Annotated in this window: 49 protein-coding genes (2 of these 49 running past the window's edge); 12 read left to right on the top strand and 37 right to left on the bottom strand. The window is 61.6% G+C overall.

The features are described 5' to 3' along the window. A protein-coding gene (locus AACY36_RS09885; RefSeq protein WP_339497017.1) for a non-ribosomal peptide synthetase crosses the window boundary here: on the bottom strand, positions 1 to 11,476 show its 5' portion. It extends 1,406 nt beyond the left edge of the window; 11,476 of the gene's 12,882 nt are visible here — the first part of the coding sequence; the start codon lies at positions 11,474 to 11,476; its stop codon lies off the left edge, out of view. Positions 11,477 to 11,531: 55 nt separating this feature from the next. Beyond that, positions 11,532 to 12,284 carry a thioesterase II family protein gene (locus AACY36_RS09880; RefSeq protein ID WP_339455456.1) on the bottom strand — a complete coding sequence of 251 codons (753 nt, stop codon included), beginning with the start codon at positions 12,282 to 12,284 and terminating at the stop codon, positions 11,532 to 11,534. A 302-nt stretch (positions 12,285 to 12,586) separates the two neighbouring features. On the opposite strand from AACY36_RS09880, the gene AACY36_RS09875 reads away from it, so the two are divergent. Then, entirely contained in the window at positions 12,587 to 13,138 is a 552-nt protein-coding gene (locus tag AACY36_RS09875) for an RNA polymerase factor sigma-70 (RefSeq protein ID WP_339416562.1), read from the top strand. A gap of 68 nt (positions 13,139 to 13,206) precedes the next feature. Here the strand turns inward: AACY36_RS09875 and AACY36_RS09870 are convergent, their stop codons facing one another. After that, on the bottom strand, positions 13,207 to 13,995 hold the full coding sequence (locus AACY36_RS09870; RefSeq protein ID WP_339427414.1) for a substrate-binding periplasmic protein: 789 nt from the start codon (positions 13,993 to 13,995) through the stop codon (positions 13,207 to 13,209). A gap of 93 nt (positions 13,996 to 14,088) precedes the next feature. Continuing rightward, positions 14,089 to 14,712 carry a TetR/AcrR family transcriptional regulator gene (locus tag AACY36_RS09865; RefSeq protein WP_339416566.1) on the bottom strand — a complete coding sequence of 208 codons (624 nt, stop codon included), beginning with the start codon at positions 14,710 to 14,712 and terminating at the stop codon, positions 14,089 to 14,091. Between the two features lie 153 nt (positions 14,713 to 14,865). On the opposite strand from AACY36_RS09865, the gene AACY36_RS09860 reads away from it, so the two are divergent. The 8 genes from AACY36_RS09860 to ppnP all read left to right on the top strand — a co-directional run bounded on the left by AACY36_RS09860 (position 14,866) and on the right by ppnP (position 24,386). Further along, positions 14,866 to 16,644, top strand: a complete 1,779-nt coding sequence (locus tag AACY36_RS09860; RefSeq protein ID WP_339497016.1) for an acyclic terpene utilization AtuA family protein — start codon at positions 14,866 to 14,868, stop codon at positions 16,642 to 16,644. A gap of 13 nt (positions 16,645 to 16,657) precedes the next feature. Further along, entirely contained in the window at positions 16,658 to 17,530 is an 873-nt protein-coding gene (locus tag AACY36_RS09855; RefSeq protein ID WP_339416569.1) for an SDR family oxidoreductase, read from the top strand. A gap of 3 nt (positions 17,531 to 17,533) precedes the next feature. Further along, positions 17,534 to 19,150, top strand: a complete 1,617-nt coding sequence (gene atuC, locus AACY36_RS09850) for a geranyl-CoA carboxylase subunit beta (RefSeq protein ID WP_339416571.1) — start codon at positions 17,534 to 17,536, stop codon at positions 19,148 to 19,150. A 44-nt stretch (positions 19,151 to 19,194) separates the two neighbouring features. Next, the gene (atuD, locus tag AACY36_RS09845; protein ID WP_339497015.1) at positions 19,195 to 20,352 is read left to right on the top strand and encodes a citronellyl-CoA dehydrogenase; all 1,158 of its coding nucleotides are present in this window, start codon (positions 19,195 to 19,197) and stop codon (positions 20,350 to 20,352) included. After that, positions 20,349 to 21,110, top strand: coding sequence for an enoyl-CoA hydratase/isomerase family protein (locus AACY36_RS09840; protein ID WP_339427412.1), 762 nt, complete (start codon positions 20,349 to 20,351; stop codon positions 21,108 to 21,110). Before atuD ends, AACY36_RS09840 begins: the two co-directional genes overlap by 4 nt. Before the next feature lie 428 nt (positions 21,111 to 21,538). Beyond that, positions 21,539 to 23,422 (top strand): acetyl/propionyl/methylcrotonyl-CoA carboxylase subunit alpha, encoded by a 1,884-nt coding sequence (locus AACY36_RS09835; protein WP_339427411.1) that lies wholly within the window; start codon positions 21,539 to 21,541, stop codon positions 23,420 to 23,422. Positions 23,423 to 23,495: 73 nt separating this feature from the next. Beyond that, positions 23,496 to 24,038: an exonuclease domain-containing protein gene (locus tag AACY36_RS09830; protein ID WP_339416578.1), complete on the top strand. Its 543-nt coding sequence runs from the start codon at positions 23,496 to 23,498 to the stop codon at positions 24,036 to 24,038. Positions 24,039 to 24,101: 63 nt separating this feature from the next. After that, a complete protein-coding gene (gene ppnP, locus AACY36_RS09825) occupies positions 24,102 to 24,386 on the top strand; it encodes a pyrimidine/purine nucleoside phosphorylase (RefSeq protein WP_339427410.1) in 285 nt (94 codons plus the stop codon). Positions 24,387 to 24,452: 66 nt separating this feature from the next. Here the strand turns inward: ppnP and AACY36_RS09820 are convergent, their stop codons facing one another. Beyond that, positions 24,453 to 25,259: an MOSC domain-containing protein gene (locus AACY36_RS09820; protein WP_339427409.1), complete on the bottom strand. Its 807-nt coding sequence runs from the start codon at positions 25,257 to 25,259 to the stop codon at positions 24,453 to 24,455. 45 nt (positions 25,260 to 25,304) lie between these two features. Then, on the bottom strand, positions 25,305 to 26,243 hold the full coding sequence (locus tag AACY36_RS09815; RefSeq protein ID WP_339416582.1) for a chemotaxis protein CheV: 939 nt from the start codon (positions 26,241 to 26,243) through the stop codon (positions 25,305 to 25,307). Between the two features lie 539 nt (positions 26,244 to 26,782). On the opposite strand from AACY36_RS09815, the gene AACY36_RS09810 reads away from it, so the two are divergent. The 3 genes from AACY36_RS09810 (at position 26,783) to AACY36_RS09800 (ending at position 29,136) form a co-directional block, all read left to right on the top strand. Then, positions 26,783 to 27,232: a hypothetical protein gene (locus AACY36_RS09810; protein ID WP_339427408.1), complete on the top strand. Its 450-nt coding sequence runs from the start codon at positions 26,783 to 26,785 to the stop codon at positions 27,230 to 27,232. Between the two features lie 354 nt (positions 27,233 to 27,586). Then, on the top strand, positions 27,587 to 28,480 hold the full coding sequence (locus tag AACY36_RS09805; protein WP_339436334.1) for a sensor histidine kinase: 894 nt from the start codon (positions 27,587 to 27,589) through the stop codon (positions 28,478 to 28,480). Next, entirely contained in the window at positions 28,477 to 29,136 is a 660-nt protein-coding gene (locus tag AACY36_RS09800) for a response regulator transcription factor (RefSeq protein ID WP_339416585.1), read from the top strand. The genes AACY36_RS09805 and AACY36_RS09800 overlap by 4 nt, the downstream gene beginning before the upstream one ends. On the opposite strand, the gene yegS is transcribed toward AACY36_RS09800, so the two are convergent. From yegS to fliH, 31 genes are all read right to left on the bottom strand, one after another. Further along, entirely contained in the window at positions 29,095 to 30,015 is a 921-nt protein-coding gene (gene yegS, locus AACY36_RS09795; protein WP_339497013.1) for a lipid kinase YegS, read from the bottom strand. The two genes, AACY36_RS09800 and yegS, sit on opposite strands and share 42 nt — an antisense overlap. A 140-nt stretch (positions 30,016 to 30,155) precedes the next feature. Further along, positions 30,156 to 30,548 carry a DUF2802 domain-containing protein gene (locus tag AACY36_RS09790; RefSeq protein ID WP_339416587.1) on the bottom strand — a complete coding sequence of 131 codons (393 nt, stop codon included), beginning with the start codon at positions 30,546 to 30,548 and terminating at the stop codon, positions 30,156 to 30,158. Then, a complete protein-coding gene (locus AACY36_RS09785) occupies positions 30,549 to 31,031 on the bottom strand; it encodes a chemotaxis protein CheW (RefSeq protein WP_339416588.1) in 483 nt (160 codons plus the stop codon). An 80-nt stretch (positions 31,032 to 31,111) separates the two neighbouring features. Beyond that, on the bottom strand, positions 31,112 to 31,903 hold the full coding sequence (locus AACY36_RS09780; protein WP_339436302.1) for a CheW domain-containing protein: 792 nt from the start codon (positions 31,901 to 31,903) through the stop codon (positions 31,112 to 31,114). Then, on the bottom strand, positions 31,903 to 32,691 hold the full coding sequence (locus AACY36_RS09775) for a ParA family protein (RefSeq protein WP_015885168.1): 789 nt from the start codon (positions 32,689 to 32,691) through the stop codon (positions 31,903 to 31,905). Before AACY36_RS09775 ends, AACY36_RS09780 begins: the two co-directional genes overlap by 1 nt. A 51-nt stretch (positions 32,692 to 32,742) precedes the next feature. Further along, positions 32,743 to 33,630: a flagellar motor protein MotD gene (gene motD / locus AACY36_RS09770; RefSeq protein WP_339416591.1), complete on the bottom strand. Its 888-nt coding sequence runs from the start codon at positions 33,628 to 33,630 to the stop codon at positions 32,743 to 32,745. Positions 33,631 to 33,645: 15 nt separating this feature from the next. After that, complete coding sequence (locus AACY36_RS09765; RefSeq protein ID WP_339497011.1) at positions 33,646 to 34,386, bottom strand: flagellar motor protein; 741 nt, start codon at positions 34,384 to 34,386, stop codon at positions 33,646 to 33,648. Continuing rightward, positions 34,386 to 35,516 carry a protein-glutamate methylesterase/protein-glutamine glutaminase gene (locus tag AACY36_RS09760; RefSeq protein ID WP_339416593.1) on the bottom strand — a complete coding sequence of 377 codons (1,131 nt, stop codon included), beginning with the start codon at positions 35,514 to 35,516 and terminating at the stop codon, positions 34,386 to 34,388. The genes AACY36_RS09765 and AACY36_RS09760 overlap by 1 nt, the downstream gene beginning before the upstream one ends. A gap of 47 nt (positions 35,517 to 35,563) precedes the next feature. Next, a complete protein-coding gene (locus tag AACY36_RS09755) occupies positions 35,564 to 37,759 on the bottom strand; it encodes a chemotaxis protein CheA (RefSeq protein WP_339416594.1) in 2,196 nt (731 codons plus the stop codon). Positions 37,760 to 37,770: 11 nt separating this feature from the next. Next, positions 37,771 to 38,559 (bottom strand): protein phosphatase CheZ, encoded by a 789-nt coding sequence (locus tag AACY36_RS09750; protein WP_090399987.1) that lies wholly within the window; start codon positions 38,557 to 38,559, stop codon positions 37,771 to 37,773. Between the two features lie 18 nt (positions 38,560 to 38,577). Continuing rightward, complete coding sequence (locus AACY36_RS09745; protein WP_015885173.1) at positions 38,578 to 38,952, bottom strand: chemotaxis response regulator CheY; 375 nt, start codon at positions 38,950 to 38,952, stop codon at positions 38,578 to 38,580. 168 nt (positions 38,953 to 39,120) lie between these two features. After that, positions 39,121 to 39,861, bottom strand: coding sequence for an RNA polymerase sigma factor FliA (gene fliA / locus AACY36_RS09740; RefSeq protein WP_049712165.1), 741 nt, complete (start codon positions 39,859 to 39,861; stop codon positions 39,121 to 39,123). After that, positions 39,858 to 40,691, bottom strand: coding sequence for a flagellar synthesis regulator FleN (gene fleN, locus AACY36_RS09735; RefSeq protein ID WP_339416596.1), 834 nt, complete (start codon positions 40,689 to 40,691; stop codon positions 39,858 to 39,860). The genes fliA and fleN overlap by 4 nt, the downstream gene beginning before the upstream one ends. A gap of 106 nt (positions 40,692 to 40,797) precedes the next feature. After that, entirely contained in the window at positions 40,798 to 42,114 is a 1,317-nt protein-coding gene (flhF, locus tag AACY36_RS09730) for a flagellar biosynthesis protein FlhF (RefSeq protein ID WP_339416598.1), read from the bottom strand. A gap of 12 nt (positions 42,115 to 42,126) precedes the next feature. Beyond that, positions 42,127 to 44,241: a flagellar biosynthesis protein FlhA gene (gene flhA / locus AACY36_RS09725; RefSeq protein WP_339416761.1), complete on the bottom strand. Its 2,115-nt coding sequence runs from the start codon at positions 44,239 to 44,241 to the stop codon at positions 42,127 to 42,129. A 258-nt stretch (positions 44,242 to 44,499) separates the two neighbouring features. Further along, entirely contained in the window at positions 44,500 to 44,583 is an 84-nt protein-coding gene (locus AACY36_RS09720) for a cold-shock protein (protein ID WP_339427463.1), read from the bottom strand. A 361-nt stretch (positions 44,584 to 44,944) separates the two neighbouring features. Further along, positions 44,945 to 46,081, bottom strand: a complete 1,137-nt coding sequence (flhB, locus tag AACY36_RS09715; protein WP_339416600.1) for a flagellar biosynthesis protein FlhB — start codon at positions 46,079 to 46,081, stop codon at positions 44,945 to 44,947. Positions 46,082 to 46,084: 3 nt separating this feature from the next. Next, on the bottom strand, positions 46,085 to 46,870 hold the full coding sequence (fliR, locus tag AACY36_RS09710) for a flagellar biosynthetic protein FliR (RefSeq protein ID WP_339416602.1): 786 nt from the start codon (positions 46,868 to 46,870) through the stop codon (positions 46,085 to 46,087). 4 nt (positions 46,871 to 46,874) lie between these two features. Then, the gene (gene fliQ / locus AACY36_RS09705) at positions 46,875 to 47,144 is read right to left on the bottom strand and encodes a flagellar biosynthesis protein FliQ (RefSeq protein WP_003192936.1); all 270 of its coding nucleotides are present in this window, start codon (positions 47,142 to 47,144) and stop codon (positions 46,875 to 46,877) included. A 4-nt stretch (positions 47,145 to 47,148) separates the two neighbouring features. Beyond that, the gene (fliP, locus tag AACY36_RS09700; RefSeq protein WP_339416603.1) at positions 47,149 to 47,892 is read right to left on the bottom strand and encodes a flagellar type III secretion system pore protein FliP; all 744 of its coding nucleotides are present in this window, start codon (positions 47,890 to 47,892) and stop codon (positions 47,149 to 47,151) included. Next, complete coding sequence (gene fliO, locus AACY36_RS09695; RefSeq protein ID WP_314568761.1) at positions 47,892 to 48,323, bottom strand: flagellar biosynthetic protein FliO; 432 nt, start codon at positions 48,321 to 48,323, stop codon at positions 47,892 to 47,894. Before fliO ends, fliP begins: the two co-directional genes overlap by 1 nt. 1 nt (position 48,324) lies before the next feature. Continuing rightward, the gene (gene fliN, locus AACY36_RS09690) at positions 48,325 to 48,792 is read right to left on the bottom strand and encodes a flagellar motor switch protein FliN (RefSeq protein WP_339416606.1); all 468 of its coding nucleotides are present in this window, start codon (positions 48,790 to 48,792) and stop codon (positions 48,325 to 48,327) included. A 46-nt stretch (positions 48,793 to 48,838) separates the two neighbouring features. Then, positions 48,839 to 49,807, bottom strand: coding sequence for a flagellar motor switch protein FliM (fliM, locus tag AACY36_RS09685; protein WP_339416607.1), 969 nt, complete (start codon positions 49,805 to 49,807; stop codon positions 48,839 to 48,841). Positions 49,808 to 49,816: 9 nt separating this feature from the next. Then, complete coding sequence (gene fliL, locus AACY36_RS09680) at positions 49,817 to 50,317, bottom strand: flagellar basal body-associated protein FliL (RefSeq protein ID WP_339416608.1); 501 nt, start codon at positions 50,315 to 50,317, stop codon at positions 49,817 to 49,819. 222 nt (positions 50,318 to 50,539) lie between these two features. Continuing rightward, positions 50,540 to 51,880, bottom strand: a complete 1,341-nt coding sequence (locus AACY36_RS09675; protein ID WP_339427405.1) for a flagellar hook-length control protein FliK — start codon at positions 51,878 to 51,880, stop codon at positions 50,540 to 50,542. Between the two features lie 924 nt (positions 51,881 to 52,804). Continuing rightward, entirely contained in the window at positions 52,805 to 53,149 is a 345-nt protein-coding gene (locus tag AACY36_RS09670; protein WP_339416611.1) for an Hpt domain-containing protein, read from the bottom strand. Positions 53,150 to 53,179: 30 nt separating this feature from the next. Further along, the gene (locus AACY36_RS09665) at positions 53,180 to 54,898 is read right to left on the bottom strand and encodes an ATP-binding SpoIIE family protein phosphatase (RefSeq protein WP_339416613.1); all 1,719 of its coding nucleotides are present in this window, start codon (positions 54,896 to 54,898) and stop codon (positions 53,180 to 53,182) included. Then, positions 54,895 to 55,200, bottom strand: coding sequence for an STAS domain-containing protein (locus AACY36_RS09660; RefSeq protein WP_339416615.1), 306 nt, complete (start codon positions 55,198 to 55,200; stop codon positions 54,895 to 54,897). The genes AACY36_RS09665 and AACY36_RS09660 overlap by 4 nt, the downstream gene beginning before the upstream one ends. A 141-nt stretch (positions 55,201 to 55,341) precedes the next feature. Further along, on the bottom strand, positions 55,342 to 55,791 hold the full coding sequence (fliJ, locus tag AACY36_RS09655; RefSeq protein WP_339416616.1) for a flagellar export protein FliJ: 450 nt from the start codon (positions 55,789 to 55,791) through the stop codon (positions 55,342 to 55,344). 3 nt (positions 55,792 to 55,794) lie between these two features. Continuing rightward, entirely contained in the window at positions 55,795 to 57,153 is a 1,359-nt protein-coding gene (fliI, locus tag AACY36_RS09650; RefSeq protein WP_339416618.1) for a flagellar protein export ATPase FliI, read from the bottom strand. Next, on the bottom strand, positions 57,143 to 57,671 hold the 3' portion of the coding sequence (gene fliH / locus AACY36_RS09645; protein ID WP_339427404.1) for a flagellar assembly protein FliH. Its footprint extends 236 nt past the window's final position; 529 of the gene's 765 nt are visible here — the last part of the coding sequence; its start codon lies off the right edge, out of view; its stop codon occupies positions 57,143 to 57,145. Before fliH ends, fliI begins: the two co-directional genes overlap by 11 nt.

Here is a 57,671-nt window from a genome sequence, read left to right as displayed (position 1 = left end):
CGCTGTAGACACCTGGGTTTTCGCCACGCGCAGGGATTTCCTCCCACACCAGCAACTGGCAGTCGAAGCCTTCGAGCAACTCGATGGCCTGCTCGCGACTGGCCTCGGTGCACACCAGCAACGGTGTGCGGCTCAGGTCAAGAATGCGGCTCAGCCGCTGGCGCGGCAGGCCGGGGTCCAGCGGCAGGTAGCCGGCCCCCGCCTTGAAGCTGCCGATGATCATGCCGAGCAAATCAAGGTTACGCTCGGCCAGCAACGCCACCGGTTGATCAGCGCCCACGCCCGCCGCAATCAGCGCGTGGCCCAGGCAGTTACTGCGCCGGTTCAACTCGTCGTAGGTCCATTGCTGACCAAGGCAACTGGCGGCGACGCGCTGCGGATGCGCGGCCACCTGCGTTTCGAACAGCTCGACGTAGCTGCGCTCCAGCGGGTAGTCGTGTTCGCTCTGGTTGCAGCCCTCCACCAGGAACTCGCGCTCCTGCTCGCCAATCAGCGGCAGTTCAGCCATGTCGCCATGGAAGCCCTGCACCAGCGCCAGCAGCAGGCGCTTGAACTCGCCAAGCATGCCTTGCACGGTGGTTTCGTCGAAGTAACGCTGGTCATAGGACAGATGCAAACCGAGGTCGTCGCCCGGATAACACACGGCCGTCAGCGGGAAGTTGGTGTGGGTACGGCCGGAATCCGAGGTGGCATTCAGGCCTTGCGCGCGGTCCAGCACCGAGACGTCCACCGGGGCGTTTTCGAACACGAACAGGCTGTCGAACAGCGGCTGGCCCTTGGGCAATTCGCTGTGTTCCTGGATCGTCACCAGCGGCAGGTATTCGTACTCGCGCAGCTGCATATTGCTGTCGAGCAGGCCGCTCAACCACTGGCGCACGCTGCAACGCTGGTCATCCTCGGGCAGTTTCACCCGCAGCGCGATGCTGTTGATGAACAGGCCAACGGTGCGTTGCATCTCTGGCATTTCCACCGGGCGGCCGGCCACAGTAACGCCAAACAGCACGTCACGATCCCCGCTCAAACGGCGCAGTACCAGGGCCCAGGCAGCCTGGGCGAAGGTATTGACGGTCAGTTGATGCGCCTGCGCCAGTTCGCGCAGTTGCGCACCGTCGCGGGCGTCGAGGCGAGTGTAGCAGTCGCCCACCACCATGGCGCCGCTGCGGCCCGCGTGCTCACGCAGGAACGGCCGGTCGCTCGGGATCGGCGTGGTGCGTTCGAAGCCTTGCAGGTTCTGCTGCCACCACTGGCGTGCCTCATTCAGGTTCTGGCGTTGCAGCCAGGCGATGTAGTCGCGGTAGCGCGGTGGCGTGGCCAGTTGCGCGTCGCGGCCTTCGCCGAGGGCCATGTAGATCTCGAAGAAGTCATTCATCAGCAACGAACGGCACCAGGCATCGATGAGGATGTGGTGGTTGCTCATCATGAACCAGTAACGCGCTTCGCCGACGCGGATCAGGCGCAGGTGGAACGGCGGCTGGTTGAGCAGATCGAAACCGGCTTCGCGCTCATGCTTGAGCAAGGCTTGCAGGCGCGGCTCCTGTTCGCTTTCCGGATCGCTGCTCCAGTCCAGGTACTCGACCGGCGTACTGCCCGGTTTGTGGATCACTTGCAGCATGTCTTCGCCAACGTTCCAGCAGAATGAGGCGCGCAAGGCTTCGTGGCGGGCGATCACCGCTTGCCAGGCCTGGGCAAAACGCTCCGGGTCCAACGCGCTGTTGATGCGGTAGCGGTCTTGCATGTAGTAAAGGCCGGTGCCCGGCTCCAGCAGGGTGTGCAGCAGCAGGCCCTCCTGCATCGGGGTCAGCGGGTAAACGTCTTCGATGGCACTGGCCGGTACCGGCAAGCTGTCGAGTTGTGACTGGGTCAGGTGCGCCAGCGGGAAGTCGGACGGCGTGAGGCCGCCGGCGGTGTCCTCAAGGCAATGCGCGACCAGGCTGTGCAGTTCGGCCAGATACGCATCGGCCAATTCGCGAATGGTGTGCTGATCAAAGCGCTCACGGCTGAAAGTCCAGCGCAGCACCAGTTCGCCGCCGTACACCTGGCTGTCGACGCTCAACTCGTTGGGCAACGGCGCATCCGGATCATGGGCCAGGCCCGCGGACTCATCCAGCGGGTGGAACAGTGCATCAGCGCCAAAGCTCTGGTCGAACTGGCCGAGGTAGTTGAACGTGATCGACGCGCTCGGCAGTGCGGCCATGATCTGCTTGCACAGGTCATCCGCCAGGTAACGCAGCACGCCATAACCCAAGCCTTTATGCGGCACGGCACGCAGTTGTTCCTTGATCGCCTTGATGGAATCGCCCTGCCCGGCTTGCGGGGTGAGGCGCAATGGATAGGCACTGGTGAACCAGCCGACACTGCGGGTCAGGTCGACCTCATCGAACAGGGTTTCGCGGCCGTGGCCTTCCAGCTGGATCAGCGCCGAAGCGTGACCACTCCAGCGGCACAACACTCGCGCCAACGCGGTCAGCAGCAAGTCGTTGACCTGGGTGCGGTAGGTGCTCGGGGCCTGTTGCAGCAGTTGTCGGGTGTGTTCGGCATCCAGGCGCACGCTGACGGTGTCGGCGTCGCGGTTGCGCAGCAAACCTTGCGGGCGTGCCACCGGCAGTGCGGCCTGCGGGCCGGCCAGTTGGTGCTGCCAGACGCTCAGCTCTTCGCGCAGGGATTCGCTGCCGGCGTAGGCCTGCAAACGCGCGGCCCAGTCACGTAGCGCACTGGTCTTGGCTGGCAGGCTGACGGATTGGCCGTCGCTCAGTTGGCGGTAAACGCTTTGCAAGTCTTCGAGCAATACACGCCATGACACGCCGTCCACCACCAAGTGATGGATAGCGATCAACAGGCGCTGCTGGCCCTCGGGACCCTCCACGAGCAAGGCGCGCAGCAACGGGCCGTGTGCCAGGTCGAGGCTGCGCTGGGTGTCGCTGAACAGCGCAATGCACGCGTCCATGTCGCGCACTTGCGCCTGCATCAACACACCACCCTGCGGTACGGCGAGGTGTTCGGCGTGCCATTGCGCGTCGCGTCGGGTGAAGCTCAGGCGCAGGGCGTCGTGGTGTTCCAGTACCGCCAGCAGCGCTTGCTCAAGGCGGTGCGGGTCAAGCAGTTGCAGCGGTTTGAGCAGCAGCGCCTGGTTCCAGTGCTGACGCTGCGGGATCTCGGTGTCGAAGAACCAGTGCTGGATCGGCGTCAGGCCCGAGCTGCCCGTCAGCACGCCTTGCTCAGCGCTGATGTGCTCAGCGCGCGTGGCGACAGCGGCCAGGGTTTGCACGGTCTGGTGCTGGAACACGTCGCGCGGGCTGAAGTGAATGCCCGCTTGCCGCGCACGGCTGACCACCTGGATCGACAGGATCGAGTCGCCGCCCAGTTCAAAGAAGTTATCGTCCAGACCGACTTGCTGCACATTCAGCACTGCGCACCAGATCGCCGCCAATGTGCTTTGCAGCTCATTGCGGGGCGCCACGTACTGTTGGCGATTGGCCTCAGGGTCGGGTTGCGGCAAGGCACGGCGGTCGAGTTTGCCGTTGGCGGTCAGCGGCATACTGTCCAGCACGATCAAGTGCGCGGGCACCATGTAGTCCGGCAGCTGCGCCTTGAGGTGGGCCTTGAGCGCGTCGCGCAACGCGCCGTGGTCTGCGTCGCTGACCAGGTACGCCACCAACTGTTTGCCGCTTGGCGAATCCAGCGCGAGCACCACCGCTTCGCGCACGCCGTCGTGCTCCAGCAGGCGGGTTTCGATCTCGCCCAGTTCAATACGGAAACCGCGAATCTTCACCTGATGGTCGATACGCCCCAGGTACTCCACCAGGCCATCAGCGCGCTGGCGCACCAGGTCGCCGGTGCGGTATAGCCGCCCACCGTGCGTAGCAAACGGATCCGCAACGAAGCGCTCCGCCGTCATGCCCGGGCGCTGGTGATACCCCTGGGCCAAACCGGCGCCGCCGACGTACAGCTCGCCGGTCGCACCTTGCGGCACCAACGCCAGATCGGCGTCGAGAATATAGGCCACGCGGTCACCGATGATGCTGCCGATTGGCACGCTTGCAGCGCCCTCCTCCAACTGTTCGGGCGCGAGGCTCGCCAGCGGCATCACTACGGTTTCGGTCGGGCCGTAGGCGTTGAAGAACATCTCGGGCTGGAACGCTGCGCGGATGCGCTGCAAATGCTCACCCGTCAGCGCTTCGCCGCCAGTGATGCACATGCGCACCGGCAAGGTCTGCTGCTGGGTCGCCAGCCACTGCGCCAGCTGGCTGCCGTAGCTCGGCGTGAAGCCCAGGACAGTGATGCGATGGGTGCGGATCAGCGCGCAGATTTCTTGCGCGTCCCACTGGCCCTGGGCACGCAATACCACCTGGGCCCCGCTGAGCAGCGGCACCAGCAAACGCTCGGTGGCGGCGTCGAAGTTGATCGAATAGAAGTGCAGTTCACAGTCGTCGGCGCGCATGCCGAAACGCGCGATCACCGCCGTGCAATGCATGGCGATTTCACCGTGGCACACCACCACGCCCTTGGGCTTGCCGGTGGAGCCGGAGGTGTAGATAAGGTACGCCTGGTGTTGCGGCAGGCTGATAAACGGCAACGCGTCGGACGGGTAGTTGGCAAGCAGCGGCGCGTCATCTTCCAGGCACCAGCGCGCCACGGTTGCAGGCAACTCGCCGAGGGCTTCAAACATCGCCGCATCGCTGAGCAGCAGGCCGATGCCGCTGTCTTCGATCATGTAGTGCAAGCGGTCCAGCGGGTATTCCGGGTCCAACGGCACGTAGGCGCCTCCGGCCTTGAGGATCGCCAGCAGGGCGATGACCATTTCCAGGGAACGCGGCAGCGCCAGGCCGACGCGCACCTGCGGGCCGACGCCACGCTCGCGCAGCATCCAGGCCAGGCGGTTAGCGCGGGCATCGAGCTCACGATAGCTGAGGCTAACGCCGGCAAAGGTCAGCGCCGGTGCATCGCCACGGGCTGCCGCTTGCTGGCTGAACAGTTGATGAATGCACTGATCAAGGCGGTGCTCGCCTGCTTCGGCGCCCAGGCTGTCCTGCAACGCGTGCTGTTCGGCGGCCGTCAGTAACGGCAACTCGCTGAGGCGCCGCTGCGGATTGGCGATCAAGGCTTCCAGCAGGTTGCGCCAATGTCCGGCCATACGCGCAATACGCGGTTCGTCGAACAGGTCGGTGCTGTAGGTCAGGCAGCAACCCAGGCGATGGTCGAGGTCGGTGACTTCCAGATTGAGGTCGAACTTGGTCGCGCGGGCATCGTTGGCCAGGTACTCGACAGTCATGCCGGCCAGTTGGCGGCTTTGCTGGAACTCCCAGCGCTGCACGTTGCACATCACCTGGAACAGCGGGTTGTACGCCGCACTGCGCGGTGGTTGCAGGGCTTCCACCAGGTGGTCGAACGGCAGGTCTTGATGGGACTGGCCTTCGATCACCGTATGGCGCACGTGCTCAAACAGTTCAGCGACGTTCACCTGCCCATTGAGCTGGCAACGCAGCACCTGGGTGTTGAGGAACGCGCCGATCAGCCCTTCGCTTTCCGGGCGAATACGGTTGGCGACGGGGGCGCCGATGCGCAGGTCGGTCTGGCCGCTGTAGCGGTAGAGCAACACGGCCAGGGTGGCGGTCATGGTCATGAACAGGGTCAGGCCGCGCTCGGCATTGAAGGCACGCACGCGGGCGGCCAGGTCATCGCTGAGGTCGAAGCGATACAGTTCACCCTGGTGGCTTTGCACCGGTGGGCGTGGGCGGTCGCCGGGCAGTTCCAGCAGCGGATGTTCAGTGCCCAGTTGCGCGGTCCAGTAGTCGAGTTGGCGCTGACGCTCGCCGGACTCCAGCCACTGACGCTGCCACACGCTGTAATCCAGGTATTGAACCGGCAACGGCGCCAGCGGCGATTCGCGCTCGTCGATAAAGGCTTCGTACAACGCGCTGAGTTCACGGGCAAAGATGTCCATGGCCCAGCCTTCGGTGACGATGTGGTGCAGGGTCAGCACCAGGTAGTGTTCCTGCTCGCCAGCCTTGACCAGGCAGGCACGCAGCAACGGCCCGGTTTCCAGGTTGAACGGCGTGTGCGCTTCATGATCAGCCAACTGCTGCAGACGCTGCTGGCGCTCGGTTTCGTTCAGGCCTGAGAAATCCCGCCAATCCATGCGCAAGCCGGTCTGCGGCGAGACCTTTTGATAGGCCACGCCGTCGACGCTCGGGAAGGTGGTGCGCAAAGTTTCGTGACGCATGATCAAGGCCTGCAACGCCGCTTCGAAACGCCCCACATCGAGCACGCCACGCAAGCGCGCCATGCCGCCGACGTTGTAGGCCGGGCTGTCTGGCTCCATCTGCCACAGGAACCACATGCGCTGCTGGGAATAGGACAACGGCACCGGTTGGCTGCGGTCGACCTTAGCAATAGCCGTCTGCTGGTTGCGTAGGCCCGACGCCTGGATCAGCCCGACCTGCTCGGCAAACGCGCCCAGCTCGCTGGCTTCAAACAAGGTGCGCAACGGCAACTCGACGTCACACGCCTGGCGGGTGCGCGAGATGATTTGCGTGGCCAGCAACGAGTGGCCGCCGAGGGCGAAGAAGTCATCGCCCAGGCCGATTTTCGGCCGTCCGAGGACTTCGCGCCAGATAGCTGCGATCTGCTGCTGCAAGGGGGTTTCGGGTTCAATGTGCTCACGGGTTTGCCACACCGGCTCCGGCAACGCGCGACGGTCCAGCTTGCCGCTGGGGCTCAGGGGCATGGCGTCGAGGCGCATCAACAGCGCGGGCACCATGTACTCCGGCAGCTCGGCGGCCAGGGCGGTTTTCACCTGCTGTTCGTCCAGCGCGACATGGGCGGTGTAGTAGCCGATCAACTGCGTGTCACGCACCAGCACCACGGCTTGGGCGATGCCGTTCAGGGCCAGCATGCGCGCTTCGATTTCTTCCGGCTCCACGCGGAAACCGCGCAGCTTGACCTGCTGGTCGAGACGGCCCAGGTACTCAAGCACACCCTCGGCGCTCCAACGGACGCGGTCGCCGGTGCGATAAAGGCGCGCCCCCGAGTGGTCGGCGACAAAACGCTCAGCCGTCAACCCGGCGCGCCCCAGGTAACCCCGGGCCAGGCCGATACCGCCGATGCACAGTTCACCCGGCACACCCAGCGGCACGGGGTTGAGCTGATCGTCCAGCACGCGGCAAATCACATTGCCCAGCGGGCGGCCAATCGGCGAGCGCTCGCCGTCCTCCGCGCGGCAGTGCCAGTGGGTCACGTTGATCGCGGTTTCGGTGGGGCCATAACGGTTGTGCAATTGCACCGCCGGTAGCTGCGCCAGGACGCGGTTGCGCAGCTCGGCGGGCAAGGCTTCGCCACCGGAGAACAGGCGACGCAGGCTGGTGCATTCGGCGGCCAGCGGTTCGTCGATAAACAGCTGCAGCAGCGGCGGCACAAAGTGCAACGTGGTCACGCCGTGTTCCCGCACCAACTGCGCGATACGGTGCGGGTCGCGATGCTCGCCAGGGCCGGCCAGCACCAGGCGGCAACCGGTGATCAGCGGCCAGAAGCATTCCCACACCGACACGTCAAAACTGATCGGTGCCTTTTGCATCAGCACATCGGTGTCATTCAGTTGATAGGTGGCCTGCATCCACTGCAAGCGTTCGGCCAGGGCCGCATGGGTATTGCCCACGCCTTTGGGCTGGCCGGTGGAGCCAGAGGTGTAGATCACGTAGGCGAGGTTATCGCCGTGCAGGTGCAGGCCAGGCGGCTGGGTCGGCCAGCTGTCGAGGTGCAGGCTGTCCATTGCAATCACGCAGACGCCGCAGGCAACTGGCACGTGGTCCAGCAACGTGGTCTGGGTCAGCAGCAGATGCACGCCGCTGTCCTCCAGCATGTAGGCCAGGCGCTCGGCGGGGTAATCCGGGTCCAGCGGCACATAGGCGCCGCCGGCCTTGATGATCGCCAGCAGGCCGATCAGCAGTTGCGGCGAACGCTCGGCGGCGATCGCCACGCACACGTCCGGGCCGACACCCTTGTCACGCAGGTAGTGAGCCAGGCGATTGGCCTGAGTGTGCAATTGGGCGAAGGTCAGGCTGCTGCCCTGCCAGACCAGCGCGGTGCTGTCCGAGGTGTGTCTGTTGAGCAGCTCCGGCAGCCATTGCTGGGCGGGCGCGCACGGCGTTTCACTCCACGGTTGCTGCTCGTCTTCCGGCATCAGCTTGAGGTCGCCGATGGCTTGCTGCGGCTGGTCACACGCGGCTTGCAACAGGTTGATGAAGTGCTCGGCCAGGCGCTGGATGGTCGCGCTGTCAAACACTTCGTCGGCGTAGTCGAACGACAGGCTCAGGCGCCCGTTACGGTCTTCTTCGCTGTGCAGTTGCAGGTCGAACTTGGCTTCGCGGCTGTGCCATGGCAGCTCGTCGGCGAGCATGCCCGGCAGACGGCGCAAGGCGCTGAGGTCGCGTTGCTGGTGGTTGAACATGACCTGGAACAGACCCTGCCCGCGCGCTTGCGGGAAGGCTTCCAGCAGTTGTTCGAACGGCAGGTCCTGATGGGCCTGGGCGCTCAACGCAGCTTGGCGAGTCGCGGCCAACAGTTCGTTGAACGGCAAACAAGCGTCCAGCTCGGCACGCATGACCTGCGTGTTGATGAAAAAGCCGACCAGGCCTTGGGTTTCCTGGCGCGGACGGTTGGCGTTGGGCACGCCGATGCGGATGTCACGCTGACCGCTGTAGCGGTAGAGCAGGCTCTGGAATGCTGCCAGTAACACCATGAACGGGGTGGATTGGTTGGCCTGGGCGGTCTGGCGAATCGCCTCGCTGAGGTGCACGCTAGTTCGTACGGTATGACGCGAAGCGCTGTTCCGGTGTTGCGCCGAGCGCGGGTGGTCGGTAGCCAGGCTCAAGGTTGGATGTTCTTCACCGAGTTGCGCTTTCCAATACGCCAATTGGCGCTGACCTTCGCCTTCGGCCAGCCACTGGCGCTGCCAGCGGCCGTAGTCGGCGTATTGCAGGGCCAGCGGCGGCAGCTCAAGGGTTTCGCCCTGGGTTGCGGCGGCGTACAGGCGTGAAAATTCGTCGATGAGGATATTCAGCGACCAGCCATCCGCGATGATGTGGTGCAGCGTCACCAGCAACTGGTGATCTGCATCGTCCAGGCGTACCAGGGTCACCCACAGCAGCGGGCCTTTTTCCAGGTCGAACTGGGTGCGCGCTTCGTCTTCGCGAATCCGTTGCGCGCGGGTGTCGCGCTCGGCCACGGGCAGGTCGCTGAGGTCGATGACTTGCAACTCGAAATCCGCTTTGGCATCGATGCGCTGGAAGGCCTGGCCGTCGCGTTCGTAGAAGCGGGTGCGCAGGGTTTCGTGGCGCTGGACCAGTTGTTGGAAGCTCAAGCGCACGGCGTCTTCATCCAGCTCGCCGCGCAGGCGCAGAGCGCCGGGGATGGTGTAGGCGCTGCTGTGCGGGTCCAGTTGCCAAGTGATCCACAGGCGGTTTTGCGCAAGGGATTGGGGCAGGTCTTCCTGGCGTGACAGGGGTTGGATGGCGCCTTGGGCGACGCCGCCATCCTGTTGCAACTGCGCAACGTTGGCGGCAAAGCCTTCCAGGGTTGTCGCTTCGAACAGCATGCGCAGGTTCAGCTCCAGGCCCAGTGTTTCACGCAGGCGCGCGACCACCTGGGTGGCGGTGATGGAGTTGCCGCCGAGCAGGAAGAAATGGTCATCGGCCGCGACCGTCGCGACGTGCAGTTGTTCGCACCAGATCGCGGCGATCTGGTTTTGCAGTTCGGAGTCCAACGCTGCCTCGCTGACCTGCACGTGCAGATCAGGAAACTGCGCATAGCTGTCGAGGCTGCCATCGACATACCGCAGCGCACACGCCGCACGTTGCACCTTGCCGCTGGAGGTCTTCGGCAAGGCACCCGGGTTGAGCAGCACCACCACGCTCGGCGCCTCCTGATACGCCTCGGCGACGGCTTGGCGGATCGCCTTGATCAGCGCGTCGGACGGCAGGATTTTCTGCACGCTGCGGCTGATTTCGGCGGCAATGCCGATGCCTTCCAGGCCTTGGTCATTCACTGCAAATGCCGCGACCCGGCCTTTGCGTACGACTTCCACTTCGCGCTCGATGGTCTGTTCGATGTCCTGCGGGTACAGGTTATGGCCGCGCACGATCAGCAAGTCTTTCAGGCGGCCGGTGATGTACACCTCGCCTTCGCGGATAAAACCCAGGTCGCCGGTACGCAACCAGGTACGGCCGGCGTGTTGCACGAAGGCAGTGGCGGTGGCCACGGGGTTGCGCCAGTAGCCGTGGGCGATGCTCGGGCCGGTGGCCCAGAGCTCACCGACGTTATTCTCGGCCAGTTCGGTAAGGGTGTGCGGGTCGGCGATCAGCACCGCGTGTTCGGGTTGGCTGGTGCCGCAACTCATGATCGCACTGCCCTGCCCCGGCTCGGCACGGTTGGCAGCCAATGCCTGCTCGTCGACGCGCAGCGCCGGGATGCCATGGCCGCGAATGCCACCCGCGACAAACAGGGTCGCTTCGGCCAGGCCGTAGGACGCGAAGAAATTATTCGGGGTAAAACCGCAGGCCGCGAACTTCTCGGCGAAACGTTCCAGGGTGTCGAGGCGGATCGGTTCGGAGCCGGAATAGGCCACGCGCCACTGGCGCAAGTCCAGGCGTTCCAATGCCGACTCGCTGACCCGCTCGCTGCACAGGCGGTAGGCGAAATCCGGGCCGCCGCTGATAGTGCCGCCGTATTCACTGATCGCTTCCAGCCAGCGCAATGGCCGACCGAGGAAGTACGCCGGCGACATCAACACGCAGGGCACGCCGCTGAAGATCGGTTGCAGGAGGCCGCCGATCAGGCCCATGTCGTGGTACAGCGGCAGCCAGCTGACGATCACGTCATCCGGGTTGAGGTCGATGCCAAAGCCGCGACGGATCAGCACTTCGTTGGCCACCAGGTTGCCATGGCTGACTTGCACGCCCTTGGGCAATGCGGTGGAGCCGGAGGTGTATTGCAGGAACGCGATGTCGTCGGGGTGCAGGTCGGGGGCGATCCAAGTGCCGGCACTCTGCAAGGTATCGACGCTCAATACCATTGGCGCGTTTTCGATCTGTGCCAGGCCATCGGCGAGGCTGGCGATGGTCAGCAGCAGGCGCGGCTCGGCATCGCTGATGATCGAGAGCAGGCGTTCCTGATGGTGGCGACGGGTCGACTCCGGCGGGTAAGCCGGCACCGCAATGACGCCGGCGTACAGGCAACCAAAGAACGCCGCGACGTAATCCGGGCCGCTGGGGAACAACAGCACCGCACGGTCGCCCAGGTCCGCATTGGCTTGCAAGGCTGCGGCGATGGTGCGGGCGCGCAGGTCCAGGTCGCGGTAACTGAGCACAACGCTGTGCTCGGCCGACTCAGCGAGGAAGCGCAGAGCGACCTGGTCCGGCGTCTGCACGGCGCGACGTTGAAGGGACTGGACCAGCGTTAGGGGAAGTTCGAAGGCGTCCATCATGGGGTTCCTGCCTGAAATCGGCTTGCGGGAAATTCGGGAATGGGGGGGGGGGCTTTTAGCCGGTGGCCAGTTGCCGCGCCGCGCCATTGCGCCAGCGGGCCAGGTGTTCGTCGGCGTAGCGCCGCACGCAGCGCAGCACGGCGCTTTCATGTTGGATGAGGAAGAAGTGGTGGCCGTCGAACATGTCCAGGGAAAAGCCACTGGCGGCGTCGAGTTGCCAGTCGAGCAACTGGTCGGCGCGCACGCTGTCCTGTTTGCCGCCAAACACATGAATCGGCATGCCCAGCGGCGCCCGCTCGCCATAGGTAAAACTGCCGCACAAGAGAAAATCGGCGCGCAGGATTGGCAGCATCAACTGCATCAACTCGGGGTTGGCCAGGGCTTCTTCGGCGGTGCCTTGCAGCTCGCGCAGGCGGGCGATCAGTTGTTCGTCGGTCTTTTCGATGGCGTATTCGCTGACGTCGCGGCGTGCCGGCCCGGCTGTACCGGAGGCGAACAGCGCCAACGGCGCAGGCACATCGCGTGCATTCAGCGCGTGGGCCAGTTCGAAGGCGAGCAGGCCGCCGAGGCTGTGGCCGAACAAGGCATAAGGGCCATTCAAGTCGCGGCTGATTTCATCCGCAAGCTGTGCGGCCAAGGCTTTGATATCGCGCTGCAAAGGTTCATCCATGCGCATGCCACGCCCGGGTAACTCCAGCGGGCACACGTGCAACCAGTCCGGCAGGGCCCGGCGCCAGCGCGCGTAAACCATGGCGCTGGCGCCCGAATGAGGCAGGCAGAACAGGCGCAGTCGAGCCGGCGTACTCATCAGGCGACGACTCCAAACTGAAACACGCTGTGCACACGATGCAAACCCATCTCGTCCTCCTGCGGGTGTTGATCCCTGGTCGTTTTACTAACGGACCTGTCACCCAGAAGAACGGACGGCGCCGGCAAATAATTAGTCGTCGGGTACAAGCGAGACGCGGTTCACACCTAACAAGAACGCATAAGATTAGTTCGCCTTCTCATTTGACAATCATTATCATTCATCATAATTTGTTGCCCGATGTGTAGGAGGCCTCAGCAAGGACGCCCTCCCCTAACCTCTTTTGCGACAAGGTGATTTCCATGACGGAACAAGTATCCACAGGCAGGTGCAACTCACCGCTTCTCCAGGCGTTCGTCGATAATCGACTGATTCTGGTGAAGATTGCGGCACGTATTACCGGGTGCCGCTCCCGGGCCGAAGACGTAGTGCAGGATGCCTACTTCCGCCTGCAGTCGGCGCCGACGATCACCTCATCGTTCAAGGCCCAGCTCAGCTATCTGTTCCAGATCGTGCGCAACCTGGCGATAGATCACTACCGCAAGCAGGCCCTGGAGCTCAAATACTCAGGCACCGAAGAGGAAGGCTTGAATGTGGTCATTCACGGCGCTTCAACGGAAACCTCGCACATCAATTTCAACACCCTGGAAAACATCGCCGACGCCCTGACGGAGTTGCCGCAGCGCACCCGCTACGCGTTCGAGATGTACCGCCTGCATGGCGTGCCGCAAAAGGATATCGCCAAGGAACTCGGCGTATCGCCGACCTTGGTGAATTTCATGATTCGGGATGCGCTGGTGCATTGCCGCAAGGTGTCGGGCAACCACAGCGATACGTTTGCGCGGCGGGCCTGACAGCGCCGCTGTAAACAATGTGGGAGCTGGCAAGCCAGCTCCCACAGTTTTGATCTGCGTTGCGCCTGTCAGGGTATCGGCATGACATCAATCCGATACGGCTCGAAAATCTTCAACATCTCGCCATTTTCGCGCAAGCGCTTGAGCAACGCGGAAAACGCTTCCCCCGTGATCGGCGCTTTGGGGCGCAGCAACGCGTAGTGGTGATAGACCTGGTCGATACGCTCTGACACCAGGAACTGCCCGGCCATGTCCGCATTGCGCACCATGAAATCACTCAGGTACGAACGGGTCACCAAGGCGATGTCGGCCCGCCCGCGCGCGACCATCAACAGGTTGCTGTCATGGGAGTAGGTCAACGTGGCGTTGAAGTGCTCTGCCATGTACTTGGGATCGGGGTTGAAGTTTGCGAAGGCGTAGTGGTAACCGCTGAAGACCGCCAAATGCTTGCCGTTCAGGTCAGCGAAATAGGCCTGATCGCGACCGGGCTCACGTTGGGCGACGAAAATTTCCGCGTCTTCCAGGCCCATGTCGACTGTTGTGTGGGTGATCTCCTGCCAGCCCCAGTCGGGGTTTTCGAAGATGGCCATATCAATCCGACCCTGCTCGAAATCGCGAAAACGTCGCGGAATTGAGGTGGGCACCAGCACAAATTGATAGTCGGTCTGCGAGGCGTTCAAGGCCTCGACCAGTTGCGGCAGCAAACCGGTGTCAGCGCCCTGCTCCGGACGCACGGTGTACGGCGGGAAATGCGCCGCGCCAATCCTTACCAATTGGGCAGCCGAAGCCGGCATACACCACGCGGTGCCCACTGCCCAAAAAGTTAGTCCTGCAGCCAGCCGCCATGGCGAAAACATCAAGGCACACACCGTTCAACACTCTGATGGCGATAAGCTAGGCGTTTTTGTCTGGCGAGACAACTTTTCACCGGCAAATTAATGCCTTGCACCTTAATCGGCTTTCAAAACCATCAGCATGGCTTCTTCGGCCAATTGCTCGAGCGTCATGCTGCCCTCGGCGCGGAACCAAGTGGTGGTCCAGGACAAAGCGCCGGTCAGAAAGCGCCGGGTGATAAACACATCGCCACGGATATAGCCGGCGTCCTTGGCCTCGCCCAGTACTTGCAGCCACAGCGCCTCGTACACATCGCGCAGGGCCAACACCTCAGCCTGGCCTTCAGCCGACAGCGAGCGCCATTCATATACCAGCACCGCCATCGCCTCGCCGCTGCCGCCCATGATCGACTGCAATTCGCAGCGGATCAGCGCCAACACACGTTCGCGTACGTCGGTAGCTTCCTCAAGAGAAGCGCGCATCATCGCGGTGTTGTAGTGGATGGTTTCTTCCATCACTGCGCGCAGGATCTCGTCCTTGCTCTTGAAGTGATGAAAGATGCTGCCGGACTGGATGCCCACTGCGCTGGCCAGGTCGCGCACGGTGGTGCGCTCGAAACCCTTGTTGCGAAACAGGTGGGCCGCCGTTTGCAGCAGCTTGCCACGAGCGCTTTCGGGGTCGGTCAATTGGCCGCCGTCGATCATGGTGCGCATCACCCGCAGGGCTTTATGCTCATCCATGCCTCTCTCCTCTACTTCCACGGACGTCTTGGCCGGCAATTTAGGCCGTGACGGCCACCCAAGCAAGCGCTTGGCTAAAACTTGTGAACGGAGTTTACAAACCAAGCGCTTGCTTGGTAGGCTCGCTAGCAGCCATTCGAGGAAGGATTTCTCATGAGCAAGACGGTTCGTATCGGCTGCGCCAGCGCCTTCTGGGGCGACACCTGTACCGCTGCCGCGCAGTTGGTGCACGGCGGTGAGCTGGATTACCTGGTCTTCGACTACCTGGCGGAAGTCACGATGTCGATCCTGGCCGGTGCGCGGATGAAAGATCCCCAGGCCGGCTACGCGACGGATTTTGTCGAGGTGCTCACGCCGTTGCTGGGCGATATCCAACGCCAGGGCGTCCGTGTGATCAGCAACGCTGGCGGCATCAACCCCCAGGCCTGCGCCGCCGCTCTGCAAGCAGCCTGTGACAAGGCGGGCGTTGAACTGAACATCGCCGTGCTACTGGGCGATGACCTGCAACCCCAGCTCAAGCAGCTGCACGGCATCACCGATATGTTCAATGGCGCACCGCTACCGCCGATGTGCCTGTCCGCCAATGCCTACCTCGGCGCACCGGGCATTGCACAGGCGCTGGCATTGGGCGCGGACATCGTCATTACCGGCCGCGTGGTGGACAGCGCGGTGGTCAGCGCGGCGTTGGTGCATGAGTTCAACTGGTCCTGGCAGGATTACGACCGCCTCGCCCAGGCCGCACTGGCCGGGCATATCATCGAATGCGGCGCGCAGTGCACCGGCGGCAATTTTACCGATTGGCGCGCGGTACCGGACTACGAGCACATCGGTTTTCCTATCGTAGACGTCAGCGACGACGGCCAGTTTATTGTGAGTAAAGTCGACGGCAGCGGTGGGCTGATCAGCGAACTCAGCGTGGCCGAACAGTTGCTGTATGAAATCGGCGATCCGCATGCCTACCTGCTACCGGATGTAATCTGCGATTTCAGCCAGGTCAAATTGCAGCAGCAAGGTAAGAACCAGGTACGCCTGCATGGCGCCAAGGGCTCGCCCCCAACCGCCCAGTACAAAGTCAGCGCCACCTACCCGGAGGGTTTTCGCTGCACCGCCAGTTGCCTGATCGCCGGGATCGATGCGGTGGCCAAGGCCGAACGGGTCGGCCAGGCGATCATCAACAAAACCTCGGAGCTGTTCAGCCAACGCGGCTGGGCGCCCTATACCGAGGTGAATATCGAACTGCTGGGCAGCGAAGCGACTTATGGCGCCCATGCGATGCGCCAGGACTGCCGCGAAGTGGTGGTGAAATTGGCGGTGCGACACCCCAGTAAACAGGCGCTGGTGCTGTTCGCCCGCGAGATTGCCCAGGCAGCCACCGGCATGGCGCCAGGGCTGACCGGCATCGTCGGCGGGCGGCCAACGGTGTATCCGCTGATTCGGCTGTTTTCGTTCTTGATCGACAAATCCGTTTGCGAACTGGAAATCGACCTCCGGAGCGGACGCCACACCTGCGCACTGCCGATTGCCAACGCCCCTACCCTGCCCGCTGCGCCGGTCGCCCCACCCAAACCCCAAGGCCTTGCCGACGCCAGCGTGCCCTTGGTGAAACTGGCCGTGGCGCGCTCCGGCGACAAGGGTAACCACAGCAATATCGGCGTGATCGCCCGCGATCCCGACTACCTGCCGTGGATCGCCGAAGCGCTGACCCCGCAGGTGATTGTCGATTGGATGGGCCACGTACTGGATCCCGTTCATGGCCGCGTCGAGCGCTGGTATTTGCCCGGCAGCCACAGCCTCAACTTTTTGCTGGAAAACGCACTCGGTGGTGGCGGCATCGCCAGCCTGCGCATTGACCCGCAAGGTAAAGCCTTCGCCCAGCAACTGCTGGAAATCCCGATTGCGGTGCCGCAGCACATAGCCGATCAACTTGTATAACAGGAGCGTTGCCGTGGCCTTCGACTCGATCTTCAAAGCCGACCTGTTCCAGGGGCAGACCGTGATTGTCACCGGCGGTGGCAGCGGGATTGGCCGTTGCACTGCACACGAATTGGCAGCCTTGGGCGCCCAGGTGATTATGGTGGGACGCAAGCCGGAAAAGCTGCAAGCGGTCGCAGCGGAAATCGCTGAAGACGGTGGCATCGCTCATTGGCAGGCCTGCGACATTCGTGATGAAGAAGCCGTGAAGACGCTGGTCAGCCAGATCCTGAACGAACACGGCGAGGTCCACGGCTTGGTAAACAACGCCGGCGGCCAGTACCCGTCACCGTTGGCCTCGATCAACCAGAAAGGCTTTGAAACCGTGCTGCGCACCAACCTGGTCGGCGGTTTCCTGATGGCCCGTGAAGTGTTCAACCAATCCATGAGCAAGCATGGTGGTGCCATCGTCAACATGCTCGCGGACATGTGGGGCGGCATGCCCGGCATGGGCCACTCGGGCGCGGCGCGCGCCGGCATGGACAACTTCACCAAGACCGCCGCCGTTGAGTGGGGTTGTGCCGGCGTGCGAGTCAACGCCGTCGCGCCGGGCTGGATCGCTTCCAGCGGCATGGACACCTACGAAGGCGCCTTCAAGGCAGTGATTCCAACCCTGCGCGAACATGTGCCGCTCAAGCGCATCGGCACCGAGTCGGAAGTCAGCGCGGCCATTGTCTTCCTGCTCAGCCCCGCCGCCGCCTTTATCAGCGGTAGCACCCTGCGCATCGACGGCGCCGCCAGCCTCGGCAGCCGCGCCTGGCCGTTGCACAAGGCGCAACCGCCGAGCGAACCGTTCAACGGCTTCCACCGCGCCTACCTGCCGGATGTGCTCAAGGCGGAGAAATAAGCCATGCCAGTGATTGAATCCCTGATCGATACCCACAGCCCACCGTTCGCGCAGAACCGCGAAGCCATGCTCGCCGCCATCGCTCACGTGCGCGAACTGGAACACACCCTGCTGAGCAAGGCACAGGACGCCAAGCCCAAGTTCGACAAGCGCAGCCAACTGCTGCCCCGCGAGCGCCTCAACCTTTTGCTGGACCCCGGCGCGCCGTTTCTGGAGCTGGCCAGCCTGGCCGGCTACAAGCTGCACGACGACAAGGACGGCAGCGCCGCCGGCGGTGGGTTGATCGCCGGGATCGGCTACGTCAGCGGCGTGCGCATGCTGGTGGTGGCCAATAACAGCGCGATCAAGGGCGGCACCATCTCCCCCACGGGCTTGAAGAAATCCCTGCGCCTGCAACAGATCGCCATGGAGAACAAACTGCCGGTGGTGACCCTCGCCGAGAGCGGCGGTGCCAACCTCAACTATGCCGCCGAGATTTTCGTCGAGGGCGCGCGCAGCTTTGCCAATCAGGCGCGCATGTCGGCCATGGGCTTGCCGCAGATCACCGTGGTGCATGGCTCGGCCACGGCGGGCGGTGCGTATCAGCCGGGGCTGTCGGATTACGTGGTGGTGGTGCGCGGCCGGGCCAAACTGTTCCTCGCCGGCCCGCCGCTGCTTAAAGCCGCGACCGGCGAAGTGGCGACCGATGAAGAACTGGGCGGCGCCGAGATGCACGCACAAACGGCCGGCACCGCCGAATACTTGGCGGAAAATGACGCCGATGGCGTTCGCATCGCACGTGAGATTGTCAGCCTGTTGCCTTGGGACGATCGCCTGCCGCTGGCGCCGAAACGCGCCTTCGCAGACCCGCTGTACCCCATCGAAGAACTGCTGGGCCTGATCCCCGATGACCCGAAAAAACCCTACGACGTGCGCGAAATCCTCGCGCGCCTGGCAGACGGCTCGCAGTTCCTCGAATTCAAAGGCGAGTTCGACGCCCACACCCTCTGCGGCCACCTGCACATCCAGGGCCGCGCCGTCGGTGTGATCGGCAACAACGGCCCCATCACGCCGAAGGGCGCGAGCAAGGCCGCGCAATTCATCCAGCTCTGCGACCAAAGCCGCACACCGCTGCTGTTCCTTCACAACACCACCGGTTTCATGGTGGGCACCGAGTCGGAACAACAAGGTGTGATCAAACACGGCGCAAAGATGATCCAGGCGGTGGCCAATGCCCGCGTGCCTAAACTCACGGTGGTGGTGGGCGGCTCTTATGGCGCCGGCAACTACGCGATGTGCGGCCGCGGCCTGGACCCGCGCTTTATCTTCGCCTGGCCCAACAGCCGCACGGCGGTCATGGGTGGCGCGCAGGCAGGCAAGGTGCTGCGGATTGTCACCGAGGCCAAGCAGTTGAAGGACGGCCTGGTGCCGGACCCCAAGGTGCTGGATATGTTGGAGCAGGTCACCGCGCAGAAGCTCGACAGCCAGTCCACCGCGCTGTACGGCAGCGCCAACCTGTGGGACGACGGGCTGATTGATCCACGGGATACGCGGACCTTGCTGGGCTTTTTGCTGGATACCTGCCACGAGGCCGAGGTGCGTGAGTTGCAAGCCAATACTTTCGGTGTAGCGCGTCTCTAAATTTCGCCGGGACGCTGCGCGTCGCGATCAGGAGAACAAGAAAAATGATCTTCACCCAGGAACACCAGGAACTGCGCCGCACCGTGCGTGCCTTCGTCGACCGCGAGATCAACCCCCATGTGGATGAATGGGAAAAAGCCGGCCGCTTTCCCATCCACGAGATCTTCCGCAAGGCTGGCGACCTCGGCCTGCTGGGCATTTCCAAACCGGAGACATTCGGCGGCATGGGCCTGGACTACAGCTACTCTATCGTCGCCGCCGAAGAGTTCGGCACCATCTGTTGCGGCGGTATCCCCATGTCCATCGGCGTGCAAACCGACATGTGCACCCCCGCCCTCGCCCGCTTCGGCTCCGATGAACTGCGCGACGAATTCCTCCGCCCGGCCATCAGCGGCGAACAGGTCGGCTGCATCGGCGTCTCGGAAACCGGCGCCGGTTCCGACGTGGCCGGGCTCAAGACCCATGCGCGCAAAGACGGCGACGACTACGTGATCAACGGCAGCAAAATGTGGATCACCAACTCGCCCAGCGCCGATTTCATCTGCCTGCTGGCCAACACCTCCGACGACAAACCGCACATCAACAAATCACTGATCATGCTGGCGATGAACACCCCCGGCATCAGCGTCAGCCCGCCCCTGGAAAAACTCGGCATGCACAGCTCCGAGACCGCGCAGGTGTTTTTCGACAACGTGCGCGTACCCCAGCGCAACCGCATCGGCCACGAAGGCGCAGGCTTCATGATGCAGATGCTGCAGTTCCAGGAAGAGCGCCTGTTTGGCGCGGCCAATATGATCAAGGGCCTGGAACATTGCATCGACAGCACCATCGACTACTGCAAAGAACGCCAGACCTTCGGCAAGGCGCTGATCGACAACCAAGTCATCCACTTTCGCCTGGCCGAACTGTCCACCGAAATCGAATGCTTGCGCGCGTTGGTCTACCAGGCCACCGAGCAATACATCAAAGGCCAGGACGTAACGCGCCTGGCCTCCATGGCCAAGCTCAAGGCCGGGCGTCTGGGCCGCGAAGTCAGCGACAGTTGCCTGCAATACTGGGGCGGCATGGGCTTTATGTGGGACAACCCGGTAGCGCGCGCATACCGCGATGTGCGGCTGGTGTCGATTGGCGGCGGCGCCGACGAAATCATGCTGGGCATCATCTGCAAACTGATGGGCACCCTGCCGGGCAAAAAATCATGAATACCTTGCTGCTGGAACCGCACAACGGCGTGCTGCACATCACCCTCAACCGACCGGAAAGCCGCAATGCGATGAGCCTGGAGATGGTCAACGAACTGCGCGCCGTAGTGGCACAACTGGACGGCCAGGTGCGCGCGCTGGTAATCAGCGGCGCGGGCGGACATTTCTGCGCCGGGGCCGATGTGAAGGACCTAGTCACTGCGGACAACCAACTACAGGCGCTGAATCGAGCGTTTGGCACGTTACTGCAAGAAGTGGAAGCGGTGCCGCAAGTAGTGATCGTGGTGCTGCAAGGCGCGGTGCTGGGCGGTGGGTTCGGGCTGGCGTGTGTGAGTGATATTGCGATTGCGGACCACCAGGCGCAATTCGGATTGCCGGAGACCAGCCTGGGATTGTTGCCGGCGCAAATCGCACCGTTTGTGGTCAAGCGCATTGGCCTGACCCAAGCGCGGCGACTGGCGCTGACGGCGGCGCGGTTTGATGGTGTGGAAGCGCAGCGGCTGGGCGTCGTGCACTTCACCGAGCGCGACCCGCAGGCGTTGGCAGAGCGCTTGGATGAGGTATTGGGGCAAGTGCTGCGGTGCGCGCCGGGGGCGAATGGGCGGACCAAATCCCTGATGCTGGCCAGTGTCGATGAGCCGCTTGAGGCTGTGCTGGATCGAGGCGCGCAGTGGTTTGCCGAGGCGGTGAGGAGCGAGGAAGGGATTGAGGGGACGCAGGCGTTTGTGCAGAAGCGCAAGCCGGGGTGGTGCAGATAACGCCTTCGCAGCGGTGCGGCGATCCGACAAGCCAGCTCCCACAGGGGAATGCATTCCAAATGTGGGAGCCTGGTTCAACCCAGCCCCCACAACTGCGCTTTTGATCTACACCACTCAGGCCGGCTGTCAGGCCGCCGTGCTTTTGATTTTGATCTCAGGCGCCCCGTCAAACACGCTGGCCGAACGCAGGCTTTGGAGCGTGGGTAACCCGGCAGGACGCCGGGTTAGCCGCGCTGGGCCAAGGAGGGCCCATCGCGGCGGCCCACGCTCCAAAGCCTTCGTTCGGGCACACCGAGCCTAGGCGAGGTGCCGAGTGTTGGGGCGAAGGCCTTTTGGTTACTTTTGGGCCTTTCCAAAAGTGACCCGCTGTAAGAGCGGAACCAATTGTGGCCGTTACCTAAATAACGGATATGTACCCGGAGCAGAAAATGCCAAAGTTCACCAAAATCCTGATCGCCAACCGCGGCGAAATCGCCTGCCGCATCCAACGCACCGCCCAAGCCCTGGGCTACCGCACGGTCGCGGTCTACAGCGACGCCGACACCCAAGCCCTACACGTCCAAATGGCCGACGAAGCCGTCCACATCGGCCCCTCCCCAGTCCACCAGTCGTACCTGAACATAGAAACCATCATAAACGCCGCCAAACGCACAGGCGCCGACGCCATCCACCCCGGCTACGGCTTCCTCTCCGAAAACCCCCATTTCGCCCGCGCCTGCCAACACGCCAACCTGACCTTCATCGGCCCCAGCGTCGAGGCCATCGAACTGATGGGCAGCAAACGCCAATCCAAACTCGCCATGCTCGAAGCCGGCGTCCCGTGCATCGCCGGCTACCAAGGCAGCGCACAGGACGACACCACCCTGCAGCAACAAGCCGAGCGCATCGGTTACCCTCTCATGATCAAAGCCAGCGCCGGCGGCGGCGGTCGCGGCATGCGCCTGGTGCACCACCCAAAAGACCTGTTGAACAACCTGCACAGCGCCCGCTCCGAAGCCAAAAATGCCTTCGGCAGTGACGAACTGATCCTCGAACAAGCCCTGATCGACCCACGGCACGTCGAAATCCAACTGTTCGGCGACAGCCACGGCAACCTGATCTACCTCGGCGAACGCGACTGCTCGATCCAACGCCGCCACCAGAAAGTCATCGAAGAAGCCCCCTGCCCCGTCATGACCCAAGCACTGCGCCAAGCCATGGGCGAAGCCGCCCTGAAGGCCGGGCGTGCGGTGAATTACGTCGGTGCGGGCACCGTGGAATTCCTGCTTGACCGCCACGGCCAGTTCTACTTCTTGGAGATGAACACCCGTCTGCAGGTGGAGCACCCGGTGACCGAGCTGATCACCGGGCTGGACCTGGTGGATTGGCAATTGCAGATCGCCGCCGGCCAAACGCTGCCGCTGACACAAGCCGACGTCACCCTGGGTGGCCACGCCATGGAAGTGCGCCTGTACGCCGAAGACCCGGCGCAGGGCTTCCTGCCGCAAACCGGCGAAGTGCTGCGCTGGGAACCGGCCGTGGGCGTGCGCATCGATCATGGCGTGGTGGAAGGCCAGCGCATCAGCCCGTTCTACGACCCGATGCTGGGCAAGATCATCGCCCATGGCGCCACACGTGAAGAGGCGCGGCGCAAACTGCTGCGGGCGGTTGAAGACACCCTGTTGCTAGGGGTCGCGACCAATCGGCAACTGTTGGCCGATATGCTCAAGCACCCGGACTTTATCGCAGGGAATTTCAGCACCGGATTTATCGCAGAACACTTCAACGAAGTCCTGCCCCAGTCCGCATCAATAGACCAACTCGCCCTGGCCGCCGCGCTGTTTTACACACACAGCGCCGACCAGCATGCTCAAGCCCTGGCGGGATGGCGCAACACCGCCAGCGCCCCCTGCACCTATCGCCTTGAAATCAATGGCGAAATCCACACCGTCAGCGCTGACCCGCTGCCACTCACCACCGACGGACGCTACGCCACCGTGGTACTCAACGGCATCCGCCGCCGCGTTGCCTATCACCTTGACGGCAACCAACTGTGGCTACCCGGCCTCACGGTGACTAACCGCAGCCAGCAAGTCGCCGGCCGCCAGGCCGACGCCAGCAGTGGCACAGTCAAGGCACCGATGGACGGCGCCATCGTCGATGTGCGGGTTTGCGCTGGCGACAACGTGACCAAAGGCCAACTGCTGCTGGTGCTCGAAGCCATGAAAATGGAGCATCCACTGACCGCCGGCATCGACGGCGTGATCAAGGGCGTGCAGGTAATTGCCGGAGATCAAGTGCGCAATCGTCAGGTTTTACTGGAGATCGAATAGCCCCTAGGCGGAACTACACGGCCGGGCTACGCTCTATCCCCAACAGAAAAGGAAGAGTACGGGAACCTGCGCGATGCCTCATTGGCTGATTATTGACCTTGAAGCCACAACGGATGAAGGCGGCTGGCCCGTGACGGAGATGGAAGTCATCGAGATCGGCGCGAGCCTGGTCAACCGCCAGGGGCGCGAGCTGGATCATTTCCAGCGCTTTGTACGCCCGCTGCGCCGGCCATTGCTGACGCCATTCTGTCGCCAGCTGACGCACATTACCCAGGCAAACATCGATGGCGCGGCGCCGTTCACCGAGGTGTGGCCGCTGTTCGAACGCTGGCTCGGCCAGCATCAGCCGCGCCTGGAAGGCTGGGCCAGTTGGGGCGATTACGATCGCAAGCAGCTGGAGCTGGAGTGGCAGCGCCATGGCTTGGCCAGCGCGCTCGCCAACACGCCCCATGTAAACCTCAAGCAGCGCTTCGCCAAGGCCCGACGCCTGGACAAGCCGCCGGGCCTCAACGGCGCCCTGCAATTGGCGGGCATGCAGTTCCATGGCCAGCAGCATCGGGCGTTGGAGGATGCGCGCAATACGGCGCGCCTGTTACCGCTGATTCTGCCGGCCTAGGCAGCTCCCCTGCCCTTGGGCATACTGGCCGACCTTTCCAGACCCTTTTCCGAGGAATCGCCCATGTTTAAAGTCAACGAGTACTTCGACGGCACCGTCAAGTCGATCGCTTTCGGCACTGCAGAAGGTCCGGCGACCATCGGCGTAATGGCCCCGGGTGAATACGAGTTCGGTACGGCGCAGCGTGAAATCATGCACGTGGTCTCTGGCGCCCTGACCGTCAAACTGCATGACGCCAACGGCTGGGAAACCTTTGCTGCCGGCAGCCAGTTCAACGTACCGGCCAACAGCAAGTTCCAGCTCAAGGTCGCCGTGGACACCGCTTATCTGTGCGAATACCGCGGGTAAGGGTTTTCCAAGGCTCAAAAAAATGCCCGTCTCCTGCGAGACGGGCATTTTTTATGGGCGGGTGAATCACTCGAGAAGGGTCACCGGCATTCCAATCTCGAGCCGCCCAATGCCGTCATTGACTAGGTTCTGGCCGAAAATCGCGCCATCCTCAGTCTTGCGATAAGTCTCCAGCGTTGCAAAAGGCTCGCGGTCGGCGCTGCGTTCGCCGGTGTGCGGGTCGATGGTGGTAAGAATGCAGCGCGAGCACGGCTTGACCGCACGGAACTCCACATCGCCAATACGCAGGCGTTTCCAGCCGTCTTCGGCGAAGGCTTCGCTGCCTTCGATCACGAGGTTGGGACGAAAGCGCAGCATTTCCATGGGGCGGCCGATGCGTTGCGAGAGGTCGTCCAGGGAGGCCTGGCTGATCACGAGCAAGGGGTAACCGTCGGCAAACGCGACCTGGTCATCGTCCTTGCCGTAACCGGCCTGGGTGGTACGGGCGCGTTCCAGGGGGATGTGTACCAGTCGCGTCGGTTTGCCGATAAAGTCACTGACCCAGGCAGCCGCCGCGTCGCCTGCGTCCGGCACACGCAGGGTGTCCCGCCAGATGGTCACACCACGCAACTCGTCGTCGCTGGCCGGCAGCGCCACGTCCAGCGGCGTGTAGCCAGGCGAACTCAGGGTGAGGCCACCGCGGCTGTTCCAGAGCGCCGACAGTTGGCTCATCTTAGCCACGGCGCGCTGTGTGAGGAAACGCCCACTGGCTTCATCCACCAGCATCCAGCGTCGATCCCCGTCCACACCGAGTTTATCCAGGCCGACCTGTTGCAGTATTTCGGCCTTGCCGGACTTCAAAGGGTAACGGTACAACGCGCTGAGACGAAGCATGGGCCTGCATTCCTTGACGAGCAAAGACCATACTATAACCGCTCACTACACGGCGGGCACTTCGTCCAGCATCAGACGTTGGCGCACCACATCCACCAGCTTGTCAGGCTGGAACTTGGACAGGAAGTTGTCACAGCCGACCTTCTTCACCATCGACTCGTTGAAGCTGCCCGACAACGAGGTGTGCAGCACCACGTAGAGGCTGCGCAGGCGTGGGTCATTGCGGATCTCGGTGGTGAGGCGGTAGCCGTCCATCTCGGGCATTTCGGCGTCGGTGAAGATCATCAACAGCTTGTCGGTCATCACCTGGCCGTTGTCGGCCCAGGCCTTGAGCATGTTCAATGCCTTGAGACCATCGCTGGCGATGTGCATCTTTACGCCCAGTTGGCCGAGGGTGTCGCGCAGTTGCGAGAGGGCCACGTTGGAGTCATCCACCAGCAGCACTTCACGGCCACGGGCGCGTTCCAGCACGGGGTCTTCGAGTTTTTCACGGGAGACCTTGGCGTTGTACGGCACGATCTCAGCCAGGACTTTTTCCACGTCGATGATTTCCACCAACTGGTCGTCGACCTTGCTGATGGCGGTGAGGTAATGCTGGCGCCCGGCGCTGGCTGGCGGCGGCAGGATGGCTTCCCAGTTCATATTGACGATGCGTTCCACGCCGCCCACCAGGAACGCCTGCACCGAACGGTTGTACTCGGTGACAATAATAGTGCTGTTGGGCCCCGGCACAAGCGGGCGCATGCCGATGGCCTGGGACAGGTCGATCACCGGCAGCGTCTGGCCCCGCAGGTTGACCACGCCGCATACGAACGGGTGGCGTTGCGGCATCAACGTCAGCTTGGGCAGTTGCAGGACTTCCTGCACCTTGAACACGTTGATCGCGAACAGCTGCCGCCCGGCCAGGCGGAACATAAGGATCTCAAGGCGATTCTCACCCACCAGTTGCGTGCGTTGATCTACCGTGTCGAGAATGCCGGCCATTAAAAGCTCCTGATGCGCTAGGGGATTGTGCAGTTCACATAACGGTTGTTATCGGCGGCGAGCGCCAGACCTTGACCCCTGTAAAATGCCACGTAAATGCATTGATGTCACACTGACATCATGGTTTACTGCTCGGGCTCTACAAATAGCGGTGCAGCGACGTTGCGCGACATTAAGTTCGACGCAAGGTTCCGCCATGTAAGGGATTCCCCTATGCACAATCAGGCCCAACCTGATATTCGCAATATCTAATAGCCATTAATGTGACGCCATTCTCAATGCATGAATGGAGTCAGGCTTTTGTTTGCCATCCCAAGCCCTCAGCACGCGGGTCTTTCAGACACTCAGATGTCGGCACTTGAAGGTGTGCAATTGACCCCGTTCACCAGGGCCGCGCACAGCCGTCGCTGTCACTCTAATAAACGTCCTACTAAAATCTCAGAACCAACCTACAGATTTCAGTCATATTTCAGCGCTACTTTTAAGCCATTCACCCGGTGCGACATCTCATCACCCGACCTTATGTTGTGGAGACTTGCATGATGAACGACGGTAGAGAGTGGCAACTTGCACTTCCCGAATTCCTGCACGAGGCGGAAAAGCTGCTGGCCAAATCGGAGGAATGCCTGAGCCACCTGCATTTGATCCGAAACGACAGTGACGCCATCGACTGCATAAAGGTCAGCCTGATCAAGCTCGCCGAGAGCGCCGATGACCTTGCACTGCAGGCGATCAGCGAGTTCTCGCGGCATATCCAGTACCTGATCGCCAACGCCGAGAGCCCCTTGCAGTTGCATGATCAAGCCTTGGACGCCTTGGAAGAGTGCTTGACATTGCTCGCCTGGCAGCTGGAGCTGATTGATGTAAGAACCGGCCAACTGGCATTGGATGAAGCGGAGCAAACGACGCTGATTGCTACGGTAACTCTGCATATTCCACAAAAGGATTTCAGCTTTAAACCTCAGCAGCGAATGCACAACATGTCTTGAGCGGATATCAGGTCGTGTATGAACCGGAAGTTATCTAAAAACGCCCCCCCACCCATCAAATGGAATTGAATCCCACTCACGCAATATCAATTAGCCAGTAACGGTAATAACGATACAAATTCACGGAAACAATATAACCCCTCACTTCATAAACTCCGGGAATACCGCCTGGAACATTTGCACGTTTAACAACCCATCCAGGCGACCAACGGCAATAGTGGTGGTATTATGCCCCGCTCGAAGTGCGCCCCCTTCATCATGCTTGAAAATGATTCGATAACGCATTCCAAACAGAGCCCTGTCAGCCGCCATGACCGGTCTTCCCGCAGCGAACCCTCATTGGCTCCATCCGCTATGTACGCCAGCCTCAAGACACTCATCGCAAGGTCCGCGTCCCGCAGCAATGCACGCCATTTGATCCTCGCCCTGTGCCTTGGCTCGCTGTTGCTGAGCCTCTGGACCTATACCCGTTCCGCGCCACTGCCGCTGCTGGTGATTGTGCTCAACCTGGCCATCCTGCTCGTGGTGGGCCTGCAACAGTGGCATTCGCGCAAATCCATCAAGTTCCAGCCCCAGGAACTGGCCGACCGCCTGCTGCAAGTCCAGGAAAACGAACGCCACCGCCTCAGCCGCGAGCTGCATGACGATATCGGCCAACTGCTCACCGCCGCCAAGCTGCAAAGCGAATGGCTCAAGCGCCGCCTGCCGGACGACCTGCAAAGCCAGTGCACGGTGCTGTGCAACACGCTGAATGAAACCCTGGCCAAGGTGCGCGACGTGTCTGCCATTCTCAACCCTCGCCAGCTGGCCAACCTGGGCCTGGAAGCCAGCCTGCGCGCGCACCTGCTCAAGACCCTGGAAAATACCCAGGTGTGCTGGAGCCTGGAATGCCAGCAACGGCTGACCGGTATCCCGGAAGAAATGGCGCTGGCGGCCTTTCGAATCACCCAGGAAGCGGTGACCAACATGCTACGCCACGCCCAGGCGGGTAACCTGCTGGTCCGCCTGCAACGCCTGCCCGAGGGCCTCTCGCTGAGTATCTGCGATGACGGCCAGGGTTTTTCGCCGGCCATCAACCCTGCCTTGGAAGGCCAACGGGGCATGGCCGGCATGTCCGAGCGGGTTGATCAGCTTGGCGGTTCATTATCCGTCAGCAGCCAGCCAGGCAAAGGGACACGGATCAACGCGCTTTTCCCCTGGGCGCCCCGCGCCCTCGATCGGGCCAGTTCCCCTAAGGTTATCGAGTGACCTGCAAATTACTCCTGGTGGATGACCACGCTTTGATCCGGGCCGGCGTACGCGCGCTGGTCCAGGACATTCCGGGCTACACCGTCATCGGCGAAGCCAGCGACGGTGCACAGCTACTTGAGCAGTTCAGCGCCTTGCTACCCGATATCGTGTTATTGGACCTGTCGATGAAGCACACCGGCGGCCTGGATGCCTTGCAGCAACTCAGGCGGGCCTACCCCAAGAGCCGCGTGCTGATCCTGTCGATGCACACCGACCCGGAATTGATCATGTGCGCGCTGGAATCCGGCGCCCATGGCTACCTGCTCAAGGACACCACCGCCAACGAGCTGGAACACGCGCTGCTGGCCTTGCGCAACAACGAACGTTACCTGAGCCCGGCGATTGCCCACACGGTGATCAACCAAGCGCTGGTGCGTAGCCAGGGGCCCGCCACGCCCGCCGCGCACAGCCATAACCTCACGGCGCGGCAGCTGGAAATCCTGCGCTTGATCGTGCGCGGCAAGTCCACCCGGGAAATCGCCCACGGCTTGGGCTTGAGCATCAAGACCGTGGAAGCGCACCGCTCGCAAATCATGAAACGCCTGCAGATTTTCGACGTGGCCGGCCTGGTGTTATTTGCCGTGCGCGAGCAGATCATCAGCCTGGACGACTAACGGCGAATCCACCGGCAGGTGCACGCGCAAGGCCTTGGGCAAGGCCTCGAAGTGCAGGTCGTCGCCCTTGAGCGGTTCACCGTCAAGGTTGATGTACAGGCCTTCAGCCCGTCTGATTTCAACCCATGGCAGGCGTGCCCGAACAAACATAGTGTCCAAGCCCCAACCATTGTTCATCAGCTCGCGAAGCGTGCCGACCACTTCCTGCGGCGCGGGCAGGATACTGACGTCCAGCAGACCATCATCCGCCATTGCACCGGGGCATAGCTCATGCCCACCACCCGCCTGGCGACCGTTGCCGATACCCAAAGCGAGCAACTCGCCCTTCCAGTGAAAATCGGGACCATCCAGCTCGGCGTAGGCGGCCTTCAACTCGCTGAAACGCGACAGGCCGGTGAACAGGTAAGCGGCACCGCCGAGCACCTTCTTCAAATCGTCGGAAGTATTGGCAGTGACCTGGCTGCCAAAACCGCCGGTGGCCATATTGAGGAAAATTTGCTCGCCCACCTGACCGAGGTCGATGGCCCGTGGCGGCACGTCCAGCAGCGCCAGGGCCTGGACGGGTTCCAGCGGCACACCGGCAGCCTTGGCGAAATCGTTGGCGGTGCCCAAGGGCATCAGCACCAGGCTGGCGTCGGTTTTGGCCCGGGCCATGGCTTCGGCCACATCACGCAAGGTACCGTCGCCGCCGCCAGCGATGATATGGGTGTAGCCGTCTGTGAGGGCTTCGCTGACCAGGCGCTGGGCGTCACCGCCCTCCCACGTCACCCGCACGGCGAGCTCGCCGCCCTGCTCGCGCCGGGCCTTCACCGCGTCGCGCACATCCTCGTTGAGGGCTTGCTTGCCGTGGAGGATCAACAGTGCCTTGGGGGTGGTCATGGGTGAGTTACTCCTGGCTTCAAAGGTGCTTGAAGGATGTGGACCTTTGGCGGGGAGAAAAAAGCCATGGAATGGGAAAATAATTGGATGACTGAGTACATATCCGTTTTTTAGGCAACGGATATGTACTCAAAACCCAATCAGCTCTTATGCAGCTTACTCATCAACTGCGCCTCAGCCTGAGTCAACCCACACGACTGCGTCAGCTCATCCACCGTAGCCCCCATCCCCACCAACTTGGCGGCCTGGGCAAACGACAGACTCGATGGATCCCGCTGCTCAATCTGCGCCAGCTTATCCGGCAACGGCGCAAGAATCGCGCGCAGTTCATGCACCTCATTCCCAACCTTCACCGCACTCTGCTGGAAATGATCGACCCGCTTTACCAACTCAAGCACGCGCCGGTCACGCACAGCATCGCGCTCGGCCTGCTGCAATAACAACTCGCGTTGCTGGCGCACATAGCGCAGCAGAAATGCCAACGTCCCGGCCCACAACAGGGCCAGGACAACTACCGCTGCTTCAAGAAACAATCAGATGTTCTCCAGATCCGACCATTCTTCTTCGCTCATCATCTTGTCCAGCTCAACCAGAATCAGCAGCTCGCCGTTCTTGTTGCACACGCCCTGGATGAACTTGGCGGACTCTTCGTTACCCACGTTCGGCGCGGTTTCAACTTCGGATTGGCGCAGGTAGACCACTTCGGCCACGCTATCGACCATGATCCCGACCACTTGCTTGTCGGCCTCGATGATGACGATACGCGTATTGTCATTGACTTCGGTGGACACCAAGCCGAAACGCTGGCGGGTGTCGATCACCGTCACCACGTTGCCGCGCAGGTTGATGATGCCCAGCACGTAGCTCGGTGCACCCGGTACCGGGGCGATCTCGGTGTAGCGCAGCACTTCCTGCACGCGCATCACGTTAATGCCATAGGACTCGTTGTCCAGTTTGAAGGTAACCCATTGCAGGATCGGATCATCCAAACCTTGTGCGGACGCTGACTTGTTCATACCACTGACCCCTTCAAATGCCGTTTTACACGGCGTGTGTGCTTCGCTGACCACATTCACATGCGGCCCTTATTGTTCAATCAACTACGTTTAGTTATTGGCATCGACTTGGCGGCGCCACTGGCGATCAACTCGGCCAGTTCGGAAACATCAAGCAACGCGCACATGTGTTCAATCACGGTGCCCGCCAGCCAAGGCCGTTGACCCCGATGGCTGCGCCATTTGATTTCGTTCGGGTCCAGGCGCAACGAGCGGCTGACTTGATGCACGGCCAGCCCCCACTCGTAGCCCTGCACCGAGATCACGTATTGCAAGCCTTGGCGGAAGTCATCACGGTAGCGGTCAGGCATGACCCAGCGCGCGGTATCGAGGACTTTCAAGTTGCCAGCCTGGCTGGGCAGGATGCCGAGGAACCACTCCGGTTGCCCGAACAGTGGCGTCAGTTCCTGGCCTTCCAGTGAATAAATCGAGCCCAGGCACACCAGCGGCACCGCCAGGGTCAACCCGGCGACGTCGAACAGCAGGCATTCAAACGGCTCTGCAGCCCAGCTCGGGCGGCCATCACCGGTCACCGGCGGCGGCGTGATGCTCGGCGGCAGGTGCACGTCCACCACCGGCTCGACCACGACGGGTGCGACCACCACAGGCGCGACCACAACCGACGTAATCGGCACCACGACCTGCGCATCTCGGGCTTGCTCTTCCAGTACCGCCAACTGGAATTCATCCAGCACGGCTAATGGCTCAACAGCCGGCTCCAGCACCAGGATAGGTTCCGGCAGTTCTTCCGCGGTCGCATCCTGCAGCAAGGCATCCAGGTAGGATTCCAGTGCCAGTTGCGGCCGGGTCTTGAGTTTGGTGGGCCGGTTCATCACGCCACCTGCGCCACAAGCTGCTGGGACAGCAGGTGCTTGAGCAATGCGCGGTAGGCAAGTACGCCACGGCTCTTGCCGTCGAACTGCGACGGTGTGAGGCCTGCACGGCTGGCGTCACGCAGGCGCGTGTCCACCGGGATGTAGCCGTTCCAGATGGTGTCCGGGTAGGCATCGCGCAATACGCGCAGGGTGCCGAGGGACGCCTGGGTACGACGGTCGAACAAGGTCGGCACGATGCTGTACGGCAGCGCCTGCTTGCGCGAGCGGTTGATCATCGCCAGGGTGCTGACCATGCGCTCCAGGCCTTTAACCGCCAGGTGTTCGGTCTGCACCGGGATCACCAGTTGTTGGCTGGCTGCCAGGGCGTTGACCATCAACACGCCAAGCAACGGCGGGCTGTCGATGATCGCGTAATCGAAGTCCTGCCACAGTTGCGCCAGGGTCTTGGCAATCACCAGGCCCAGCCCACTCTGCCCCGGCGACTGGCGCTCCAGGGTGGCCAGGGCGGTGCTGGAGGGCAACAAGGAAATGCTTTCGTTGCTGGTAGGCAGCAGCAGTTGGCCCGGCAAATCGGCCGGCACGCTGCCTTTGTGCAGGAACAGGTCGTAGTTGCTGTGTTCCAGCGCATCCGGGTCGTAGCCGAAATAGCTGGTCATGGAGCCGTGAGGGTCCAGGTCCACCACGACCACACGCTTACCCGCCTCAGCGAGCAAACCGGCTAAGGCGATGGAGGTGGTGGTCTTGCCGACTCCACCTTTTTGATTGGCAACTGCCCAGACTCTCATTCGGTTGGTTCCTCCCGGCGGGCACAGGCGCGACCGAGACATTGCATTGGGTTATTGAGCCGGCGACGGAGAATTGACGGCACTCTGACGAACCGGCGGCTTTGCAAGTGCCGGTGCAGTTTGTGTGCCAGCCCGCCTCAACGCGGCATCCGGAGTTGCATTGGCGGTGCCGGTACCGGTCAGGCTGCGGCGCACATCCAAGTTGCGCGACACCACCAGCACCACCCGACGATTGCGTGCGCGGCCTTCTACCGTGGCGTTATTGGCCACCGGCTGGAACTCGCCGTACCCTACCGACGCCAAGCGCCCGGGGTTCACTCCCTGCATCGCGAGCATGCGCACGATGCTCGACGCCCGTGCTGCCGAAAGCTCCCAGTTGGTCGGGTACTGCGCGGTGGCGATCGGAAAATTGTCGGTAAAGCCTTCAACGTGGATCGGATTTTCGAACGGCTTCAGAATCGCCGCTACCTTATCAATGATGGTGAATGCCTGGTCGCTGGGCATCGCATCGGCGCTGGCGAACAGCAGGCTGGAATTAAGCTCGATCTCCACCCACAACTCATTGCCACGCACGGTCATCTGATTGGAACGGATCAAGTCGCCAAACGCAGCACTGATGTCGTCGGCGATGCTTTTCAGCGGATCGCTGGTGCCACCCACGCCAGCAGCGGTTTCATCGCTGTCGTTGACCAGCGGCTTGGCCGGGGTCACGGTCTTGGGCCGTTCTTCGCCGATCGGGATCGGCTTGAGGGCGCGGTCGGCGTCGTTGAACACGCCAATCAGCGCCTGGGAAATGACTTTGTACTTGCCTTCGTTAATCGACGAGATCGAGTACATCACCACGAAAAACGCGAACAGCAAGGTGATGAAGTCCGCGTAGGACACCAGCCACCGTTCATGGTTGACGTGTTCTTCAGGCTCGCGACGGCGACGGCTCATAATCGATATCTCCCATCAATCCATGAAGCCCTGGAGCTTCAATTCGATGGAGCGCGGGTTCTCGCCCTCGGCAATCGACAGAATGCCTTCGAGCAACATTTCGCGGTAACGCGACTGGCGCATGGCAATCGACTTGAGCTTGCTGGCCACCGGCAACAGCACCAGGTTGGCACTCGCCACGCCGTAGATGGTGGCGACAAATGCCACGGCAATGCCGCTGCCCAGTTGCGATGGATCGGCCAGGTTGCCCATCACGTGGATCAAGCCCATCACCGCACCGATGATGCCGATGGTCGGCGCGTAACCGCCCATGCTTTCATAGACTTTGGCGGCGTTGATGTCACGGCTTTCCTGGGTGTAGAAATCCACTTCCAGGATGCTGCGGATCGCTTCCGGCTCGGCGCCGTCCACCAGCAACTGCAAGCCTTTGCGCGCGTAACTGTCGGGCTCGGCATCGGCCACGCATTCCAGGCCCAGCAGGCCTTCCTTGCGTGCGGTGAGGCTCCAGTTGACCACGCGGTCGATGCCGCCTGGCAGGTCCACGCGAGGTGGGAAAATGATCCATATCAGAATTTGCATGGCGCGCTTGAACGAGCTCATGGGCGACTGCAGCAACGCCGCGCCCACAGTGCCGCCGATCACGATGAGCGCCGCCGGGCCGTTGGCCAAGGCGCCGAGGTGGCCGCCCTCAAGGTAGTTGCCGCCGATGATTGCGACAAACGCCATGATGATGCCGATCAGGCTCAAGACATCCATCAGAGGCAGGCCTCCACCAGATGCTTGCCAATATCGTCCAGGCTGTAAACGGCGTCGGCCAGGTCCGCTTTGACGATGGCCATGGGCATGCCATAGATCACACAACTGGCTTCGTCCTGCGCCCAGATGGCGCTGCCGCCCTGCTTGAGCAGGCGCGCGCCTTCACGGCCGTCGGCGCCCATGCCGGTGAGCACCACCGCCAGAACTTTGTCGCCGTAGGACTTGGCGGCCGAACCAAAGGTGATATCCACGCACGGCTTGTAGTTCAGGCGCTCATCGCCCGGCAGGATTTTGATCGCACCACGGCCATCCACCATCATCTGCTTGCCACCCGGGGCCAGCAGCGCCAGGCCAGGACGCAGGATGTCGCCATCCTCGGCTTCCTTGACGCTGATGCGGCACAACTTGTCCAGGCGCTCGGCAAATGCCTTGGTGAAGGCGGCAGGCATGTGCTGGATCAACAGGATCGGCGCCGGGAAGTTGGCCGGCAGTTGGGTCAATACGCGTTGAAGGGCAACCGGGCCGCCCGTGGACGTACCGATAGCAACCAGCTTGTAGGCTTTACGCTTGGGTGCAGGCGAATGCGCACTTGGCGCAGACGCACGTGTCGGCACCACGGCAGGCCGTGCAACGGAGGTCGAGGCTGGGGCTGGGCGACTGAATGAGGAACTAGCTGGTGCAGCTGGGGCCACCACCGGTGCAGGCGCTGGCGCGCTGAACAAGCTGCGACGGTTACTGCGCGAAATGCTGTGCACCTTCTCGCACAGCATCTGCTTGACCTTCTCGGGGTTGCGCGAGATGTCTTCGAAATTCTTCGGCAGGAAGTCCACCGCGCCAGCGTCCAACGCGTCGAGGGTCACTCGGGCGCCTTCGTGGGTGAGCGAGGAGAACATCAATACCGGGGTCGGGCAGCGTTGCATGATGTGCCGAACTGCCGTGATGCCATCCATCATCGGCATCTCGTAGTCCATGGTGATCACGTCCGGTTTCAACGCAATGGCTTGATCAATCGCCTCTTTACCGTTGGTGGCCGTGCCAACCACCTGGATCGTTGGATCGGCGGAAAGAATTTCCGAGACGCGGCGACGGAAGAAACCCGAATCGTCCACCACTAGGACCTTGACTGCCATAAACACTCCGTTAGGCGGGGCGGGCTAACCGCCCTGCCCCACCAGAATCAAATACGCCGAGCGGCGTAACGCTTGAGCATGCTCGGAACATCGAGAATCAGCGCGATCCGACCGTCACCGGTGATGGTCGCACCCGACATGCCCGGGGTTCCCTGCAGCATTTTGCCCAAAGGCTTGATGACCACCTCTTCCTGGCCAACCAACTGATCGACGACAAAGCCGATACGCTGGGTGCCCACGGAGAGAATCACCACATGGCCTTCGCGCTGCTCTTCATGGGCAGCCGAAGCGACCAGCCAGCGCTTGAGGTAGAACAGTGGCAACGCCTTATCGCGCACGATCACCACTTCCTGGCCGTCCACCACGTTGGTGCGCGACAGGTCGAGGTGGAAGATCTCGTTGACGTTGACCAACGGGAAGGCGAAGGCCTGGTTGCCCAGCATCACCATCAGGGTCGGCATGATCGCCAGGGTCAACGGCACCTTGATGACGATCTTCGAGCCCTGGCCCTTGGTCGAGTAGATGTTGATTGAGCCGTTGAGCTGGCTGATCTTGGTCTTCACCACGTCCATGCCCACACCGCGGCCAGACACATCGGAAATCTCGGTCTTGGTCGAGAAGCCCGGGGCAAAGATCAGGTTGTAGCATTCGCTATCGGTCAGGCGGTCGGCGGCGTCCTTGTCCATCACGCCACGCTTGACCGCGATATTGCGCAATATGGCCGGGTCCATGCCTTTGCCGTCATCGGTGATCGACAGCAGGATGTGGTCGCCCTCTTGCTCCGCCGCCAGGATCACCTTGCCGCCACGGGACTTGCCCGAGGCTTCGCGCTCTTCCGGGGTTTCCACGCCGTGGTCGACGGCGTTGCGCACCAAGTGGACCAGCGGGTCGGCCAGGGCCTCGACAAGGTTCTTGTCGAGGTCGGTTTCTTCACCCACCAGTTCCAGGTTGATCTCTTTCTTTAACTGGCGCGCCAAGTCGCGAACCAAACGTGGGAAGCGGCCAAAGACTTTCTTGATCGGTTGCATCCGCGTTTTCATCACCGCGGTTTGCAGGTCGGCAGTCACCACATCCAGGTTCGACACGGCCTTTTGCATGGCTTCATCGCCGCTGCTCAGGCCCAGGCGCACCAGGCGGTTACGCACCAGTACCAGTTCGCCGACCATGTTCATGATGTCGTCCAGGCGCGCGGTATCAACGCGCACGGTGGTTTCGGCTTCACTGGCAGGTTTTTCCGCAACCGGTGCGGCGGCGGCACGCGCTGGCGCCAGCGCTGCGGTCGGTGCTGAAGCAGGCTTGGCCGCCGGTGCTGGCGCAGCGGCTTTGGCAGCCACCGGTGCAGCCGTGGCGACTGCAGCGGCCGGGGCAACTTCGGTGAACTTGCCCTTGCCGTGCAATTCGTCAAGCAGCGACTCGAATTCGTGATCCGAAATCAGGCCATCAGCGCCGGGGGCGGCGCTGGCAGCCGGTGTTGCAGCCGGCGCAGCGACCGCCGGCAAGGCGTCGGCCGCAAAGGTGCCCTTGCCATGCAGTTGGTCCAGCAACGCTTCGAACTCATCGTCCGTGATGTCGGTGCTGGCGGTAGCGGCAGGCGCTTGCGGCGCAGCAGCAGGCGGCACGGCGTCGGCCGCGAACTGGCCTTTGCCATGCAACTGGTCGAGCAGGGATTCGAACTCAGCGTCAGTGATGTCTTCGCTGGTTGGCGCGGCAACAGGCGCAGGCGGTGCTTCTGCCTCGGCCTTCACGGCACTGAGGGAGTTGAGCAACTGCTCGAACTCGCTGTCCGTCACGTCCGGCTCGGCCTCAGCCACTGGCTCGGGCGCCGCTTCTGCTACCGGCGCAGCCGACAGGTCGGCGGGCTCCGCATAACGTGCCAGCGCAGCCAACAGTTCCGGCGTGGCCGCGGTGATCGGGGCACGTTCGCGGACTTCGCTGAACATCCCGTTGACCGCATCCAGTGCTTCGAGAATCACGTCCATCAACTCCGAATCAACGTGACGCTCCCCCTTGCGAAGGATGTCGAACACGTTCTCGGCGATGTGGCAGCACTCCACCAGCTCATGGAGCTGGAGGAAGCCGGCGCCCCCTTTTACAGTGTGAAAACCGCGAAAAATTGCATTGAGCAGGTTCGCATCATCTGGTCGGCTTTCCAGCTCGACCAGCTGTTCGGACAGTTGCTCTAAAATTTCGCCGGCCTCTACAAGGAAATCCTGAAGGATTTCTTCATCGGCGCCGAAGCTCATGTGGGTGCTCCTTAGAAGCCTAAACTGGATAACAGGTCATCAACATCATCCTGACCCGATACAACGTCTTCACGTTTATCGGCATGAATCTGCGGACCTTCACCCTTGGCGAGATGTTTTTGTGGATCTTTTTCCGAGAGGATCGCTTCGCGGTCATGTTCGATACCGGCAAAACGGTCTACCTGGCCTGCCATAAGCACTAATTTGAGCAAGTTGCTTTCTACTTCGGTGACCAACTGAGTCACACGCTTGATCACCTGGCCGGTGAGGTCCTGGTAATCCTGGGCGAGCAGAATGTCGTTGAGGTTGCTGGAAACCGTGCGGTTTTCCTGCTCGCTGCGTGACAAGAACCCTTCGACCCGACGCGCCAGCTCACGGAACTCTTCAGCCCCGACTTCGCGACGCATGAAGCGGCCCCAGTCAACGCTGAGGGCCTGGGCTTCGGTGGCCATGCCATTGACCAGGGGCGTGGCATTTTCCACCAGGTCCATGGTGCGGTTGGCCGCCGCCTCAGTCAGCCTGACCACGTAGGACAGGCGTTCGGTGGCATCGGTGATTTGCGAAATTTCTTCGGCCTGGGGCATATGCGGGTCAATCTGGAAATTGACGATCGCACTGTGCAGCTCGCGCGTGAGCTTGCCCACTTCCTGGTACAGGCCGCGGTCACGGGTCTGGTTGAGCTCATGGATCAACTGCACCGCGTCGCCGAAATGGCCTTTTTCAAGGCTGTCGACCAACTGGTGAGCATGCTTTTTCAGGGTTGACTCAAAGTCTCCCTGTGACGTTTCTTTATGCTCCATAGCTCCCCCGCGATGGCATTAGCCGTGGATGCGTTCGAAGATTTTTTCGATCTTCTCTTTCAAGGCCAATGCAGTGAATGGCTTGACCACGTAACCGTTAACCCCGGCTTGGGCGGCTTCGATGATCTGCTCACGCTTGGCTTCGGCGGTCACCATCAGCACAGGAAGGCTGCGCAGCTTTTCGTCAGCACGCACGTGGCGCAGCAAGTCGATACCGGTCATGCCCGGCATGTTCCAGTCTGTTACCAGAAAGTCGATGCTGCCGCTGTTGAGGATCGGAATGGCTGTGATGCCGTCATCCGCCTCGACCGTGTTAGTGAACCCAAGGTCACGCAACAGGTTTTTTATGATCCGCCGCATCGTTGAGAAGTCATCAACGATGAGGATTTTCATGTTCTTGTCCAATTCGACCTCCAAGCAGTCTTAAACGCGCCCAGCACCTGGACGCGCCATATCATTCAACAGGCATTACACAAAAAGGACTGCCGGGGCCACCACGGGTCGAACCCGCGAAGGTCAATCACCGTCGCGGTATCGTCTGCAGTGTCCCCACACTGCCTGTCAGCGCGCTCGCCACTCTCCCAAACGCCCCCGCAAGCGGGCTGCGCACTGGCTATGCAACTGGCTGACCCGCGATTCACTGACCCCCAGGACCTCACCGATTTCCTTGAGGTTCAGCTCTTCGTCGTAGTACAGCGCCAACACCAGCCGCTCCCGCTCCGGCAAATTGGCAATCGCTTCCGCCAGCGCCCCCTGGAAGCGTTCATCTTCCAGGTCGCGCGATGGCTCCATATGAGCGCTCGCGCCGTCCTCGTGCAGCCCTTCGTGTTCGCCGTCCTGCAACAGGTCGTCGAAACTGAACAAGCGGCTGCCCAAGGTATCGTTCAAAATCCCGTAGTAATCGTCGAGACTCAATTGGAGTTCGGCCGCAACTTCGTGATCTTTAGCGTCGCGACCGGTTTTTGCTTCAATTGCGCGAATTGCGTCACTGACCATGCGCGTATTGCGGTGTACCGAACGCGGCGCCCAGTCGCCTTTACGCACTTCATCGAGCATCGCGCCACGGATACGGATACCCGCATACGTCTCGAAACTCGCCCCCTTGCTCGCGTCGTATTTGGTCGACACTTCGAGCAAGCCGATCATGCCAGCCTGGATCAGGTCTTCGACCTGGACGCTGGCGGGCAGGCGTGCCAGCAAGTGATAGGCAATGCGCTTGACCAAGGGCGCGTAGCGCTCGATCAACTCGCCCTGGCTGTCACGGGCAGACTTCTTGTAAGCGTTGTAGCCGTTCGCTGTCATAGCACCGGTCCTGCGCTCGTCTGATGAACCAATCGCTCGACGAAAAACTCCAGATGCCCCCGAGGGTTGGCGGGCAACGGCCAAGTATCGACCTTTTGGGCAATAGCCTTGAACGCCAATGCGCATTTGGAACGAGGAAACGCTTCGTAGACTGCACGCTGCTTTTGCACAGCCTTGCGCACACACTCGTCGTAGGGAACTGCGCCAACGTATTGTAAGGCGACATCGAGGAAGCGGTCCGTGACCTTGGTCAACTTGGCGAACAGATTGCGCCCTTCCTGCGGGCTCTGGGCCATGTTGGCCAGGACGCGGAAGCGGTTCATGCCGTGGTCGCGGTTAAGCAGTTTGATCAGGGCGTAGGCGTCGGTAATCGAGGTGGGTTCATCGCAGACCACCAGCAAGACTTCCTGCGCAGCGCGCACGAAGCTGACCACTGACTCGCCGATCCCGGCGGCGGTGTCGATCACCAGCACGTCGAGGTTGTCGCCGATATCACTGAACGCCTGGATCAGGCCGGCATGCTGCGCCGGGCTCAGGTGCACCATGCTCTGGGTGCCAGAGGCCGCCGGCACGATGCGGATGCCACCGGGGCCCTGCAGCAGCACATCGCGCAGCTCACAGCGGCCCTCGATCACATCGGCAAGGGTGTGTTTGGGCGTCAACCCCAGCAGAACGTCAACGTTCGCCAGCCCCAGGTCAGCATCCAGCAGCATGACGCGACGGCCAAGCTCTGCCAGGGCCAGGGACAAATTCACTGACACGTTAGTTTTGCCGACGCCACCTTTGCCGCCGGTCACCGCGATCACCTGTACGGGATGCATGCTGCCCATTTTATTTCTTTACCTTGTCTTGCTTAGACGCAGGCTACATGGCTTGGCCGCGTGAATCGCTTGCAGACCATCGATGTAGATACATTTCATGGTGTTCATCCTGACCTCAACCCACCCGTTTTGCGGGGCTGTGGTAAAGGTCGGCGAACATATCGGCCATCGCTTCCTCGCTAGGCTCTTCTTGCATTTGCACGCTGACAGCACGGCTGACCAACTGATGACGGCGCGGCAGGTGCAGATCATCCGGAATCCGCGGCCCGTCGGTCAGGTAGGCGACCGGCAATTCATGACTGATGGCCAGGCTCAGCACTTCACCCAGGCTCGCGGTTTCATCGAGCTTGGTGAGGATGCAACCGGACAGGCCACAACGCTTGTAACTATGATACGCAGCGGTAAGAACCTGTTTCTGGCTGGTGGTTGCAAGCACCAGGTAATTCTTCGACTTGATGCCACGCCCGGCGAGGCTTTCAAGCTGCATGCGCAAGGCCGGGTCGCTGGCTTGCAGGCCGGCGGTATCGATCAGCACCACGCGCTTGCGCAGCAACGGGTCGAGAGCGTTGGCCAGGGACTGGCCCGGGTCAACGTGGGTCACCGGCACATTGAGGATTCGGCCCAGGGTCTTGAGCTGTTCCTGGGCGCCAATACGGTAGCTGTCCATGCTCACCAGCGCGATGTTCTGCGCGCCGTACTTGAGCACATAACGCGCCGCCAGCTTGGCGAGGGTGGTGGTTTTGCCCATGCCGGCAGGGCCGACCATGGCAATCACACCGCCCTCTTCCAGAGGTTCGATTTCCGGCGTGGTGATCATCCGCGCCAAGTGGGCCAGCAACATGCGCCAGGCCTGGCGGGGTTCTTCGATTTCGGTGGTCAGGGCCAGCAGGTCACGCGACAGCGGGCCGGACAGGCCGATGCGTTGCAGGCGGCGCCACAGGTTGGCCTGTTGCGGCTTGCTGCCTTGCAACTGCGTCCAGGCCAGCGAGCCTAGCTGCACTTCGAGCAGTTCGCGCAGGCCGTTGAGTTCAAAACGCATCGAGTCGAACACACGCTGGTCGACGCCAGCAGCCGGGGCTGGCGCGGCAGGGCGCTGCGGTTCTTTGAAGGTCGGCTCAACCAACGGTTCGGAAGCCGTCAGCGGCAAGCCGGCGAACAATTGGCGATTGGTGGTGGCATCGCTGTCGCCACGCATGCTCAGTTCAGCCTGGGCCGAGACAATGCGCGACGCCGTCTTGCGCAGCTCGTCTTCGAGCTCCATGTTCGGCACGCGCGGCGCCAGTGCCGAGGGGGTGTAGTCCAGGGCAGCCGTCAGCTCGACACCGCCGGCAATACGACGATTTCCGATAATCGCGGCGTCGGCGCCCAGCTCATCACGAACCAGTTTCATGGCCTGACGCATATCGGCGGCGAAAAAACGCTTAACTTGCATAACCCACTACCCTCAGCCGTTCGGCCCTACTGTCGCGACGATAGTCACTTGCTTATTGTCAGGAATTTCCTGATAAGCCAAAACGTGCAAATTCGGTACTGCCAGGCGTCCAAACCGCGACAACATCGCCCGGACGGGGCCTGCCACCAGCAGGATCACTGGTTGGCCTTGCATCTCCTGGCGCTGTGCTGCGTCGATCAACGAACGCTGCAGCTTCTCAGCCATGCTTGGCTCCAGCAGGACGCCCTCTTCCTGACCAAGCCCGGCCTTCTGAATACTATTGAGCAAAATCTGTTCCAACCTTGGTTCCAAGGTGATCACAGGCAGCTCGGAGTCAAGCCCTACAATGCTTTGCACGATTGCGCGGGACAATCCGACGCGCACCGCAGCCACCAGAGCGGCAGTATCTTGACTCTTGGCGGCATTATTGGCGATGGCCTCGGCGATGCTGCGAATGTCGCGCACCGGTACTTGTTCGGCCAGCAGCGCCTGCAGCACCTTGAGCAATTGCGACAGCGAGAGGATGCCCGGCACCAGCTCTTCGGCGAGTTTTGGCGAGGCTTTGCCGAGCAAACCCATCAATTGCTGGACTTCTTCGTGGCCGATCAGCTCGTGGGAGTGCTTGTAGAGGATCTGATTGAGGTGGGTGGCGACCACGGTGCTGGCGTCGACCACGGTGTAACCGAGGGACTGCGCCTGGCTGCGCTGGCTGATTTCGATCCACACCGCGTCCAGGCCAAAAGCCGGATCTTTGGCGGTGATGCCGTTGAGACTGCCGAATACCTGCCCTGGGTTGATCGCCAACTCGCGGTCCGGGTAAATCTCGGCTTCCGCCAGGATCACGCCCATCAAGGTCAGGCGGTAGGCGCTTGGGGCCAGGTCGAGGTTGTCGCGGATATGCACGGTGGGCATCAAGAAGCCCAGGTCCTGGGACAGCTTCTTGCGCACGCCCTTGATCCGCGCGAGCAATTGGCCGCCCTGGTTGCGGTCTACCAGCGGAATCAGGCGGTAGCCCACTTCCAGGCCGATCATGTCGATCGGCGTCACGTCATCCCAGCCCAACTCCTTGGTTTCCTGGGCGCGGGCCGGGGATGGCAGCAGCTCCTGCTGACGCGCAACATCCTGCAAGGCCTGCACCTTGACGGCGTTTTGCTTTTTCCAGAACAGGTACGCAGCGCCACCGGCAAGGGCGGCCATGCTCAGGAACGAGACATGAGGCATGCCCGGCACGATACCCATGATCGCCATGATGCCTGCCGCCACGGCCAACGCCTTGGGCGATGCAAACATCTGCCGGCTGATCTGCTTGCCCATGTCTTCGGAGCCCGAAGCACGGGTCACCATGATCGCTGCAGCTGTGGATAACAACAGTGATGGCAATTGCGCCACTAAACCGTCACCGATGGTCAGCAAGGCATAAACCTTGCCCGCCTCGCCAAAGGTCATGCCGTGCTGGAAGATGCCGACCGCGACGCCGCCGATGAGGTTGATGAACAGGATCAGCAAGCCAGCGATGGCGTCACCGCGCACAAATTTGCTGGCACCGTCCATGGAACCGTAGAACTCGGCCTCCTGGGCCACTTCCAGGCGGCGTGACTTGGCTTGGTTCTGGTCGATCAGGCCGGCGTTGAGGTCGGCGTCGATGGCCATCTGTTTGCCGGGCATCGCGTCGAGGGTAAAACGCGCGCTCACCTCGGAAATCCGCCCGGCACCCTTGGTCACCACTACGAAGTTGATGATCATCAGGATCGCAAACACCACGATACCGACCACGTAGTTACCGCCGATCACCACCTCACCGAAGGCCTGGATCACCTTACCGGCCGCCGCGTGGCCGTCTTGGCCGTTGAGCATCACCACGCGGGTGGACGCCACGTTCAGCGCCAGCCGCAGCAGCGTCGCGATCAGCAGAATGGTCGGGAATACCGCGAAATCCAGCGGCCGCAAGGCGTATACGCAAACCAGCAGCACGACGACCGACAGGGCAATGTTGAAGGTGAAGAACACGTCCAGCAGGAACGGCGGCATTGGCAACATCATCATTGCCAGCATCACCAGCAACAACAACGGCACACCCAGATTGCCCCGCGAGAGGTCAGTCAGGGTGGAACGTGCCGTGCCGAGCATTTGAGAGCGATCAACCACCGGTATTCCTCGTATCCCTTGAAGCAAAGTTTTGACGCCGGGAGGCGTCCTGAAGGCGTTATTGCAAGAAGCCTTCCAACTTTTGCTTTGCCGCTTAGATCGCTTCTGGCTTGAGCTGTGATGACCTCACAAGCAACCGAACTCCCAAGTGTGAATCGATTCAAATGAAGGGGCGCACGGGGCGTCGCACAGCTGATTGGGCTGGCGGAGCGAGTGCTCGATGGCGCCGAACAACCGACGCTATTGATCAGCTTCACCTTCGTCCCGAGTGATAACCCCAAACCCCTTCTGCGCGTTAAACCATTTCACCGTACCGGTTGCCATTGCCGTTCCCCTGACATCTCGCTCAAGGACATTAGGGATAACTCTGGCTTCGCACGCAAAGACGCCATCGGGCCGGTGAATCATGCAAAATTCCACTCGCTGGCCCACCGCAAGCCAGATGCAGCGAGAACCCAAGAGATCCACTTGCACGTCGTCCCCACCTTCCAGGGCAATCCAACCTTTCCCAGTCTTGCGGTCATAAGATTTGACCGTGCCTCTGAACATCTTCCCCTCTCTCCCTGCATCTCGTTTACAGCCTGCGCGCAGTGCTGGCTGTAGTAGAACTGCGGGAAGCACAAGATGGCTACTGTCAAATATGACAGGTAGACGGAAGATCATGAGGCGTGATAGGCGGAGATGATCAGGAGTCGCGGCGTAATTCAGGCGGGATTGGCAAGTCTTTCAGCGGGTCCGGGCGCTTGCCCTTGCCCGCACGGTATTGGCGGATCTGATAGACATAGGCCAACACCTGAGCCACGGCGAGGTACAACCCGGCGGGAATTTCCTGGTCGAGGTCGGTGGAGTAGAAGATCGACCGCGCCAACTCCGGCGACTCCAGCAACAGGATGTTGTTGGCCACCGCAATCTCACGAATCTTAAGGGCCGTAAAGTCACTGCCCTTGGCCAACAACATCGGCGCCCCCCCCTTCTCCGGGTCGTACTTGAGGGCCACGGCATAGTGCGTCGGGTTGGTGATGACCACGTCGGCGTCGGGCACCGCGGCCATCATCTTGCGCTGGGACATTTCCCGTTGCAGTTGGCGAATACGCTGTTTGACCTCGGGGCGGCCTTCCGAATCCTTGTGCTCGTCGCGCACTTCCTGCTTGGTCATCAGCAGTTTCTTATGGCTTTCCCACAGCTGGATCGGCGCATCCACGGCGGCAATGATGATCAGCCCGGCGGCCATCCACAGCGCGCTCCAGCCCACCACCTGCACGCTGTGAATGATCGCCGACTCCAGCGGTTCATGGGCGATGCGCAGCAGGTCGTCGATATCCGACGAGAGCACCATCAGCGCCACAAACAAGATCAGAATGAATTTGGCCAGGGCCTTGAGCAACTCCACCAGAGCCTTGGCGGAAAACATGCGCTTGAGCCCGGCACCGGGGTTCATGCGGCTGAATTTGGGGGCCATGCTGCCGGCGGCGAACAGCCAGCCGCCGAGGGCGACCGGGCCGATCAACGCGGCCAGCAGCAAGGTGATCAGGATCGGCTGCACCGCCAGGAGCGCGATTTTCCCCGAGTGCAGCAGGTACTGGCCCATGGCACCAGGATTGAGCAGCACCTCGCGGGGCAAGGCGAAGTTGTGCTTCATCAACTCCATCAAGTCCAGCGCCAGGCCACCGCCGTAGATCAGCAAGGCGCCGGCGCCGGCCATCATGGTCGCAACTGTGTTGAGCTCTTTGGAGCGCGCAATCTCGCCCTTTTCCCTCGAGTCCTTTTTACGTTTCTCCGTGGGGTCTTCTGTTTTGTCCTGACCACTCTCGCTCTCGGCCATGGCTCAGCGCGCCCGTGCCAGATCACGTAAGAACTGCAGGGCGTCGGTCGCCAGCGGTTGATACTGATTGAGAATGTCAGCCAGGCCGAGCCAGAAAATCCCCATGCCCAACACCAGGGTCAACGGGAAACCAATCGAAAAAATGTTCAGCTGTGGCGCCGCGCGGGTCATCACACCAAACGCGATGTTGACCACCAGCAGCGCAGTGATCGCCGGCAACACCAGCAATAGCGAGGCGCCCAACACCCAACCCAAGCGCCCCACGATTTCCCAGAAGTGATTGACCACCAGCCCCGAGCCGACCGGTAAGGTGGTGAAGCTCTCGGTCAACACCTCGAACGCCACCAAGTGCCCATTCATCGCCAGGAACAGCAGGGTCACCAGCATGGTCAGGAACTGCCCAATCACCGCCGCCGACACACCGTTGGTAGGGTCGACCATGGACGCGAAGCCCATGCCCATCTGGATCGAGATGATTTGCCCGGCGATGACAAAGGCCTGGAAAAACAGCGAGAGGGAGAACCCCAACATAGCGCCGATCAGGACCTCCTCGGCAATCAGCAGCAGTGCGCTGAGGTCGATGGCATTCACCGGCGGCATCGGTGGCAAACCCGGCACGATCACTACGGTAATCGCCACCGCAAAGTACAGGCGCACGCGCCGTGGCACCAGGGTCGTGCCGAACACCGGCATGGCCATCAACATCGCCGTTACGCGAAACAGCGGCAGGATGAAGGACGCCACCCAGGTGCTGATCTGAGTGTCGGTCAATGCCAGCAAAGACTGCATCGGGTCAGCCGATCAACTGCGGAATACTGCCGTACAACTGCAGGATATATTCCATGAAGGTCTGTACCAGCCACGGACCGGCAACGATCAGCGTGACCAGCATCACCAGCAGGCGCGGCAGGAAACTCAAGGTCTGTTCGTTGATCTGGGTCGCGGCCTGGAACATCGCCACCAGCAAGCCCACCAACAGGCTCGGGACGACCAGCACGGCGACCATCAAGGTGGTCAGCCACAGCGCTTCACGAAACAGGTCGACGGCAACTTCAGGTGTCATCGCGCTATACCCCGCCGAAACTGCCGGCCAGGGTGCCGATAATCAGCGCCCAGCCGTCCACCAACACAAACAGCATGATCTTGAACGGCAACGAGATGATCAGCGGCGACAGCATCATCATACCCATCGCCATCAGCACGCTCGCCACCACCAAGTCGATGATCAGGAACGGAATAAAGATCATGAAGCCGATCTGGAACGCGGTCTTCAACTCGGACGTGACAAACGCCGGCACCAGGATGGTCAGCGGCGCCTGGTCGGGGGTGGCGATGTCGGTGCGCTTGGACAGGCGCATGAACAGCTCAAGGTCGCTGGAGCGGGTCTGCGACAGCATGAAATCCTTGATCGGGACCTGGGCTTTGTCGATCGCATCCTGGGCCGTCATTTTCTCCGCCAGGTACGGTTGCAGCGCTTGTTGGTTCACCTTGTCGAACACCGGCGCCATGATGAACATCGTCAAGAACAACGCCATGCCGGTGAGGATCTGGTTCGACGGCGTCTGCTGCAGGCCCAGGGCCTGGCGCAAGATGGAGAACACGATGATGATCCGCGTGAAGCTGGTCATCAGCATGACAAACGCCGGGATAAAGCTCAGCGCGGTCATGATCAGCAGGATCTGCAGGCTGACCGAATACTCCTGCGCCCCGGCCGCATTGGTGCCCAGCGTAATGGCCGGGATCGACAGCGGGTCGGCGCCAAGCGCCAATGGCGCCGCCAGCAACAGCATGAGCGTCAATAAAACGCGCATTACTTCTTATCCTTCTGATCCTTGCCCAGCAACTCCATCAGGCGCTGAGCGAATTCTGGCGTGGCGGGCTTGGACGGGTCCACGTTTACCGGCGTCTTGAGCACGTGCAGCGGAGTGATGCGTCCGGGGGTAATGCCCAGCAGGATCTGTTCCTCACCCACTTGCACCAACACCAGCCGATCACGCGGGCCGAGGGCACGGGAGCCGATCATTTCGATCACCTGGCCGTTGCCCGGGCCCACGCGCTGTACGCGGCGCATCAGCCAGGCCAGCGCAAAAATCAAGCCGACCACCAGCAACAGGCCCAGCACCAGCTGAGTGAGCTGCCCGCCGACACTGCCCACGGGCGCAGCGGCGGCCTGGGCCACCGGTTCAGCGGCCCAGGCGTCCAGGGGCAATGCGACTAACAGTCCCACGATCAGCCGTTTCATATCAGCGCAACTTCTTGATGCGTTCGCTCGGGCTGATCACGTCCGTCAGGCGGATGCCGAACTTTTCGTTGACCACGACCACTTCGCCGTGAGCAATCAGGGTGCCGTTCACCAGCACGTCCAACGGCTCGCCGGCCAGGCGGTCGAGCTCGATGACCGAGCCCTGGTTGAGTTGCAGCAGGTTGCGGATGTTGATTTCGGTGCTGCCGACTTCCATGGAGATCGACACCGGAATGTCGAGAATCACATCCAGGTTCGGGCCGTCGAGGGTCACCGGGTCGTTGTTCTTCGGCATGCTGCCGAATTCTTCCATTTGCAGGCGATTGCCGGCCGGTGCAGTGGCAGCGTCAGCGGCCAGCAGCGCATCGATATCGTCTTGGCCAACATCGCCGGTTTCTTCCAGGGCAGCCGCCCATTCGTCAGCCAGGGCCTGGTCTTCGGCGGAAGTGTTTTCGTGTTCGGTAGCCATTACATGTCCTCGGCGGAGCAAACATTCATAAATTAATTAGGGCGAATCAGCGACGGTTGATCGGCTCGACCACTTGCAGTGCCAGGTTGCCCTTGTGGGAGCCGAGCTTGACCTTGAACGACGGCACGCCGCTGGCGCGCATGATCATTTCTTCCGGCAATTCGACAGGGATGATGTCCCCCGGCTGCATGTGCAAAATATCGCGCAGACGCAACTGGCGACGGGCCACGGTGGCGCTCAGCGGTACGTCGACATCCAGCAGGTCTTCGCGCAGGGCCTTGACCCAACGTTCGTCCTGGTCGTCCAGGTCGGACTGGAAGCCAGCGTCGAGCATTTCGCGCACCGGCTCGATCATCGAGTACGGCATGGTCACGTGCAGGTCGCCGCCGCCGCCATCGAGTTCGATGTGGAACGTCGACACCACAATCGCTTCACTGGGGCCGACGATGTTGGCCATGGCCGGGTTCACTTCCGAGTTGATGTACTCGAAATTGACTTCCATGACCGCCTGCCAGGCTTCCTTCAAGTCGATGAAGGCTTGCTCCAGCACCATGCGCACCACCCGCAGTTCGGTGGGGGTGAATTCACGGCCTTCGATCTTGGCGTGACGGCCGTCGCCACCGAAGAAGTTGTCCACCAGCTTGAACACCAGCTTGGCGTCAAGGATGAACAGCGCAGTGCCGCGTAGCGGCTTGATCTTGACCAGGTTGAGGCTGGTGGGCACGTACAGCGAATGCACGTACTCACCGAACTTCATCACCTGCACACCGCCCACCGCCACGTCCGCCGAACGGCGCAACATGTTGAACATGCTGATGCGGGTGTAACGGGCGAAACGTTCGTTGATCATCTCCAGGGTCGGCATGCGCCCACGGACGATGCGATCCTGGCTGGTGAGGTCATAACTTTTGACGCTGCCGGGCTCGGCAGCCATTTCGGTCTGTACCAGACCATCGTCGACACCATGCAGCAGCGCGTCGATTTCATCCTGGGACAGCAGGTCTTGCACGGCCATGTCGTGATCCTACTGCAATACGAAGTTAGTGAAGAGCGCCTGTTCGATCACGACTTTGCCGAGTTCCTTCTGGGCCACTTCCTGCACACTGGCAGTGACCTTCTGGCGCAGCATTTCCTGGCCTACCGGGGTGGCAAGTGTGTCGAAGCTCTGGCCGGAGAACAGCATCACCAAGTTGTTGCGGATCACTGGCATATGCACCTTGAGGGCATCCAGGTCCGACTGGTTACGCGCCAGCAAGGTGATGCTCACCTGCAGGTAGCGTTGACGACCGTTCTGATTGAAGTTGGCGACAAAGGCCGGAAGCATCGGCTCGAAGATTGCCGGTTGCTTGACGTTACTGGCAGTTTCAGCGGCGGCTGCCGGTTTGGCGGCGCTGCTGTGCATGATGTACCAGGTGCCACCCACCGAGGCGCCGATGGCCAGGAGCAGGCCCACGACTATCAACAGGATAAGCTTGAGCTTACCTTTGCCTGCGGGTGCTTTTACTGCGTCGTCGCTCTTCGCCATGCCAATAATCCGTCACTATTCGGGGATTCATAGATCTACGGAAAGGCAAGAGCAAGTGTTATGCCAGAGTTGTCTGGTAGACAGGGGCAGATGTCACGCTGGATATCCCATGTGGCAGCGGGCTTGCTCACGAATGCGGTGTGTCAGTTAATCCATCTGTCACTGATCCACCGCATTCGCGAGCAAGCCCGCTCCTACATTTAGGCCTGTGCAGGGTTCGAGTCAGGCGTAGTAATCGACAGCGCTGGAGCCGATCACCGTAGAGGTCACAGGCGCGACAGCTTCAGCCACGTCAACGTGAGCGCCGTTGTCGCCGCTGTCACCACGCCCGCTGCCGCCGCCCACTCCACGGGTCTGGGCCTGCGGCTGTTGTTGTTCCTGACCACGAGACTGGTCAGACACGTTCACATCCACCTGCCCCATCCCCTGCTGGGCAAACATCTCGCGCAAACGCCCCGACTGGCTTTCCAGCGCCTCACGCACCACCGGGTGGGCGCTCATGAAGTTGACCTGGGCCTGCTGGTCGGCGGTCATGTTGACCTTGATATCCAGGCGACCGAGTTCAGCCGGCTGTAACTGGATCTCCGCCGACTTGAGGTTGGCGCTGGACAGGTACATCACGCGGTTGACGATTTCGTCGGTCCAGCCGCTCTGGTGCATGGCCAATGGCGCATTAGTCACCGGCGGAAAGGCATTGGCGGTTTTCGGCGTGGCGGCTTGAGTCAACGCGGCCAAGCGGTTGGCGAAGTCATCGACACGGGTGTCGCTGCTGGCGTTCTTCAGGTCCTTGAGCCCGTCCTCGATCAGCCCACTGAACGCTTTGTCGCCGCCTTGGTCAGTGCTGTCCTTGGAGGCTTGCTGGTCGACCATAGTGGCCAGGCCAGCAGCAAAATTCTGCGCGGCGGTCGGCTGATCTTGAGTCGGGGGCGGGGCCGCTTTCGCCTGCGCCTGGCTGCTGGCAGAGACATGACCGCCCTGCTCCATCGCCAGGCGCACGGCCGGCATGGCATCCAGGGGATCAGCTTCCGGGTCGAAGGCCGGCTTGGCCTCCTCGGTTGCTGCGATCGGTGCCGCGACTACCGGCTGAGCCTTGTCATCCTTGGCGGCGGTCAGGGGCGCGGGGGTTTCTACCGGTATTACCGGCACAGCCACCGGGGTGACGGTGGCAATCAATGCCGGATCGACCACCGGATCAGCCGGAGGCTGCTGCACGAGGGTCGGGTCGGACGATGCGTCGTCGTCTTTGCTGGCAGAGTCGTCGGTCTTGGCCGGCGGGGTGGCAGGCAAGGGTTTGCCGCTATCGGCAACCGCTGGCGTGCTGGCGGCAGGTTTGTCGTTGCCCGCTGCAGGTTTGGCACTTGCATCCGAAGACTTGCCGGCAGTGGGTTTGGGCGAGTTATCGTCGGCCTTGACCGTGGGTTTGGCGCCTTGGCTGGCGAACACTTGAGCGAAGCCAGGGCCCGTGTCCCGTGGGGTCGCAACCGCTGCCGGTGGGTTGGCGACGGGTGCTTGAGGCTTGGCCGCAGGGGCAGCCTGAAGGAGCGAATTCGGGGCGACTGGCATAGGTAAAGGTCTCCACTGCATGGGGATCGGGGATGCAGTATCAGGAGGTAGAGCAAGAGTTGGGCCAGGTTTCTTGTTGGACTGGTTTTATTGTGTACATATCCGTTTCTGCGGTTACGGCTGCTATTGGTTCCGCCCTTACGGCGGCTCACTTTGGAAAAGAGCCCCAAAGTAAGCAAAGGGCTCTTGCCCCAACACTCGGCACCTCGCCTAGGCTCGGTGTGCCCGTAATCCGACATTGATTTGGGGGGCCGCCGCCACGCGCCATCCATGGCGCGGGGCGGCTAAACCGGCATCCCTGCCGGTTTACCCCCCAAATCCATGTCGAATTCCGGCCAGCGTGTTTAACGGGGCGCCTCAGATCAAGATCACAAGCCAGATCAAGAGCAGATCAAGAGCAGATCAAGAGCAGATCAAGAGCAGATCAAGAGCAGATCAAGAGCAGATCAAGAGCAGATCAAGAGCAGGTTGATATCTGCCTGATGAATGGAGATTTAAATTGTGGGAGCTGGCTTGCCTGCGATGCAGGCAACTCGGTACATCAGATAAACCAGGGTGATGCCATCGCAGGCAAGCCAGCTCCAACAGGTGACCGAGGCCGGCCTCAAAACCCCGGTCGGCCCTAAGGCCGCCGCGCTTTGCTTTTGATCTGGGGCGCCCCGTTAAACACGCTGGCCGAACGCAGGCTTTGGAGCGTGGGTAACCCGGCAGGACGCCGGGTTAGCCGCGCTGGGCCAAGGATGGCCCATCGCGGCGGCCCACGCTCCAAAGCCTTCGTTCGGGCACACCGAGCCTAGGCGAGGTGCCGAGTGTTGGGGCGAAGCGTTTTTGGTTACTTTTTGCGCTCTTCAAAAAGTGACCCGCTGTAAGAGCGGAACCATAAGGGGCCGTTACCTAAATAACGGATATGCACACAACCGCAACTCAAACCCCAAACCGCTGCCGCTCCGACTCGTACAGCGGCTTAACCAAAGCAAACTCATAATCAATCTGATCCACGAGCGCCCCCAGATCCGTGGTGGATTGAACCGACTCAATTTCCAACCGCTGACACAACTGCGCCAACCGCACCGCCCCAAGGTTCCCACTGCTCCCCTTGAAGCTATGCGCAATCCGCCCCAACGCCTTCGCATCATCCCGCGCCTTGCGCAGCGCCTCGACACGCTTCTGGGAATCGTCGAGAAAGGTATCAAGCAACTTGGGATACTCGCCTTCCATGACTTCCTGCAAACCCGACAACACATCTGGGTCCAGATGTAGATCAATCACTTGCTCGCTCCTTGATCAAGAATCGGCAGATTATGCCAGAGCCTCCCAGCAAAACTCCACGCAGACACTGCGCCCGCCATCGGACCAGCGTACATCGCTGCTCAACTGCCGTACCAAGCTCAACCCCCGGCCAGACAGACGGTCGATGTCCCGCGGCCGCGCCAGCACCTGTTCCACGTCAAAGCCCGCGCCGCTGTCTTCAATGCACAGACTCAGGCGACCGCCCCCCTGCGTCGGCACCACCTGCACATGCACCCGCACATAACCGCTGGTCAGCAGGTTCAGGCGGTCATTGCGCAGGTGGTAATACTCGGCAAACCCTTGGGCATCGCGCTTGAGCCGGGAGTCCAGGCCCAGCACGCCATGCTCCAGCGCGTTGGAATACAGCTCGGCCATCACGCTGTAAAGCGCCCCGCTCTGCTCGCGAAGGCCATGGATTTCCAGCAACAGTTGCAACAGGTACGGCAAAGGGTTGTAACGTTTTAACGTTTCGGCGCGGAATTCAAAACTCACCGACCAATCCAGCGGGCATGCCTGCCCGCTGTCGGCGTATAACTGCCCGGTGGCACGCGGCTGCTGGCCGGCTTGCAGGGTGATTTCCACCATGCTCACGTCATCCCGCGCTTCACCTCGAAACGCCGCCAGGGCCTGTTCGATATCTTCAAATAAACGGTCAGGCTCGCGATTGGCAGCGAACACCTGCTGCAAACGCTCTGCGCCAAACAGCTGGTCATTGGCGCCAGCAGTGTCCAACACGCCATCGGACAGCAAGAACACCCGGTCGCCCAGGGCCATGGGCCAGACTTCAGTGCGATCATCAAAGGCCTCCGCCGACAGCACCCCTAACGGCAAATGTCGGGATGCCAGTGGCGTGCGTCTGCCGGTGGCAACTTCATGCACATACCCTTCGGGCATGCCGCCGTTCCACACCTCCACCACCCGCCGCTGCGTGCTCAGGCACAACAGCGTGGCGCAGCAGAACATGTCCACCGGCAGGATGCGCTTGAGCTTGGCGTTCATCTCGCTCAAAACTTGCGCCAGGCCGTAACCCTTGGCGGTCATGCCGTAGAACACTTCTGCCAGGGGCATGGCGCCCACCGCCGCCGGCAGGCCGTGGCCGGTGAAATCGCCGAGCAACACATGCATGTCGCCGGAGGGCGTGTAGGCGGCCAATAGCAAGTCGCCGTTGAACAACGCGTAGGGCGATTGCAGGTAGCGAATATTCGGCGCGGCGTTGATACAGCCCGAATGCGCAACCTTGTCGAACACCGCCTTGGCCACCCGCTGCTCATGCAGGAGATAGTCATGATGCTTGGCGATCAGGTCTCGCTGCTGCAGGACCGTGGCCTGCAACCGCCGCAGACGGTCCATCGCATTGATCTTCGCCGCGAGAATAAGTTGGTTGTAGGGTTTGGGCAGGAAATCATCGCCGCCGGCATCCAGGCATTGGGCCAGGGCCTCGCTCTCACGCAGGGAGGTGAGGAAAATCAGCGGCACCAGCTCTTCACCCGCCAACTGCTTGATCCGGCGCGCCGCCTCAAAGCCATCCATCACCGGCATCAGCGCATCCATCAACACCAACTGCGGGCGCTCACGGATAAACACCTCGACCGCCTCTGCACCGTTGGTGGCCGTCAGCACTTGGTGGCCCTGGCGCCGTACGATGGTCGCCAGCAACAGCAGGTCGGCGGCGCTGTCTTCGGCGATCAGGATCGTCAGCGGTTCAAGGACGGGGGCCAGGGCGCTCAACTGATGTCGAACAGTTTGTCGAAGTTGGAGATAGCGAGGATCTTGCGCACATCGGAGTTGCTGTTGATTACCCGGACTTCCGAGTCGTCGCCCCCCGCGTGATCACGCAACAGCAAGAGCATGCCCAAGGCCGAGCTGTCCATGTAGAGGGTGTCCTTCAAGTCGACGACGTACAACTCAGGCACTTTGTTGAACGGCTCATAGGCCTCGCGAAAGGTTTGATGGCTGCCGTAATCGAACCGACCTTTGATCACGATCGTCAATTTCTTCCCATCCAGGGATACTTCTGACTCAACTGACATGCGACTGCTTCCTTGTCATTGGCAATGACACAAGTTTTAGCAGGTGAACCGGCTATGGGCAACACAACAAATCAAATGTGTGTGGGCTATGCAATATTTGTGTGTGTAAATGCCCGTGGCCATCGCAGGTAAGCCCACTCCTTAATACTGTTCTTGGCGTGGAAGGCGCTGTGACAGTTCGTCCAGCAGCTTCTGCTCGCGCTTGTCTTCCAGCGCCCGCGCTTCGTCAATGTAGCGTTGCACCAGTTTGCGCAAGCCCTCGACGCGGGCAAACGCCTGCTGCCAGCTTTCGCGGGCCTTGTCGAGGTTGTTCTGGTGCCACGCCAGGCTCTGGCGTTGCTGGCCGACGGCAGTTTCCAGCTGGTTGAGAAAGCCCTGGTAGCCCATCAACCATTGGCCCGAGACACCTTGGGTGCCGCGCTCGATCCATTGCTGCTGGTACTCACCGCGAAAGCGCTCCAGGTCACCCAGTTTGCTTTCCGCCAGGCGGACTTGGCCCTGGAAATACCCCAGGCGCTGAACGGCGGTTTTTTCGGCTTTTTCGGCCATGTCCACCACCGGAGCCAGGCGCGCAGCACGGCTGTTGGCCATGGCTTAGCCGCCCGGCGCAGGAGCGAAGATCGTCTGCAGGTGCGCTTCGCTTTCGCCCATGCTGATCTTGTCGTTGAGGCCCTGGCGCAAGTAGGTCACCAACTGCGGTTGCAGGGCGATAGCCAGGTCAGTCTCGCGATCGCCGCCGGCCACGTAGGCGCCGACGCTGATCAAATCGCGGCTCTGTTGGTAGCGCGACCACAGCTGTTTGAACTGTTGCGCGCGGGCCATGTGTTCCGGCGTAACCACCGCCGGCATCACCCGGCTGATGGACGCTTCGATGTCGATGGCCGGGTAGTGCCCCTCTTCTGCCAGGCGCCGCGACAGCACGATGTGGCCATCGAGCACGCCCCGCGCCGAGTCGGCAATCGGGTCCTGCTGGTCATCGCCTTCAGACAATACGGTGTAGAACGCGGTGATCGAGCCACCGCCGGCCTCGGCGTTACCGGCGCGCTCAACCAGCTTGGGCAGCTTGGCGAACACCGACGGCGGATAGCCCTTGGTGGCCGGCGGTTCGCCAATGGCCAGGGCAATTTCCCGCTGGGCCTGGGCGAAACGTGTGAGCGAATCCATCAGCAACAGGACGTTCTTGCCCTTGTCGCGAAAATATTCGGCGATGCGCGTGCAGTACATGGCGGCGCGCAGACGCATCAGCGGCGCGTCATCCGCCGGCGACGCGACCACAACCGAGCGCTTGAGGCCTTCTTCGCCGAGGCTGTGCTCAATGAATTCCTTCACCTCGCGGCCCCGCTCGCCGATCAGCCCCACCACAATGATGTCGGCTTCGGTGAAGCGCGTCATCATGCCCAGCAACACCGACTTACCCACGCCGGTACCGGCGAACAGGCCCAGACGCTGGCCGCGACCGACCGTCAATAATCCGTTGATGCAGCGAATGCCCACATCCAGCGGCACGCTGATGGGGTTACGGTTAAGCGGGTTGATGGTAGGGCCGTCCATTGGCACCCAGTCTTCGGCCTTCATGCCGCCTTTGCCATCCAACGCACGACCGGCGCCGTCGAGTACGCGGCCGAGCATGCTCATGCCCATGGGCAGACGGCCGGTATCGGCCAATGGCACCACGCGAGCGCCGGGGGCAATGCCTGCCAGGCTGCCGACGGGCATCAGGAAAATCTTGTTGCCGGAAAAGCCCATCACTTCGGCTTCGACCTGCACCGGGTGGTAGCTGTCGTCGTTGATCACCATACAGCGGCTGCCCATGGCGGCGCGCAGGCCTTCGGCCTCGAGGGTCAGGCCGACCATGCGTAGCAGGCGCCCTTCAAGGATTGGCTGGCCGGGCAACTCTGTGGCTTCGGCGTAACCGCTCAAGCGCTTGGCGAAGCTGGTGCGATCAAGGCGCATCGGGTGCGTCCAGGTCCACGCTCAGGTCAGGCTCTGCCGGGTTCAACACCTGCTCGTGGGCCTGGTCCAGCAGCTTGGCCGTGATCTGGCTGATGCGGGTTTCCACCGTGGCGTCGATCCGGCTGTGTTCGGTTTCGACACGGCAGCCACCGGGTTGCAGCGCCGCATCTTCGACGATGCGCCAGGTTTCTTCATGGCGCTCGCGCAGGGCTTTGACCTGTTCGAAATCCTGCGGGTTAATGTACAGCCGCACATTGCCGACGCCCAGGGGCAGCAGCTTAAGCGCTTCGCGCATCACACTTTCGATATGGCTGGAGTCCAGCACCAGCTCACGCTGGATCACCTGGCGGGCAATGTGCTGCACCAGGTCGACCATGGACTTTTCGATCTGCGAATCCTGCTCGGCGATAGGCTCGAACAGGCAGCCCATCAAGCGCTCCAGGCTGGCCAGCTTGACGCTCAGCGCTACCTCGGCTTCCTGGCGCACCTTGAGCGTGGTGCTGCGAAAACCGTCTTTT

The organism is Pseudomonas sp. EA_15y_Pfl1_P101 (genome assembly GCF_963970835.1).
In the GTDB taxonomy this organism is placed as follows: domain Bacteria; phylum Pseudomonadota; class Gammaproteobacteria; order Pseudomonadales; family Pseudomonadaceae; genus Aquipseudomonas; species Aquipseudomonas tritici.
Note: the sequence above shows the minus strand (reverse complement) of the source record. Positions and strands in the feature narration are given on the sequence as shown.

What these genes read in the sequence shown, in the direction of transcription:
- AACY36_RS09880 (WP_339455456.1), bottom strand. Translation starts at nt 12,284, where the DNA reads ATGAGTACGCCGGCTCGACTGCGCCTGTTCTGCCTGCCTCATTCGGGC.
- AACY36_RS09875 (WP_339416562.1), top strand. Translation starts at nt 12,587, where the DNA reads ATGACGGAACAAGTATCCACAGGCAGGTGCAACTCACCGCTTCTCCAG.
- AACY36_RS09870 (WP_339427414.1), bottom strand. Translation starts at nt 13,995, where the DNA reads ATGTTTTCGCCATGGCGGCTGGCTGCAGGACTAACTTTTTGGGCAGTG.
- AACY36_RS09865 (WP_339416566.1), bottom strand. Translation starts at nt 14,712, where the DNA reads ATGGATGAGCATAAAGCCCTGCGGGTGATGCGCACCATGATCGACGGC.
- AACY36_RS09860 (WP_339497016.1), top strand. Translation starts at nt 14,866, where the DNA reads ATGAGCAAGACGGTTCGTATCGGCTGCGCCAGCGCCTTCTGGGGCGAC.
- atuC (WP_339416571.1), top strand. Translation starts at nt 17,534, where the DNA reads ATGCCAGTGATTGAATCCCTGATCGATACCCACAGCCCACCGTTCGCG.
- atuD (WP_339497015.1), top strand. Translation starts at nt 19,195, where the DNA reads ATGATCTTCACCCAGGAACACCAGGAACTGCGCCGCACCGTGCGTGCC.
- AACY36_RS09840 (WP_339427412.1), top strand. Translation starts at nt 20,349, where the DNA reads ATGAATACCTTGCTGCTGGAACCGCACAACGGCGTGCTGCACATCACC.
- AACY36_RS09835 (WP_339427411.1), top strand. Translation starts at nt 21,539, where the DNA reads ATGCCAAAGTTCACCAAAATCCTGATCGCCAACCGCGGCGAAATCGCC.
- AACY36_RS09830 (WP_339416578.1), top strand. Translation starts at nt 23,496, where the DNA reads ATGCCTCATTGGCTGATTATTGACCTTGAAGCCACAACGGATGAAGGC.
- ppnP (WP_339427410.1), top strand. Translation starts at nt 24,102, where the DNA reads ATGTTTAAAGTCAACGAGTACTTCGACGGCACCGTCAAGTCGATCGCT.
- AACY36_RS09820 (WP_339427409.1), bottom strand. Translation starts at nt 25,259, where the DNA reads ATGCTTCGTCTCAGCGCGTTGTACCGTTACCCTTTGAAGTCCGGCAAG.
- AACY36_RS09815 (WP_339416582.1), bottom strand. Translation starts at nt 26,243, where the DNA reads ATGGCCGGCATTCTCGACACGGTAGATCAACGCACGCAACTGGTGGGT.
- AACY36_RS09810 (WP_339427408.1), top strand. Translation starts at nt 26,783, where the DNA reads ATGATGAACGACGGTAGAGAGTGGCAACTTGCACTTCCCGAATTCCTG.
- AACY36_RS09805 (WP_339436334.1), top strand. Translation starts at nt 27,587, where the DNA reads ATGTACGCCAGCCTCAAGACACTCATCGCAAGGTCCGCGTCCCGCAGC.
- yegS (WP_339497013.1), bottom strand. Translation starts at nt 30,015, where the DNA reads ATGACCACCCCCAAGGCACTGTTGATCCTCCACGGCAAGCAAGCCCTC.
- AACY36_RS09785 (WP_339416588.1), bottom strand. Translation starts at nt 31,031, where the DNA reads ATGAACAAGTCAGCGTCCGCACAAGGTTTGGATGATCCGATCCTGCAA.
- AACY36_RS09780 (WP_339436302.1), bottom strand. Translation starts at nt 31,903, where the DNA reads ATGAACCGGCCCACCAAACTCAAGACCCGGCCGCAACTGGCACTGGAA.
- AACY36_RS09775 (WP_015885168.1), bottom strand. Translation starts at nt 32,691, where the DNA reads ATGAGAGTCTGGGCAGTTGCCAATCAAAAAGGTGGAGTCGGCAAGACC.
- motD (WP_339416591.1), bottom strand. Translation starts at nt 33,630, where the DNA reads ATGAGCCGTCGCCGTCGCGAGCCTGAAGAACACGTCAACCATGAACGG.
- AACY36_RS09765 (WP_339497011.1), bottom strand. Translation starts at nt 34,386, where the DNA reads ATGGATGTCTTGAGCCTGATCGGCATCATCATGGCGTTTGTCGCAATC.
- AACY36_RS09760 (WP_339416593.1), bottom strand. Translation starts at nt 35,516, where the DNA reads ATGGCAGTCAAGGTCCTAGTGGTGGACGATTCGGGTTTCTTCCGTCGC.
- AACY36_RS09755 (WP_339416594.1), bottom strand. Translation starts at nt 37,759, where the DNA reads ATGAGCTTCGGCGCCGATGAAGAAATCCTTCAGGATTTCCTTGTAGAG.
- AACY36_RS09750 (WP_090399987.1), bottom strand. Translation starts at nt 38,559, where the DNA reads ATGGAGCATAAAGAAACGTCACAGGGAGACTTTGAGTCAACCCTGAAA.
- AACY36_RS09745 (WP_015885173.1), bottom strand. Translation starts at nt 38,952, where the DNA reads ATGAAAATCCTCATCGTTGATGACTTCTCAACGATGCGGCGGATCATA.
- fliA (WP_049712165.1), bottom strand. Translation starts at nt 39,861, where the DNA reads ATGACAGCGAACGGCTACAACGCTTACAAGAAGTCTGCCCGTGACAGC.
- fleN (WP_339416596.1), bottom strand. Translation starts at nt 40,691, where the DNA reads ATGGGCAGCATGCATCCCGTACAGGTGATCGCGGTGACCGGCGGCAAA.
- flhF (WP_339416598.1), bottom strand. Translation starts at nt 42,114, where the DNA reads ATGCAAGTTAAGCGTTTTTTCGCCGCCGATATGCGTCAGGCCATGAAA.
- flhA (WP_339416761.1), bottom strand. Translation starts at nt 44,241, where the DNA reads ATGCTCGGCACGGCACGTTCCACCCTGACTGACCTCTCGCGGGGCAAT.
- AACY36_RS09720 (WP_339427463.1), bottom strand. Translation starts at nt 44,583, where the DNA reads ATGGCAACCGGTACGGTGAAATGGTTTAACGCGCAGAAGGGGTTTGGG.
- flhB (WP_339416600.1), bottom strand. Translation starts at nt 46,081, where the DNA reads ATGGCCGAGAGCGAGAGTGGTCAGGACAAAACAGAAGACCCCACGGAG.
- fliR (WP_339416602.1), bottom strand. Translation starts at nt 46,870, where the DNA reads ATGCAGTCTTTGCTGGCATTGACCGACACTCAGATCAGCACCTGGGTG.
- fliQ (WP_003192936.1), bottom strand. Translation starts at nt 47,144, where the DNA reads ATGACACCTGAAGTTGCCGTCGACCTGTTTCGTGAAGCGCTGTGGCTG.
- fliP (WP_339416603.1), bottom strand. Translation starts at nt 47,892, where the DNA reads ATGCGCGTTTTATTGACGCTCATGCTGTTGCTGGCGGCGCCATTGGCG.
- fliO (WP_314568761.1), bottom strand. Translation starts at nt 48,323, where the DNA reads ATGAAACGGCTGATCGTGGGACTGTTAGTCGCATTGCCCCTGGACGCC.
- fliN (WP_339416606.1), bottom strand. Translation starts at nt 48,792, where the DNA reads ATGGCTACCGAACACGAAAACACTTCCGCCGAAGACCAGGCCCTGGCT.
- fliM (WP_339416607.1), bottom strand. Translation starts at nt 49,807, where the DNA reads ATGGCCGTGCAAGACCTGCTGTCCCAGGATGAAATCGACGCGCTGCTG.
- fliL (WP_339416608.1), bottom strand. Translation starts at nt 50,317, where the DNA reads ATGGCGAAGAGCGACGACGCAGTAAAAGCACCCGCAGGCAAAGGTAAG.
- AACY36_RS09675 (WP_339427405.1), bottom strand. Translation starts at nt 51,880, where the DNA reads ATGCCAGTCGCCCCGAATTCGCTCCTTCAGGCTGCCCCTGCGGCCAAG.
- AACY36_RS09660 (WP_339416615.1), bottom strand. Translation starts at nt 55,200, where the DNA reads ATGTCAGTTGAGTCAGAAGTATCCCTGGATGGGAAGAAATTGACGATC.
- fliJ (WP_339416616.1), bottom strand. Translation starts at nt 55,791, where the DNA reads ATGGCCAACAGCCGTGCTGCGCGCCTGGCTCCGGTGGTGGACATGGCC.
- fliI (WP_339416618.1), bottom strand. Translation starts at nt 57,153, where the DNA reads ATGCGCCTTGATCGCACCAGCTTCGCCAAGCGCTTGAGCGGTTACGCC.